This is a genomic window from Streptomyces sp. NPDC016845, assembly GCF_044332585.1.
Lineage (GTDB): Bacteria > Actinomycetota > Actinomycetes > Streptomycetales > Streptomycetaceae > Streptomyces.
In genome coordinates, this window is record NZ_JBIRPI010000001.1 from 1,068,744 (window position 1) to 1,125,288 (window position 56,545).

Below are 56,545 nucleotides of genomic sequence, written 5' to 3' on the forward strand. Positions count from 1 at the left end.
GCTCGTGTACGGCTCACCCTCGCGTTCCCCGCCCCCGGCGCGGGAACGCGTTCACCGCGCGCCCATCGGAGAGTGCCCATGTCCGTGACGGAACTTTCGCCAGAAACCCCCGCAGCCGCCGAGCTGCGCCCCGCCCTCGTCCCCGCCGACGGTCTCTACGAAGGCCGGCGCCTGCTGCGCCGCACCCCCGACGGCTGGCGCGAGCGCCCGTACGAGCTGTTCGAGATCGTCCCGCAGGCGGCCACCATCGGCGCCGAGATCCGCGGCCTCGACCTCTCCCGCCCGCTCACCGACGCCCTGCGCGAGGAGCTCGACCGGGCCCTGCTCGAATGGAAGGTGCTGTTCTTCCGCGGCCAGCACCTCAGCAGCGACAGCCAGCGTCGATTCGCGCTCAACTGGGGTGAGTTGGAGACCAATCCGCTCCTCGAACGCGGTGACAGCGACGACGTCGTACGGTTCGACAAGGGCGCCGCGGGAACCCCGTCGTTCGAGAACGTCTGGCACACCGACGTCACCTTCCGCGAACGGCCCGCCCTGGGCGCCGTGCTGCAGCTGCGCGAGGTCCCGCCGTTCGGCGGCGACACCATGTGGGCCGACATGGCCGCCGCGTACGACAACCTCCCCGACGACGTGAAGACCCGCATCGACGGAGCCGTCGCCGAGCACGACTTCCTGCCCGGCTTCCGCCGCTTCTACGGGCCCGAGCGCCTCGCCCGCTGGCAGGACGCGTTCCCGCCCGTGCTCCACCCGGTCGTACGACGCCACCCCGAGACCGGACGGCGCATGCTCTTCGTCAACACCTCCTTCACCACCCGCGTCGTCGGCCTCGAACGCGCCGAGAGCGACCGGCTGCTGCGGCTCCTCTTCCAGCAGGCGCACGTCCCGGAGTTCCAGGTCCGTTTCACGTGGCGGGCGGGCGACATCGCGTTCTGGGACAACCGGGCCACGCAGCACTACGCGGTCGCGGACTACGGCGACGCGCGCCGGGTCGCGGAGCGTGTGGCCATCGCGGGGGACCGGCCCTTCTGAGACGGCTCGGCGCGCTGAGTCCGGCCGCGCCCCCGCTGATCATCGCGATCGCGTTCGGCCTCGCCATGCTTCCGCTCGTACCGGCGTCGATGGCGGCGGGCGCTGTGCGGGGCCTGAGGGCGGCGCGCGCGGAGACTCCATGGGGTCCCCGCACGCACCGCTCCCGGATCACCGCACAGCGCCCGGCCCCCGGCCGTCTTCAGCCCACCGCCGCGATCGACCGTCCCGCCCACTCCGGTGCCGGTTCCGTCAGTTCGCTGAAGCGGTCGCGGATCGGGTCGGGGAACGCGGTCGCCCGGCCCGCCTGTCGGTCGACGTGGACCGCGAGCAGTTCCGTCGTCGCCACCGGCGCCGCGTCCGGGGCCGGGGCGGTGGACGCGTCCTCGACCACGTACATCTCGTGCGTGAAGCGCGCCTTCTTCGCGGCGGCGCCCAATACCCGGCTGCGGATGGCGAGATGGGCGCCCGCGGGCACGTCGCGCAGGAAGCGGATGTGGGACTCGACCGTGTACAGGGAGCAGCCGGTCGACTCGCGGTAGGCGGAGTGCAGGCCCGCCTGGATCATCAGGGCGTCCGTGGCGTGGCCGAAGGCGAGGACGTAGAACGCCTCGCTCATGTGGCCGTTGTAGTCGATCCACTCGGGGCGGACCGTACGGTGCAGAAGCGGGATCACCGGGGCTCCCCCTTCCCGCCGTCCAGGCGGCCCGTCGCGCGCAGGACGTCGATGACGCCCCGGTCGCGTTCGGCCGCGAGGTCGGCGATGGTGCGGCCGTCCGCCGCGTCGTCGCACCCGGCGACCACCGCGTCGTACAGCGCCCGGTCGAGCTCGGGCGCGTCGAGCCGCGTCCACGGGGCCTTCAGGGACGGGCCGAAGTGGTCCAGCATGTGCGCCATGCCGCCCTCGCCGCCCGCGAGGGCGAACGTCAGCATCGGGCCCATGACCGCCCAGCGCAGGCCGGGGCCCTCGGTGATCGACGCGTCGATGTCCCGTACCGTCGCCTCGCCGTTGGCGACCATGTGCAACGCCTCGCGCCACAGCGCCTCCTGGAGCCGGTTCGCGATGAAGCCGGGCACCTCGCGGTCCATGGTGATGACCGACTTGCCCGCCACCTCGTAGAACCGGGACGCCCACGCGACGGCGGCGGCGTCCGTCTTCTCACCGCCGACGACCTCGACGAGCGGGATCAGGTACGGCGGGTTGAACGGGTGCCCGACGACCAGGCGGGACGGGTCCGCCGCCGTCGTCTGCATGTCCGTCATCGGGTAGCCGGACGTGGAGGAGGCGATGACGACGCCGGGCGGGGCCGCCGCGTCCAGGCGGGCGAGGAGGTCGCGCTTGAGGCCGAGTTCCTCGGGCGCGCTCTCCTGCACGAACTGGGCTTCCGCCACCGCCGGTTCGAGGGCCGGCGTCACCGTGAGGCGGTCGCGGGACGCGCCCTGCGCGAGGCCGAGCCGGGTGAGCGCGGGCCAGGCCGCGTCCACCAGCCGCCGCAGCTTCGGCTCCGCGTCGGGCGCCGGGTCCCACGCCGTGACGTCGTAGCCGCGGGCCAGGAAGTGCGCGACCCAGCCGCCGCCGATCACACCCGCGCCGACGCAGGCGACGCGGCGCACCTCTTCAGGGGGCGTCGGGCTCATCAGCGGTTCTCCTTCCGGGGGCGCAGGCCGAGCATCTCGCGGGCCTCGTCCGGGGTCGCGACGCGCGTGCCGAGCGACTCGGTGATCGTGACGGCCCGCTCCACGAGCTGCGCGTTGGTCGCCTTGTTGCCCTTGCCGAGGTAGAGGTTGTCCTCCAGGCCCACCCGGACGTGGCCGCCGAGCAGGATCGACTGCGCCACCCACGGCATCTGCATCCGCCCGAGCGCGAAGCTCGCCCAACGGGCGCCGTCCGGCAGCATGTTGACCATCGACTGAAGAACGCCGGGGTCGGCCGGGGCGCCCCACGGGACGCCCATGCACAGCTGGAAGACGGTCGGATCGTCGAGCAGCCCTTCGGCGAGCAGCTGCTTGGCGAACCACAGCTGGCCCGTGTCGAAGATCTCCAGCTCGGGCCGTACGCCCAGTTCCTGGATGCGGCGGGCGCCCGTACGGAGCATGTCGGGCGTGGAGACGTAGAGGTTCGAGCCGTCGCCGAAGTTGAGGGAGCCGCAGTCGAGCGTGCAGATGTCGGGGAGCAGGTCCTCGACGTGCGGGAGGCGTTCGAGGCCACCGACCAGGTCGGTGCCGGGGAGGTGGGTCAGCGGGTCGTCGGGGTCGATGACCAGGTCGCCGCCCATGCCCGCGGTGAGGTTGATGACGACGTCGGTGCCGGTTTCCCTGACGCGTTCGACGACCTCGCGGTACAGCTTCGGGTCGCGGGACGGGGCGCCGGTCTCCGGATCGCGTACGTGGATGTGGACGACGGCGGCACCGGCCTCCGCGGCCCGCACCGCGTTCTGGGCTATCTGTTCCGGGGTGACGGGGACGTGGGGGCTCTTGCGGACGGTGTCGCCCGCGCCGGTCAGGGCGCAGGTGATGATGACGTTCTCGGTGATGGGCATGTGGGGGCCTCCCGTTCGGCCTTCTCGCCGTGGGCTGTTGTGGTGTTCGCGGGTGCGGGTTGTCCGTGGTCGCTCGCGCAGCTCCCCTCGCTCCTTACGGGGCTTTCAGCAGCGCTGTTCCCACGTGTGTCTCCAGTGCCGTCTGCATGGCGTCGGGGGAGATGTGGGGGGTGCCGGATGCCAGCACCTGGGTCGCGAGTCCGTCGATGAGCGCGGTCAGCGTCAGCGCCGCCGCCTCCGGGTCGGCCGTCGCGCGGAACACGCCCTGCTCGACCCCTCTGCGTACGACGTCGGCGACGGTCTCGCGCCACTGCCGGTAGTACTCGGCGTGCAGCCGGCCCACCGCCGTGGAGCGCGCCGCCTCGGCCCACAGGTCGAGCCAGACCGCCCACTGGCGGCGCTGCTGCGCGGTGCGCGGCGTCTGCAACTCGATGAGCTGGGCCAGCTCCGCGACCGCGTCGTCCGCCGAGGCGAGCCGTGCGGCGCGGCGTGCGGTGTCCTCGTCCATGCACCAGCGCACGGCGGCCTCGAGGAGGTCGGCGCGGCCGGGGAAGTGGTAGTGGATCGCGGCGGTACTGGTGGCGCAGGCGCGGGCGATGTCCGCCACCCGCACCGCGTGGAAACCGTGCTCGGCGATCAGCCGGACCGTCTCGCGGACGATCTGCAGCGGCCGCCCGCCCTCGACGGGGACGACGGCGGCGGGCGCCTGTTCCCGCGGCGGCCGGGTGCCGAGCAGCCGTCCGGCGTCGACGCGCCCCTCGTCGGCGATCCGTGCCAGCTCGGCGGCGGTGAAGCGGCGGGTGCCGCTCAGCGACCGGGACAGCTTCGACGGATCCATGACGATGCGGCGCGCGAACTCGCGCTGACTGACGCCCGCGGCCGCGATGACTTCGCGGACCCGGGCGGCGGTGTCGGTGGTTTCCACGGGGCCCGACCCTAGCCATATGTTGAGGAAAACTCAACACCAACCACGAGAAGAGGCTTGCTAACAGCGCTATTACAAGCCTGACTGGCGGATCAGTCAGTATCGCAACGCCTGTCCCTTCGTGGAGGCGGGCGCAGTGCGTGACGCCACGGCGCAAGAGTCCTGAGCCGACGCGTCCCGCATCCTGTGCGTGCGCTGTGAAACACGTCGACTCCCTTGCCTGCCACCGGCATTGACCCCTTAGGGTGCGGGCTCTATGTTCCCGCTGAGTCCCAGGGGGGATCCATGTCTCGCACCCGTCGCACGCGTCGCACCTTCACCGCGCTCACCGCCGCGGCCCTGCTCACGGCCGCGGCGGCCTGCGGTTCCGACTCCGACTCCGGTTCCAGCGGTTCGCGCTCGCCCACGAACGCCGCGGGGGAGACGACGGTGAAGCTCGGCGTCATCCCGATCCTCGATGTCGCACCGGTCTACCTGGGCCAGAAGAAGGGCTTCTACAAGAAGCACAAGCTCCGGCTCGCCCTGTCCACGGCGCAGGGCGGCGCGGCGATCGTGCCCGCCGTCGTCAGCGGGCAGACCCAGTTCGGCTTCTCCAACGTCATGTCGTTGATGATCGCCCAGTCCAACGGCGTCCCCGTCGAGGGCGTCGTCAACGGCGTCAACTCCACGGGCGAGCCGGGCGCCGACTTCGGCGCCGTCGTCGTCAAGAAGGGCAGTCCGCTCAAGACCGCCAAGGACCTCGAGGGCAAGACGGTCGCCGTCAACACACTCAAGAACATCAACGACACCACCGTCCGCGAGTCCGTCCGCAAGGCCGGCGGCGACCCCTCCAAGGTCGAATTCGTCGAGATGGCCTTCGACCAGATGCCCGCCGCCCTCACCGGCGACCAGGTGGACGCGGCACAGGTCGTCGAGCCCGCCCTCGCCACCGTCAAGGCGGAGGGCGGCCGCGTCATCGCCTCCAACTTCACCGACACCGCCCCCGACCTCACCGTGGCGATGTACTTCACCTCGACCACCTACGCCAAGAACCACGCGGACATCGTCGAACGGTTCACGGCCGCGACCAAGGAGTCCCTCGCCTACGCGGACAAGCACCCCGACGAGATCCGTGACATCCTCACCACTTACACCAAGATCCCCGCCTCGCTCCGGAGCGAACTGATCCTGCCGCGCTGGCCCGGGACCGCCAACCGCGCCTCGATCGAGAAACTCGCCGAACTCGGGGAGCAGGACGGCCAGTTCAGGACAGCACCGGACCTGAACGCACTCCTTCCGTGATCCTCGGCGCCCTGGGACTGCTCGCGTGCGCGGCACTGTGGGAGACGGTGGCGCGCACCGGTCTCGTCGACGACGCCTACTTCCCGCCCTTCACCACCACCATGAAAGCCCTCGGCGACGAACTCACCGACCCGGCCTTCTGGACGGCCCTCGGCGACACCCTCACCGGATGGGCGGTCGGCCTCGCCGTGGCAGCGTGCGCCGGGATCGTCGCCGGAGTGGTCATCGCGACGGTCCCGTACCTCCGCGCGTTCACGGCCTCCACCATCGAGTTCCTGCGACCGATCCCGTCCGTCGCCCTCATCCCGCTGGCCGTCCTCCTCTACGGCACGGAGCTGCGCTCGGTCCTGCTCCTCGTCATCTACGCCTCGTTCTGGCAGGTCCTCGTCCAGGTCCTGTACGGCGTCCGCGACGTCGACCCGGTCGCCGACGACACCGCCCGCGCCTTCGGCCTCGGCGCCTGGGCCCGCGTCCGGCACGTCGTGTGGCCGACCGCCCTGCCGTACGTGATGACCGGCGTCCGGCTCGCCGCCGCCGTCGCCCTCATCCTCACCATCACCGCCGAACTCGTCATCGGGGCGCCCGGCCTCGGCACGCGCATCGCCGTCGCGCAGACCTCGCAGGCGGTGCCAGAGATGTACGCGCTGATCGTGGTCACCGGATGCCTGGGCGTACTGATCAACACGGGAGCGCGGCTGGTGGAGCGACGCGCCCTGGCCTGGCATCAGTCGGTACGGGGGGAGGCGGCCCCCGCATGATCACGAGAACGGTGGTCATGAGAGCGGTGCGCACGGTCGTCTTCACCCTCGCCCTGCCCTGCCTCCTCGTCGCCGTCTGGTGGGTGGCCTCCGACTCCAGCACCAGCGTCTACGCGCCGCCGCTGCGCACGATCCTGTCCCGCTTCGACGACGTGTGGACGGCGGACCGCATCCGTGGCGACGTCGTCCCCAGCCTGCTGCGGCTCGCGGCCGGATATGCCTCGGCGGCGGTCGCGGGCGTCGTCCTCGGCGTCGGCATCGGCCTCTCCCGCACGGCCCGCGCCGTGTGCGAGCCGGCCCTGGAGTTCCTGCGCGCCGTGCCCCCGCCGGTCCTCGTCCCCGTCATCATGCTCTTCGCGGGCATCGGCGACACGATGAAGATCGCCGTGATCGCCTCCGGCTGCGTCTGGCCGGTCCTGCTCAACACGGTCGCCGGGGTGCGGGCGGTCGACCCGGTCGCCACGGAGACGGCCCGCGCGTACGGGGTGAGGGGCGCGGCCTGGCTGCGCTCCCTGGTCCTCCCCTCGGCGAGCCCGCAGATCTTCACCGGCCTGCGCCAGGCCCTCTCCATCGGCGTCATCCTCATGGTCATCAGCGAGATGTTCGCCGCGAGCAACGGCCTCGGCTACGCCGTCGTCCAGTTCCAGCGCGGCTTCGCCATCCCGGAGATGTGGACCGGCATCCTCGTCCTCGGCCTCCTCGGCGTCGTCCTCGCGCTCCTGTTCACCCTCGTGGAGCGGCGGGCGCTCGCCTGGTACCACCGTTCGCGGGGCGCACGACGGAAAGCGGGGAGCGGCGGTGCTTGAGGTCAAGGGCTTGCGGAAGGTCTACGAGGGTTCTGGCCACCGGAGCGTGGAGGCGCTGCGGGACCTGACGTTCCGGGTGGCGGAGGGCGAGCTGGTCTGCGTCGTCGGCCCGTCCGGCTGCGGCAAGACGACCCTGCTCAAGTGCGTCGCGGGCCTGCTCCGCCCGACGGACGGCACGGTGACGCTCGACGGCTCTTCGGTGACGGGCCCGCGCCCCGGCCTCGCCGTCGTCTTCCAGGAGTACGGGCGGAGTCTGTTCCCGTGGATGCGGGTCGCGGACAACGTCGAGCTGCCGCTGCGCCGCTCTCTCCCGCGCACGGCCCGGCGCGCACGGGTCGCCGACGCCCTGAACGCGGTCGGCCTCGGCGATGTCGGCCGCGCCTACCCGTGGGAGCTCTCCGGCGGCATGCAGCAGCGCGTCGCCATCGCGCGGGCGCTCGCCTACGAGCCCGAGGTACTGCTGATGGACGAGCCGTTCGCGGCGGTGGACGCGCAGACGCGGGCGGAACTGGAAGACCTGGTGCGGGGGTTGTGGCGGGCGCGGGGGATGACGGTGCTCTTCGTGACGCACGACATCGACGAGGCGGTGTATCTGGGGGAGCGGGTACTGGTGCTGAGTTCCTCGCCGACTGTGGTGCGGGAGGAGGTGGCGGTGGACCTGCCGGTGGAGCGGGACCAGTTGGTGACGCGGGCGGACGAGAGGTTCGTGGGGCTGCGGAGCCGGGTGCTCGGACTGATCCGGGAGGGGAGCCAGGTGGACAAGAGGCCCGGGTAGTGGCGCTCGACGACGCTACGCATGCCCAGCCGGCCCCCCGGCCCCGCACTCTGCGTGTTCTCCACCCTGCGAACGCGTTGCGCCCTGTGCACCCGAATGGCTTACCGTGTGGCGCGTGGACAGTCAGGGGAAGCGGGCGGTTCGGCTGCGCCTGACCGGGGCCGCCGGGGTCGCCGTCATGTCGGGTGCGGCGGGGTCGTGGGCGTACGCGCGGGCGGGCGCGTCCGCGGGGGATCTGGTGCGGGACCTCGCGGTGGGCTGGGCGTACGTGGTCGCCGGGATGATGGCCTGGCGGCGCAGGCCGGCCAACAACACCGGGCGGCTCATGGTGTTCGAGGGCATCACCTGGTTCTTCGGAAACCTGCAAGGAACCGCCGTGCCCGTCCTGTTCACGTTCGGCGCGTGGTGGGAAGCGCTGAACATGGCGGTGCTGCTGCACCTCGTCCTCTCCTTCCCGGAAGGGCGGCTCACCACCGTCCTCACCCGCCGCCTGGTCCAGTGCGCGTACGGGCTCGTCGCCGTCGGCGGCCTGCTGCGCACGCTCCTGTTCGACCCGGCGGCCGACACCGGGGCCACGTACCTGGACTGCCGTTCCTGCGGGCCGAACCTGATCCACGTACCGTCGTGGCACGGCGCGTTCGACGCCTTCGACGCCGTTTACCACGCGGCCGGGTGGGCGATCTCGGTGGTCGCCGCCGTCGCGATCGTGCTGCGGTGGCGGCACGCGTCCGCCGCGCGCAGGCGGGCGCTGCTGCCCGCGTGGATCGGCATCGGGATCGCCGTCGTGTTCCTGATGTGGGACATGCTGTTCTACGTCGTGCCGTGGTTCGGCGAGGTCGGCTCCGTCGCCGAGCAGGCCGTCTACCTGCTCTCCGACCTTGCCCAGGTCGCCGTCCCGTTCGCCTTCCTCGCCGGGCTGCTGCGGATGCACCTGCAGCGGGCCGAGGTCAGCGGGCTCGTCATCGACGTCGGCACCGATCCCGATCCCGCCAGGGTGCGCGAGGCGCTCGTACGCGTACTCGGCGATCCGACGCTGCGGCTCGGACTGTGGCGCGAGGAGAGGCGAGCGTACGTCGACGGGGTCGGCGGGGAAGTCGGCCCCGAGGGGCCCGGGCGTACCCGGGTCCGCGCCGCCGACGGGCGGCCGCTCGCGCTGCTGCATCACGATCCGGCCCTGCAAGAAGACCCGGAGCTGCTCGAATCCGTCGCCGCCGCGCTGCGGCTCGCCCTGGAGAACGTCTGGCTGCGCACCCGCGCCAAGGACGTCGCCAGCCGCATCGTGCAGGCCGCCGACGCCGAGCGCGGCCGGCTCGAACGGAACCTGCACGACGGGGCGCAGGCCCGCCTCGTCTTCGCCCTGATGTCGGTGCGGCGCGTGCGGCGCGGGCTGGCGGACCACCCGGACGAGGCGCTGCGCACGGCCGCCGATGAGGCCGAGTCGAGTCTGCGTCTGGCCATCGAGGAGTTGCGTGGCATCGCCCAGGGCATCCATCCGGCCGTGCTCACGCGCGAGGGGCTCGGGCCCGCGCTCTCCGCGCTCGCGAAGGAGGCGGCGCTGCCGGTGGTCGTCGCCGCCGAGCCGCGCCGGTACGACGCCCTCGTCGAGACCACCGCCTACTTCACCGTCTGCGAGGCGCTGTCGAACGCGGCGAAGCACGCGGGGGCCCGCGCCGTCAGCGTCTCCGCCCGTCACCAGGACGGGCGGCTCGTCATCGAGACCGTCGACGACGGTGTCGGCGGGGTCGACACCACCCGCGGCACGGGGCTTCGCGGCCTCGCCGACCGGCTCGCCGCTGTCGACGGCGTGCTGCACATACACAGTCCCGCGGGTGGCGGGACCCGGATCAGGGCGGAGCTTCCGTGCGGGTGATCGTGGCCGAGGACTCGGCGCTCCTGCGGCAGGGGATCGTGCGGCTCCTCACCGACGAGGGGATCGAGGTCGCCGCCGAGTGCGCGGACACCGGGCCGCTGCTCGCGCTCGTCGCCGTGTACGAACCGGACGCCGTGCTGCTCGACATCCGGATGCCGCCCACGCACACCGACGAGGGACTGGTCGCGGCCGCCGCGATCCGCGCCGCCCATCCGGGCACCGGGGTGCTGCTCCTGTCCCAGTACGTGGAGACGACGGCCACGGTGCGGGCGCTCGCCGAGCGGCCCGAGGGGTTCGGCTATCTGCTCAAGGAGCGCGTCGCCGACGTCGACGAGCTGCACAACGCGCTGAAGCGGGTGGCGGCGGGGGAGACCGTGCTCGATCCGCTGGTGGTGGCCCGGCTGATGAACGCGCCGCGCGCGGAGGGGCCCCTGGACGAGCTGACCGGACGTGAGCGTGACGTCCTGACCCTGATGGCGGAGGGCCGCTCGAACGAGGCGATCGCGCAGCAGCTGGTCATCGGCGGCAAGACCGTCGAGACGCACGTCCGCAACATCTTCGGCAAGCTGGGCCTGGAACCCGACCTGCTCGAACACCGTCGCGTCATGGCGGTGCTCGCCTATCTGCGCGGCTGAGCCCCGGACGCTCGCGCGTCTACACGTATCTGCACGTGTCTACACGTATCTGCGCGGCTGAGCCCCCCAGCTCAGCCGCGTACAGACACGTGCGTGGTTCCGGCTGTCCGCTCCGGAGACGACGTCGTCCCCCGTTTTCCCCCGTGGTCCCCCGTCGTCGTCCGCGGAGCGGTGCCGGACCACCAATGTAGGCGGGGCCCATGGCCGGTACATCAGGGTCAGCCCTGAGATCCGGAACCGGGCCCATCTTTTTGATCGCGCCATGTCCCCATTTGATCACCAGGTGATCGTGCGGGTTCCTCTTCACAGCTGCCTCGTGCCGGGTCTATAGTCAAAAACTAGCAGTGCTAATTAACCGCTGGCCCTGGCCCTTGGAGCTGACCGTGCGTTCCGTCCACTTCGCCGCCGCCCGCCGCACCCCGATCGGGAAACTGCGCGGTGCGCTCTCCACGATCCGGCCCGACGACCTCGCGGCCTCGGTGGTGCGCGGCGTGCTCGCGGACGTGCCCGGACTCGACCCCGCCCGTATCGACGACATCTACTGGGGCGCCGCCAACCAGGCGGGCGAGGACAACCGGAACGTCGCCCGCATGGCCGCCCTCCTCGCGGGCCTCCCGGAGTCCGTGCCCGGCGCGACCGTGAACCGGCTCTGCGCCTCCGGCATGGAGGCCGTCACCACGGCGGCCCGCACCATCGCCGCCGGTGAGGCCGACATCGTCCTCGCGGGCGGCTCCGAGTCCATGAGCCGCGCCCCCTTCGTGCTGCCCCGCCCGGACGAGGCGCTGCCGCACCAGATGCAGACGCACGACACACGCCTGGGCTGGCGCCTGGTCAACCCGGCGATGAAGGACCTGCACGGCGTCCTCGCGATGGGCGAGACGGCGGAGGAGGTCGCCGGCCGGTACGGGATCTCGCGCGAGCGGCAGGACGCCTTCGCGCTCCGCAGCCACCAGCGGGCCGCCGCCGCCCGCAAGGACGGCCTCTTCGACGCCGAGATCCTCCCCGTCACCCGGCCGGACGGCGTCGTCGTCGACGCCGACGAGTGCATCCGCCCCGACACCTCCCTGGAGAAGCTCGGCACCCTCAAGCCCGTCTTCCGCAAGGGCGGCTCGGTCACCGCGGGCAACGCCTCACCGATGAACGACGGCGCGGCCGGTCTTCTCCTCGTCAGCGAGGAAGCCCTCGACGACCTGGGCCTCGAATCCCTCGGCCGCTACGTCGCGGGCGCCTCCGCCGGCGTCCACCCCGACGTCATGGGCATCGGCCCGGTCCCGGCCACCCAGAAGGCGCTCGGCCGCGTCGGCTGGTCCATCGGCGACATCGAGGAGGCCGAGTTCAACGAGGCGTTCGCCGCGCAGGCCCTCGCCTGCGTCGACGGCCTCGGCATCGACCCCGGCCTCGTCAACCCCTCCGGCGGCGCCATCGCCCTCGGCCACCCCCTCGGCTGCTCCGGCGCCCGCATCCTCACCACCCTCCTGCACCGCCTGCGCCGCACCGGCGCCGCCCGCGGCCTCGCCACCATGTGCGTCGGCGTCGGCCAGGGCAGCGCGGTCCTCGTCGAGCGCGGTTGAACTCACCCGCCCGCAAGCCTGACCCACCCTCAAGCCTGAGGGGAGTCACGAAGAAATGGGCGGGTCGACCGGCCGCACCCGCTGGGGCGCGCCGCGAGTCGACCCACCGCGACCTGGTTCAGCGCCGCACCAGCAGTCAGCACCGAACGGAGCACCACCCACCATGGCAACCCTCTCCCTCGCCGCGATCCTCGCCGAGTCCGCCCGCCGCCGCCCCGACAAGGTCGGCCTCGTGGAGGGCGAACAGCGCTTCACCTTCGCGGAGCTGTGGCTCCAGGCCCGCAAGCAGGCCGCCGCACTGACCGGGCTCGGCGTCCGGCCGGGGGACCGGGTCGCCCTGATGGCGCCGAACACGGCCGAGTTCCCGCGCGCCTACTACGCGGCGCTCGCGGCGGGCGCGGTCGTCGTCCCCGTACACCTGCTCCTGTCGGCGCGGGAGGTGGAGCACGTCCTCAAGGACAGTGGGGCGACGCTGCTGCTGTGCCACCCGGCGCAGGCCGCCGTCGGCGCGGCCGCCGCGGAGGCGACGGGCGTACGCATGGTGCAGCTCACCGCGGTCGGCGAACTGGAGCGACTGACCGCCGCCGCCGAGCCGTTGGCGTCGTACGTCACCCGCGAGGCCGACGACCCGGCCGTCATCTTCTACACCAGCGGCACCACCGGCGTCCCCAAGGGCGCCGAGCTGAGCCACCTCAACCTGGTGATGAACGCGACGGTCAGTGCCTTCGACGCCAACGACGTGCGCGCGGACGACGTCGCCCTCGGCGCGCTGCCGCTCTTCCACGCCTTCGGCCAGACCGTCTCCCTGAACGCGACCTGGCGCGCGGGCGCCACCCTCGTCCTCCTGCCGCGCTTCCACGCGGACCGCGCGATCGACCTCATGGTCACCGAGAACGTCAACACCTTCCACGGCGTCCCGACGATGTACGTGAACCTCCTCGCGGCGGCGCCGGACGCGGAGAAGCTGCCGCAGCTCAAGATCTGCATATCGGGCGGCGCCTCCCTCCCCGTGGCTGTTCTGGAGGGCTTCGAGAAGGCGTTCGGCGCGACCGTCCACGAGGGCTACGGCCTCTCCGAGACGTCCCCGGCCGCCGCCGCGAACCAGCCGGTCTTCGGCGCCCGCCCCGGCACCATCGGACAGCCGCTGTGGGGCGTCGACGTGGAGATCGCGCGGGCGGAGGTCGAGGACCGCGTCGAGCTGCTCCCGACCGACGAGCTCGGCGAGGTCGTCGTCCGCGGCCACTGCGTCTTCACCGGCTACCTGGGCCGCCCCGAGGCGACCGCCGAGGCCCTGGTCGACGGCTGGTTCCGCACCGGCGACCTCGGCACCAAGGACGCCGACGGCTACCTGCGCATCGTCGACCGCAAGAAGGACATCATCATCCGCGGCGGCTACAACGTGTACCCGCGCGAGGTCGAGGAGGTCCTGATGCGCCACCCGGGCGTCGGCAACGCCGCCGTCATCGGGCTCCCCGACGACGTGCACGGCGAGGAGGTGTGCGCCGTGATCGTCCCGAAGCCGGGCGCCGCCCTCGACGCGGCGGAGGTCACCGCCTGGTCCAAGGAGCACCTCGGCAAGCACAAGTACCCGCGCCGCGTCGAGCTCACGGACCAGCTGCCGCTCGGCCCCAGCATGAAGATCCTCAAGCGCGAGCTGCGGGCGACGTACGCGGGCCGCTAGACCCCGGGTCGGTGGGGCTACCATCGACCCGCCATGCACGACATATTCGGGATCACCGCCTGGGGGTTCGCAGCCCTGGCCGCCGCGGCGCTGCTCGTCGGCTTCTCCAAGACCGCCGTCAGCGGCGCCAACACGGTCAGCCTCGCCGTCTTCGCGGCGATCCTGCCCGCCCGCGCCTCCACCGGCGTCCTCCTGCCGATCCTGATCTTCGGCGACGTGCTCGCCGTCCTCACCTACCGGCGCCACGCCCACTGGCCGACGCTGTGGCGGCTGTTCCCGGCCGTCGCCGGGGGAGTGGTGCTCGGCACGGCCTTCCTCGCGTTCGCCGACGACGGGGCCGTGCGTACGTCCATCGGCGCGATCCTGCTCCTGATGGCAGGTGTCACCCTGTGGCGGCGCCGCAAGGCAAACGCCCCCACGGCCCCCCAGGTCCCCGAGGCCGAGCAGGCGGCCACCCGCGCGGCCCGCGTGAAGGCGGGCTCGTACGGTGTGCTCGGCGGCCTCACCACGATGGTCGCCAACGCGGGCGGCCCCGTCATGTCGATGTATCTGCTCTCGGCGGGCTTCCGGAAGCTGGGCTTTCTCGCCACCTCCGCCTGGTTCTTCCTCATCGTGAACTCCGCGAAGGTGCCGTTCAGTGTCGGCCTCGGGCTCATCGACGGGCGCTCGCTGCTGCTCGACGCGGCGCTCGTCGCGTTCGTCGTGCCTGGCGCACTGCTGGGCAAGTGGGCCGTGAACCGCATCGACCAGATCCTGTTCGAGCGGCTGGTCATCGCGGCGACGGTCGTCGGCGGCCTCCAGCTCCTCCTGCGCTAGCCGGTCCGGCTCATGTCGGACTGAGCGTGCGGTCGGAGCCCGGCTGGTTCGGAAGCCCCTGTTGCAGGTCCTCCGCGAGCAGCCGCTTCGCGATCGTGTCGACCGCCGCCCGCAGCTCGTCGTCCGCGGGCCGGCCCAGGTCCGCCTCGACCCGGTCGGCCAGCCACTCGCCCCACGCGCGATTGATGACGTCCGTCTCGCGGCGCCCCGCCGCCGTGTGCGAGAAGTACACGCCGGTACGGGACAGATACCCCTCGTCGACCATGCGCTGGAAGACGGGCACCAGGACCTCCGGCGGCAGCATGCGGCGCGCCGAGATCATGCCCAGGCTCGCGTGCCCGACCATCCGCGTGAAGAACTCCACCTGCATCACCGCCCAGGCCCCCGCGATGTCGAGGCGGGTTTCGGACTCCCTGAGAATGCGCCGGGCCGTCTCCAGGTCGGTCGTCTGCACGATGGAGCCGACGGTCCGCTCGAGCAGGTGCGACTTGTCCCCGGTGCTCGGCTGCGCGAAGCCCTCGCCCATGTCCGAAGAACCCATCCGCGCGCTGTCGCGCAACTGCACCTGCTTGAGGAACAGCGCCACCAGGAACCCGATCCCCGCCACCGGCACCGTCCACAGGAACACCGTGTGCAGCGAGTCCGCGTACGCGTCGACGATCGGCAGCCGCGCGGCGTCCGGGAGCGCGTGCAGGCCGCCCGGGTTCTGCGAGGCCTTCGCGAGCGTCGCCGGATCGACCCCGGAACCGGCGCGGGCCGCCTCCGCCACCCCGTCCGACAGGTTCGGCTTGAGCGTGTTGGCGTAGATCGTCCCGAAGACGGCCGTGCCGAAGGAGCTGCCGAGCGTACGGAAGAAGGTGACGCCGGAGGTGGCCGTGCCCAGGTCCGCGTAGTCCACGGTGTTCTGCACGGCGATCGTCAGGACCTGCATGCACAGGCCGATGCCGACACCGAGGACGAACATGTACAGCGACTCCAGCCAGACGCCCGACGACCGCCCCATCAGCGACAGGAGGTACAGGCCGAGCGCCATGACGAGCGAACCGATGATCGGGAAGAGCCGGTACTTGCCCGTCTTGCTGACCACGTTGCCGGAGAAGATGGACGCGATCAGCAGGCCGATCACCATGGGCAGCGTCCGCACCCCGGAGATCGTGGCCGAGTCACCGTCCACGTACTGCAGGTACGTCGGCAGGAACGTCATCGCGCCCAGCATCGCGAAGCCCACGACGAAGCTGAGGATCGAGCAGACCGTGAAGACGGGGTTGGCGAACAGGCGCATCGGCAGCATCGGCTCCGCCGCCCGCGTCTCCACCCAGCAGAACAGGCCGAGCGCGACGATGCCGCCCGCGAACAGCCCGATGATCGTCGCGGAGCCCCACGCGTACTCGTTGCCGCCCCAGCTCGTCGCGAGGATCAGCGCGCTCGCGCCGATCGCGACGAGCGCGATGCCCAGGTAGTCGATGGCCGGCCGGGTCGCCGACTTCACCACCGGGATCGTGCGGGCCGCCGCGATCACCACGACGATCGCGATCGGTACGTTGACGTAGAACGCCCAGCGCCAGGTCAGATGGTCCGTGAACAGTCCGCCGAGCAGCGGACCGATCACCGTCGCCACCCCGAAGACGGCCCCGATCGCACCCTGGTACTTGCCGCGCTCCCGCAGCGGGATGACGTCCGCGATCAGCGCCATCGACGTCACCATGAGGCCGCCCGCGCCGATCCCCTGCATCGCCCGCCACGCGATGAGCAGCGTCATGTTGCCCGCGAGGCCGCACAGGAACGAGCCCGTGATGAAGACGACGGCCGAGACCTGGAAGACCACCTTGCGCCCGAACAGGTCACCGAACTTGCCGACGAGCACCGTGGCGACCGTCTCCGCAAGGAGGTACGCCGTGACCACCCACGACATGTGTGCCGCGCCGCCCAGGTCCGAGACGATCGTGGGCAGGGCGGTGCCGACGATGGTCTGGTCCAGGGCGGCGAGGAGCATGCCGAGCACGATCGTGGCGAAGACGATGTTGCGGCGGCGCTTGTCCAGGTAGGGCGGGGCCTGGGGTTCTGGGGTGGTCGTCACCTATGCAGGGTCCGTCGGGGCGGGGCTGTGCGCATGTCCGTTGCGGCCGGATTGGTGACGCCCTGGCGCCGTCGGAGTGCTTCTCCGGTGGCGGGTGCCGCTCGTTTGTGGCTGGTCGCGCAGTTCCCCGCGCCCCTAGGCGGTTCCCCTCAGCCGGGGCGAGCAGCTTGCCGCGTCCACGGGGGTGGCATCCCGGTCCACCCGCGCTGCCAGCCGCCTGGCCCACTGCGCCACCGACACCGCGTTCAAGCCGCCCGGCGCCTCGCCGTCCCAGGCCGCCAGAGCCTCCGCGCCCCTGCGGAGCAGGCGTGCTCCGCCCCTCGCGTTGCCCCGGGCCGCGTGGGTGAGGCCCACCGCCACCTGGGCCATGGCCCGCCACAGGGCGCGCTCGGAGTCCGGGCCGGACTTCCAGGCGTCCTCGAAGACCTCGTGGGCGTGGAACGGGCGGCCCGCGTCGAGCAGGGCCTGCGCCTCCGTCACGGTCTCGGCCGGGGTGCGCACGACACCCTCCGGCTGGCGGCCGACGCCGGGGGTGCCGTAGGGGAGGGGGCGGCCGAGGCCGTCGCGGGGGCGGGCGTTGCGGGCCCGGCCCTCCTCGTCCCGGTCCCGGTCACCGCTCTGCGAAGTGCTCATGGGCCGATTCTCGCGCACGTCGCACGGCGCCCGCGCAATCGGTTTCAAACCACCCGTGAGCTTGGGGTATTGTTCTGTCTGTCGCCGCCGGACGGGACTCGACCGGACAGCAGCCGACATCGGGACGTGGCGCAGCTTGGTAGCGCACTTGACTGGGGGTCAAGGGGTCGCAGGTTCAAATCCTGTCGTCCCGACTTGAAAGAGTCGCAGGTTGTGGGGCCGGTACGGAGAAATCCGCACCGGCCCCACAGTCGTGTCCGGGGTCCTGCGGCGCAGGGTGCGCCGCCCGCCACGCCGCCATCGACACGTGCCACCCGCCCCCCCGGCAACGCGGGCAGCAGCGCGGCCGGTTCGCGGTGTTCGGACTCCAGGGCCGCGATGTACTCCGCGTACTCCGGGTCCGCGCTCACGACCCGGAGCAGGCCGTTCTGCTCGATCAAAAAAAGGGGGGTGACACCCCGGCCGGTCCGGGTAGGCTCGCGCGGCCGTCACCACCTCCGCGGAAGGGCACCATGCGCGTACCCAAGCTCCACCCCGACGAGGCCGACATCGACGAAGCGCTCGTACGGGGCCTGGTCGACGAGCAGTTCCCCCGGTGGGCCGGGCTGCCGCTGCGCCACGTCGCCTCGCACGGCACCTCCAACGTCCTGTACCGGCTCGGGGACGAGTACGTCGTGCGGCTGCCGCGCGTCAGCGGATCCGTGTCCGACCTCGCGGGGCAGCGGCGCTGGCTGCCGTTCCTCGCCGCACGGCTGCCGGTCGCCGTGCCCGAGCCCGTCGCCGAGGGGCGGCCGGGGCGCGGGTTCCCGTATCCGTGGGCGGTGCACCGGTGGCTGCCCGGCGCGATCCCCGAGGTGGGGAGCCTGGCGAAGCCGGAGGCGCTGGCCGAGGACCTGGCCGCGTTCGTGTCCGCGCTGCGCCGCGTCGACACCGCCGGTGCGCCCGCCGCCTACCGGGGGCGCCGCCCGCTCGCCGAGCGGGACGGCGACACCCGCGACGTGCTCCGACGACTGGCCGGCGCCATCGACAGCGCGGCCGCGCTCGCCGTCTGGGACGCCGCCGTGCGCACCCCGCGCGGCACGCGCCCCGACGTGTGGCTGCACGCCGATCTCCAGCCCGGGAACCTCCTCGTCGACGACGGGCGGCTCACCGCCGTCATCGACTTCGAGTGCATGGGCTCCGGTGACCCCGCCGTCGACCTCATCGTGGCCTGGTACGTGCTCGACGGCGCGGCGCGCCGCGTCTTCCGGGAGGCGGCCGGGCTCGACGCGGACACCTGGGCGCGCGGCCGGGGCTGGGCCCTGAGTATCGCCGCGCACGAACTCGCGTACTACCGGGGCTCGAACCCGTTCATGGCGCGGACCGCCGAACGCGTCATCGGCGAGACGCTGCGGCCCGACTAGATCGACTCAACCGACGCAGCCGGTTGGACCGACGCAGCCGGCCCAACCGGCTGCGTCGGCCGGACCGGTCAGACGAGCGGCGCCTCCGACGCGTCCCGCTGGTGCGGGATGACCACCGGCGCGCTGCCCTGCGCGAGCGCCACCGTCCGTGTCGGCGCCGGGATCCGGATGCCCTCCTCACGGAAGCGGCGGTGCAGGCGCTTGATGAACTCGTGTTTGATCCGGTACTGGTCGCTGAACTCGCCGACGCCGAGGATCACCGTGAAGCTGATCCGTGAGTCGCCGAACGTGTGGAAGCGGACGGCCGGTTCGTGCTCCGGCAGCGCGCCCTCGACGTCCTTCATGACCTCGGTGACGATCTCGATGGTCACCCGCTCGACGTGCTCCAGGTCGCTGTCGTAGCCGACACCGGCCTGCACCATCAGCGTCATGTCCTGCTCGGGACGGCTGAAGTTGGTCATGTTCGTGCCCGAGAGCTTCGTGTTCGGGATGATCACGAGGTTGTTGGAGAGCTGGCGGACCACGGTGTTGCGCCAGTTGATGTCGACGACGTAGCCCTCCTCGCCGCTGCTCAGCCTGATGTAGTCGCCGGGCTGGACCGTCTTCGAGGCGAGGATGTGCACGCCCGCGAAGAGGTTGGCGAGGGTGTCCTGGAGGGCGAGCGCCACCGCGAGGCCGCCGACGCCGAGGGCGGTGAGCAGCGGGGCGATGGAGATGCCGAGCGTCTGCAGGACGACCAGGAAGCCCATCGCGAGGACCACGACCCGCGTGATGTTCACGAAGATCGTCGCCGATCCCGCCACCGCCGCGCGGGACTGCGCCACCGCCCGGACGAGCCCGGTGACGATCCGGGCGGCGGTGAGCGTCGCCGCGACGATGAGGAACGCCGTCAGCGTCGTGTTCACGGTACGGGTCGTGCGGGCGGTCAGCGGCAGCGCGGCGGCCGCCACCGCCGCGCCCGCGGCGACGGCGGCCCAGGGCACGAGGGTGCGCAGCGCGTCGACGAGCACGTCGTCGCCGCCCCAGCGCGTCCGCTTGGCCCGCTCGCCGAGCCAGCGCAGCAGGATCTTCAGGAGCAGCCCGGCCAGGAGGCCCGCGACGAGGGCGACGCCGGCGATGATCAGGTCGTGGAGTTCGACTCCGCGGGTCATCGGGCACCTCCCGCGGACAACGCGATGCGACAGGCGGCTATGTGATGTGTGGTCACGTGTTCTCGCTCGGTAGGGGGTGGGGCGGGCGCGGCGCCCGGAAGCGCCGCACGCCGGGACATCCTGCCGCACTCAGGACCCGCCCGGCGCCACCCGCCCGGACCGCCCCCCTGTCCGCCTTCCGCAGGACGCCTCCGCTACCCCATGGTCACCGTGCGCCCCTCCCGTGCCGATGCGTACGCGGCGGTCACGATCCGCAGCCCCCGCAGCCCGGCCTCGCCGTCCGTGACGCCGATCGGGCCGGTGTCGTCCCCGTACAGGAACGCGCGCAGCATCAGCGCGTCCAGGTCGACCCCGTAGGGGAGTTCGATGCCGGAGCGTGACGCCTCGCTGAAGCCGTGCAGTTTCTGGTCGAAGGCGTCCATCTCCAGGGTGGCCCGGTCGCCGATCACCTGCATCGCGAGGCCGCCCCACGCGGGGTGGTGCTGCGGCTGGCTCCACGAGCAGTCGATGGTGGCCACGGCGCCGTTCGCGTACGTGAGGGTGAGCAGGCCCGCCGTCTCGACGGGGACGTCCTCGTCGTCCGCGTACAGGACGTTGTTGGTCTGGGCGTAGACGGAGGTCACGGGGGAGGCGTCGAACAGGTCGTCGAGGAGGTCCGCGATGTGGACCGTGTGGTCCATCAGGGCGCCGCCGCCCGCGAGTTCCGGGTCGGCGAACCAGCGGCGGCGCGCGCCCGGCATGTAGCCGTTGTTGGCGCCGGACACCGCGAGCACCTCGCCGGCCGTACCGTTCCGCACCGCGTCCCGTACCGCCAGGTAGGCCGGGCTGAACCGGACCGGGTGCGCCACCGCGAGCCGCACCCCGGCCGCCCGGCACGCCTCGACCATGGCCGCGCCGTCCTCGACCGTCGTGGCGAGGGGCTTCTCGCACAGCACGTCCGCGCCGTGCGCGGCGGCGAGCTCGACCAGGGGGCGGTGGCGGACGTTCTCGGAGCAGACGACCACCTTGTCCGGGCCCCAGGCGAACAACTCCTCGTACGTGTCGACGTAGTCCACGCCGAGCTGGGCCGCGAAGTCCTTGCCGCGGACCTCGCCCGGCGCCGCCAGGTCCGTCTCGGGGTCGGCCGCGAGGACCCGGACGCCGTCCATGGCGGCGAGCAGGCGCGCGAAGCCGCCCGCGTGGACGTGGGCGAACGACAGCACCCCGACTTTCAGGTCACTCACAGTGCGGCTCCCTCGATGGCGTGGGGTACGACAGGCTTCCCGGTGCGCGCGGACTCGGCCGCCGCGGCCGCGATCCGGACGGCCTCGACGCCGTCGCGCGCCGAGACCCGGGGCGCGGGCCCGCCCGCGACGGCCGCCGCGAACTCGCGCAGCTCCGTCAGGTAGGGGCTCTCCGTCATCGGGCTGCCGGGGATGCCCTCGCCGAGCGCCCGCGCGCCCTGGGCGAGGACCCGGAAACCGGTGTGGGCCGTCGAGTCGTGCTCCAGGACACCGCCGGGTCCCGCCACCCGGAACGTCGTACGGAAGGGCAGGTCCGGCAGGCCCCATACGCCGAGTACGTGGCTGATCGCGCCGGACGCGTGGGTGAGGACGGCGGTGCCGGTCGCCACGTCCCCGTCGGCCGCGCCCGGCTTCTGGCGGCCGCGGACCCGCGCGTGGACGCGGACGACCTCACCCGCGAGCAGGCGGGCGAAGTCGAGGTCGTGGATCATCTGGTCGACGAGGATGCCGCCGGAGAGCGCCGGGTCGCTGAACCACGGCGCCCAGACCGGGTAGCGGCCCGAGCGGCTGAACCGCAGGACGGCGGGCGGGCCGACGCGCCCCGCCGCCACGGACTGCGCGAGCGCCTCGTACGCCGGGAAGTACCGCACGACGTGCGCCGGGAACAGCAGCACCCCGGCGGCCTCGGCGGCGTCCGTCATCTCCTGCGCCTCGGCGGCGGTCAGCGCGAGCGGCTTCTCGCACACGACGTGCTTGCCCGCGGCGATCGCCTCGAGCGTCAGATGCCGGTGGGTGAAGGTCGGGGTGCAGACGTCGACGACGGTGCTGCGTGCGAGCAGCTCGTCGAGGCTGTGCACGGCCGTCACGCCGAACGCGGCGTACTGCGCGGCCACCTTCTCCGCGTGGCCGTCGGTGGACAGGACCGTGACGCGTGTGTCCAGCTCCGTCCAGGCGGGCAGATGGGCGCGGGCGATGCCGCCGGCGCCGATCAGGCCCACGTCGAGGCGTGCCATGTAAATCCTTTCCCTGCTGAGACGGGCGAGGTCAGCCCTTCGTGCCGCTCTGGGCGATGCCCTGCACGAAGTGGCGCTGGAGGAACAGGTAGAGCAGGATCATCGGCAGGCTCGCGATGAGCGAACCGGCCATCATGACCGGGTAGTTGGTCTCGAACTGGCCCTCCAGGGAGGTCAGTCCCGCGCTGATCGGCATCTTCGCCGGGTCGGTGTTCACGACCAGCGGCCACAGCAGGTCGTTCCAGGACCACATCGCCGTGATCACCGCCAGTGCAGCGAGCGCGGGCCGGATCAGCGGCAGCATGATCGACCAGAAGATGCGGAACGGGCCCGCGCCGTCGATCCGCGCCGCCTCCTCCAGCTCGCGCGGCAGGGAGAGGAAGAACTGGCGGAGCATGAAGGTGCCGAACGCGCTGAACATGCCGGGCAGGAACAGCGCGGGCGGCGAGTTCAGCAGCCCGAGCCGCTGGACGATGTCGTACTGCGGAAGGATCAGCAGCGACGACGGGACGAGAAGGACCGAGAGGAACAGCGCGAACAGCACGTTCCTCCCCCGGAACCGCATCCGGGCGAAGGCGTACGCGGCCAGCGAGCAGAACACCAGCTGGCCCACGGTCCGCCCGACCGTGTTGATGAGGCTGTTGCCGAGCATCTCCCCGTACGGCATCGCGGTGAACACATCGTGGAACGCCGTCCAGTTCCAGCTCTCCGGGAAGAACGTCGTCGGTACGTGCACGGCCTCCGGCAGCGTCTTGAGCGCGGTCAGGAGCTGCCACAGGAACGGGAAGACCATGACGAGCGCGCCGAGGGAGAGCAGGGCGTGCGTGGCGACGGAGCCGCCGTTCAGTCCTCGCAGGCGGTCACGCATAGTGCACCCACTTCTTCTGGAGGCGGAACTGGAGGAGAGTGAGCGCCGCGGTGAGCAGCATCAGCAGGAACGCGAGGGCGGCCGCCGCGCCCTGGTTGTTCTGCTGGAACGCCCACTGGTAGAAGAGGCTGACCACGGACTGGGTGGAGCCGAGCGCCGGGTTGGTCGGGGACATCATCACGTAGATGAGGTCGAACATCTGGAGCGAGTTGATCACGCAGATGACCGCGGCGAAGAAGATGCTCGGGCTGAGGAGCGGCAGCGTGATCGTGAAGAAGCGGCGCACGGGGCCCGCCCCGTCCAGCTCGGCCGCCTCGTAGTAGTCCTGCGGTATGCCCTTGATCCCCGCGATGAAGATGATCAGGTAGTAGCCGACGCTCTGCCACACCGAGACGAGGCCGATGGCCCACAGCGCGGTCGACGGGTCCGAGGCCCAGAAGTGCCGCGAGACGCCGAACCACGACAGCATCTCGTTCAGGAGGCCGAAGTTCCCGTTGTACAGCCAGTTCCAGACGAGGCCGACGGCGACCGGGAGCGTGACGAAGGGGATGAAGTACAGGGCCCGGTAGACGCCCACGCCGCGCAGCCCGCGCCGGTTCAGGAGCGCCGCCACGACGATGGAGAGCGGCAGCGTGATCAGGCCGATCGCCCCGTACAGGAGCGTGTTGCCGAGCGCGCGCCACACCGTGACGTCCTTGACGACGCGCGCGTAGTTGTCGCCGCCGGTCCACGTGTTGCCGCCGAAGGGGCCGAAGTGGGTGAAGCTGAAGCCGAACGTCTGGATCAGCGGCCAGATGTAGAACACCAGGAAGCCGATGCCGATCGGGGCTATGAAGAGGTACGCGGCCTTCTGGGTGCGGGAGTTGGGGCCTCTCGCGGTGCCGTCGGGACCGGCCTTGGTGCGGGGTTTCCTGATCCGGCCGTCCGCCTCCGCGGCGGCCGTCGACGGGAACACGGCCATCACTTGTCCTCCTCGTCGAGGGCCCGGTCCATCTGTTTCGCCAGCGTGCGCGCCGCCTGCTCGACGCCGCCCTTGCCGCTGAACGGGGCGCCGAGGAGCAGATACTCCTGGTCCTCCCAGACGGCCGTGTTGCGCGAACTCGGGTACGGGACCGCGTAGTCGAGCATGTCGATGAAGCACTTGAGGCCGAACTCCGGCATCGACTTCAGCCAGGCGTCCTGGGTCCCCTCGTAACTGGAGATGGTGATGCCGCCCTTGGCCTGGATCTCGGCGGCCTCGCGCCGCGCCATGAAGTCCACGAACTTCCAGGCCGCCTCTTTCCTGGCGGACTTGGCGCTGATGACGTTGGCGAGGCCGTGGATCACGGTGGCCCGCTCGCGGCCCTTGGGCAGGACGGTGACGCCGCCGTGGTCCTTGATGGCGGGCGCCGCGTACATGAACGACGCCATCGCGGAGAGGTCGTAGTTCATCGCGACCTGCTCGGAGAGGTACAGGTTGCGGGCCCGCACCTCCGACATGGCGCTCTGCGGCGGCGACCAGCCCCGGTCGACCAGGTCCGTCCAGAACCGCAGCCCTTCGAGGGAGCGCGGGTCGGCGAAGCCGGAGCGGCCGTCGCGGAGCACGTATCCGCCGGCGCCGAAGATCGTCGGGTAGAACTTGGCCTGCCGGTCCATCTCGGCGGCGATCCCGTAGACCCGCTTCTTGGGATCGGTCAGCTCACGCGCCGCGTCACGGACGTCGTCCCAGGTCCAGCTCTCGTCGGGGTATTTCACGCCCGCCTTGTCGAAGAGCGCCTTGTTGTACCAGAGCCCGACGGTGTCGAAGTCCTTCGGCAACCCGTACTGCTTGCCGTCGTACGCGTAGATGTCGACGAGCGCCTTCGGGTGTCTGCCGACAGGTGTGCCGTCCCGGGATATGTGTTCACTCAGGGGTTCCAGGACGCCGTTGGACGCGTAGAGCTGGATGTTCACCGCGTTCATCCAGAACACGTCGGGCGCGGTGCCGCCGCGCATCGAGGTGCGCAGCGTCGTCCAGTACGAGGACCAGGGCGTGACCTGGATTTCCACCCTGATCCCGGGGTTGGCCCGCTCGAACTCCTTGATGATGGCTTCCATGCCCGGCGCCTGCGCGGGGTCCCAGATGCCGTACGAGAGGGTCGTGCGGCCTCCTGCCGCCGTGCTGTCGGACGTCGTGCCGCCGCTGCTGCAGCCCGCGACGACGGGGGTCGCCGCGAGCGCACCGGCGATCAGCGTTCTCCTGCGCATACGCGTCTCCGGTCGGGTCGATGGAGTCGGGGGTGTCTGCTGCCTGGCGGAGTTCAGTGCTTGGCGACGGACGGCCGTAACGGGCCAGCCACGTCCGGGAGTTGCGCTTCGACCGCGTCCAGGGCGCGGCGCACCGCGCCGAGCGCCACGCCTTCGCGGCCGAGCGTGCTGACCGCGATCCGCGGCACGTGCAGGGTGAGGGGGCGCAGCTGCTCGGTGAGGAGCGGGCCGAGGGGCGCGCCGACGGGGGCGAGCGCGCCCGACAGGACGAGCAGCTCGGGGTCGAGGGCGAGGACGAGCGCCGCGATGCCGGGGGCGACCCCGGCGAGGTAGCGGTCGAGGACGTCGAGGGCCGCGGGGTTCCCGGCGCGCACGGCCCGCGCGAGCGCGTCCGAGCCGGACTCGCCGTCGCGCCGCCCGCCGTCCCAGGCGAGCACCTTCCCGGCCTCCTCCAGGCCGAGCTGGGGCAGGATGCCCAGCTCGCCCGCGCCGCCGCGGCGGCCCCGGTGGAGCTTGCCGTCGATCATCACGCCGCACGATATGCGCCGCCCCACGAGCACGCACGCCACGTCGTCGGCGAGCACGGCGGCGCCCCGCCAGTGCTCGGCGAGGACGGCGAGGTTCACGTCGTTCTCCACGAAGACGCGGCACGGGATGTCGTCCGCGAGGCGCCGCGCGAGGTCCAGGTCGGTCCAGTCGGGGACGACCACCGACAGGATCCGCCCGGTGTCGTCGACCATGCCCGGCACGCCGATGCCGACCGACCAGACGTCGTCCGGGCCGAGCCCCTGGTCCGTGAGGAACCGCCGCAGCCTGCCGCGCAGCAGCTCGATGCGCTCGGCGCCCGACAGTTCGGCCGGGAACTCCTCGCGGTGCCGGGCGACGACCTCGCCGTCGAGCCGCGCGAGCAGCAGCACCAGCTTCCGCAGGCCCATGTCGACGCCGATCACGTGCCCGGCCTCGGAGCGGAACCGGAACCGGCGCGCGGGCCGCCCCGGCGACCGCCCGGCCGCCGGAACGTCGGTCTCCGCGATCCACCCCTGCCCGGCCAGCTCCTCCACGAGCGCCTCGACGGTCGGCCGCGAGAGCCCGGTGGTGGTGGCGAGGGTGCTGACGGTCTGCGGGCTCTCGCGCCGCAACGCCCGCAGCACCACGGCGGTGTTGAGACCGCGCAGCGCCGCGAGGTCGTGCCCGCGGGCCTTGTCGTGCACCGTCATGGCCTGTTTGCCTCCCGGGCCGACCCGTCCGACCTTACGGCCGACCTGTCGACCGTAATGCGCAGGACTGTTGCATAACCAAGGCACCTTGGGAAGCCTGCCCGCACAAAAATTAAGCAGGGCTGTTTCGCAATAGGTCCGCGCAGTATCGGAGGGGCGGGTGAGCCGGCCCCCGCCCATGGGTTCACACCCGCTCGACCGCCCGGAATCCGGCCAGCCGCGACGGCAATGCACGTGCGGAGGGCGCGAGTTCCGCCTCGGCCCTCCGCCGCGCTCAGACGGCGCTGCCGGCCTGCCAGTCGGCCCAGTCCATGTTCCAGCCGTTCAGCCCGTTCGCCGGATCGACCGTCTCCTCGCCCGAGCGGCGCACCTCCACCACGTCGCCGACGATCGAGCTCGCGTAGAACCTGGCGCCCGGTGTGGAGGAGTCGTCCGCGCCCTGGGCGTCCCGCAGGCCGACGCAGCCGTGGCTGGTGTTGCTCGTGCCGAACAGGGACGGCGAGGCCCAGTAGTTGCCGTGGATGAAGGTGCCGGAGGTGGTGAGCCGTTGCGCGTGCGGCACGTCGTCGATGTCGTACTCGTCGCCGAGGCCCACGGTCGTCGAGTCCATCCGGGTCTCCCGGAACCGCTCAGAGATCACCATCTTCCCGGCCCATGTGGGGTGTTCGGCGTCGCCGCCGCTGACGTCGTAGGTGGCGATCTGCCTGCCGTCGCGCCGCACCGTCATCGACCTCGCCTTGAGGTCCACGACGCTGATCTGCTCGCGCCCGATGTGGAACGTGACGTCCTTGTCCTGCGTGCCGAACACGCCGTCGGCGCCCTCGACGTCCCTCAGCCGCAGACTCGACGTGATCTTCGTGCCCGCCGCCCAGTACGTCTCCGGGCGGAAGTCGAGCCGGGTGTCGCTGAACCAGTGCCCGACGATCTCCACGTCCGGGTCGGCCGTCACGGTGATGGCCTTCTGCACGGCGGCCCGGTCGGTCACGGCCTTCGTGAAGGTGAAGGAGACGGGCATCCCGACGCCCGACGTGGAGCCGTCCTCCGGGGTGAAGTACCCGACGAACGTGGCGCCGGGCTTCTTGGTGGTGAAGCGGGCCGTGTGCGTGGCGCCGTCAGCGGTCTCGGTCCGCACGGTGTAGCCGGTGCCGGAGGCGGGGCGGGCGGCGGAGGTCCACCGGGTGCGGGCGGCGTTGTAGGTGCCCTTGAGGACGGAGCCGCCGGCGGCGGTGACCTCGACGGCGGCCAGGGCGCCACCGGTGACCGAGACGCTGACCGGGGAGCCGAAATCGGCGTCGTCCGCACCGTCGGCGGGGACGACGGTCACTTTGGCGGTGGCGGCTGCTTCAGCCTCCGTGCCCTCCGTGCCCTCCGTGCCCTCCGTACGGCCTTTGCCCGCGCAACCCGCGACCGTGGCGGCGGAGACCGCGCCGAGAGCGGCGAGCACGCCGCGCCGTGACCAGCGTTCTGTACCGCGTTCCGTGCCGCGGGATATGCGCACCGTGAACCACCCGTTCCTGTCGATCGCGTTCGGGAAGTCGCATGGTGCCGGGGTGATCTGGGTGAACCCTTGGAAAAGGGCGCGCTTGTCTTAAATCTTCGTTTGAGGAGATGTTGTGAAACGGCGGGAGGGAGCGAACGGAATATGAGATTCCGACCCATTTACGCCGGTCAGGGCCGTGGCAAGGTGTCGACGGAAGACTGATCGTCCCCGGAAAGGCCGCCCTCATGCCCCTCGCCCTGTTCCGCCGCAAACGGGCCCGTTCCGCGGCGCGCGGAGCCGGTCTCGCGCACGCCGTGCCGTCGGGCGCGGGCGCCTTCCACTGCCAGGTCACCGACCCGCTCGGGCAGCCGATGCCGGGCGCCGAGGTCACCGTCACGGAGACCAGCACCGGACAGGTCGCGGCGAAGGCCACGACGGACCCGTACGGCCTGGTCTTCCTCACGCTGCGGGCGGGGCGCTACGGCGTGCTGCTCGCGGCGGAGGGCCTGCAGCCGCACCAGCAGACCCTCGACGTCCTCGCCGACACGACCGCCCCGCTCACCTCGGTCCAGCTCCACCCCGGCCGCGCCCCGGAACTCCCCGCCACCGGCACCTGGCTCTTCGACCCGCCGCACACCGCGATCCGGTTCATCGCCAAGCATGTCGGCATGGCCCACGTCCACGGCCGCTTCACCCGTTTCGAGGGCGGCATCCACGTCGCGCCGGACATGGCGGACTCCCGGGTGGAGGTCCGCATCGACGCGGCGTCGATCGACACGGGCAACAACACCCGCGACAACCACCTGCGTTCGGCCGACTTCCTGGACGTCGAGAACTACCCCTACATCCACTTCTCCTCCGACCGCTTCCTCTACCGGGGCGGCTCCAAGTGGACCCTCCAGGGCGCCCTCTCCATGCACGGCGTCAGCCGCACGGTCGACCTCGACACCAGCTACCTCGGCGTCGTCAACGGCGGCTACGCCGAAGAACTCCGCTGCGCGGCCCTGGCCACGGCGGAACTCCACCGCGAGGACTACACCCTCAACTGGCGCACGATGCTGGCCCGGGGCATCGCGGTGGTCGGCCCCACGGTCAGACTCGAACTGGACATCCAGGCGATGTACCGCAGCCACGACACCCCTACGCCGCCGGAGTAGACGGCATGCCGACCACGGCCCGGGCGGCGCTGCTGGTGCTGCTATCGCGATGCGGCAGAGGTTGTGAAATGGTGAGACTTGGGTGAAATGTCCAGTTCGCTCAAGTCTGAGAAATACCGACTACAGAGCCACGGGAGGCGTCCATGTCATCGAAGCGTCGCCGTAAGAAGAAGGCCCGCCGCAAGCACGCCGCGAACCACGGCAGTCGGCCGCAGTCCTGATCCGCGCCGGGGTCACGCCCTCTGCACGAGTCCTTCACCGGCCACTGTCGCCCACTCCGTGACCAGTGCCTCGTACTCCGCCCTGTCCTCGGCGGTCAACTGACCGCCCGTGCGCGCCCACAGGTCGCGGATCTGCTGGTTGACCACATCGGCGGAACGGGCGGAGCGCGGGGTGGGAGTGGAGGACATGTGAACGAGGGTAGGGGATCGGTGCGGCTACGCGCTCCGTTCCGTCACGTGGGCATCGCCATGTGTGATGTTCGCCATGTCGGGCAACCCTTACCGGGTTCGCGCCCGTCCCGCGTCACGGCTTGCGCGCGACCCCCGCGTACAACGGTACGGGTGTGCCGTCCCGCTCCTCGTCGACGGCCAGCTCCGGGCGCCAGTCCGGCAGCCAGACCACGCCCGGGTCGAGCAGTTCCAGGCCGGTGAAGAACTTCGTCATCTCCTCGCGCGAGCGCGGCACCAGCGTCACCCCGCCCGCCGCGTACATCGCGACCGCGTCCTTCGTGCGCTCGGGGTCGTAGTCGGACGCCAGCTGCGAAAGGACCAGGTGGCTGCCCGAGGGGAGCGCGTCCACCAGCGTACGGATGATGTCGTACGCCCCCTGATCGTCCGGGATGAAGTGCAGGAGCGCGATGAGTGACAGCGCGACCGGGCGGTCGAAGTCCAGTATCTCGCCGGCCAGCTCCAGGATTTTCCGCGGGTCGCGGGCGTCCGCCTGGACGTACCGCGTCACGCCCTCCGGAGTGCCGCGCAGCAGCGCCTCCGCGTGGGCCAGGACGATCGGGTCGTTGTCCACGTAGACGACGGACGTCTCGGGCGCCGCGGTCTGCGCGATGCGGTGCAGGTTCGGCTCGGTCGGTATGCCCGTGCCGATGTCGAGGAACTGGCGCACCCCGAGCCGCGCCGCGAGCATCCGCGTCGCCCGCTGCATGAACCAGCGGTTGTGCCGCGCCCCGTACTTGGCCGTCGGCTCCATCGCCGTGATCTGCCGCCCGAGCTCCTCGTCGACCGGATAGTTGTCCTTGCCGCCGAGGAACCAGTCGTACACCCGGGCGGGATGCGCCTTGCCGGTGTCGATGGTGGGCGTGGCGACGGGGGACGGGTCGGTCATGAGACAACTCCGGTGGTCGGCGTGGTCCGTTCGAGCGTGCGTCCGATCATCCTGCCGTACGGGGGTGTCGTGCGGGGCGTGATCGGGAAGGATGGCCGCCGCGCCGCGCCGCGCCGCGCCGCGCCGCGCCGCGCCGGTCCGGCCCGGATCGGACCGGATGCGAAAGAGCCGTAAGTGGGCTGGAGCGGTGCGCCTGAGTGATGGCCCCCGGCGTCTCGGCATCTCCCGGGCCCGCCTCGCCGACCGGCCCGTGATCCGCGGCTGGGCGCCGCCGACGAGGGGCGGAACCCCGGCTTCCGCGACGGTGGGAGTTTCTTCGCGCAGAACCCCGACGGATCTGATCCCGCACCTCAGTTCCCGAGAGCGCCGTGCCGTCCTTCCCCCGCCACGAACCGTCCGGCCCCCTCGATCCCCTCCGCCAACACCGCCGCCCCGTAGCGGAGTTCGGCCCGCATCGCCGTCTCCTCGTCCACCCCGCCCTGCTCGCGCACCGACGCCCGGTCGCTGCGCAGGCACGCCTGGGGGAACGCGGCCAGCTGGGCGGCGAGCGCCTCGGCCGCGGCGCGGGAGCGGCCCGGCGGGACCAGGCGGTTGGCGAGGCCGATCTCGTACGCCTCCTGCGCGGGGACCGGGCGGCCGGTGAGAACGAGGTCCATGGCGCGGCTCTCGCCGATCAGGCGGGGCAGCCGCACCGTGCCGCCGTCGATCAGCGGGACGCCCCAGCGGCGGCAGAACACGCCGAACACGGCGTCCTCCTCGACGACCCGCAGGTCGCACCAGAGGGCGAGTTCGAGGCCGCCCGCGACCGCGTGGCCGCTGACCGCGGCGATCACCGGTTTCGTCAGGCGCAGCCGCGTCGGACCCATCGGCCCGTCACCTTCCTGGGTGACCTTGTTGCCGTGCTCCGTGCCGACGGCCTTGAGATCGGCGCCCGCGCAGAACGTGCCACCCGCGCCCCACAGCACCGCCACCCGCGCCGTGTCGTCGGCCTCGAACTCCCGGAACGTGTCGGAGAGCTGAGCGGCGGTCGGTCCGTCGACCGCGTTCCGCGCCTTCGGGCGGTCCAGGACGACGGTACTGACGTGACCTCGGCGTTCCACGCGGACGGACGACATGCGCGCATCCTGCCACGGCCCCCGGCCCCGGCCCCACCCCTCGACACCGCCCCCGATTCCTTGACCTCAAGATTGGTTGAGGTCCTACTGTCGTCCGCATGAGCATGGAAACCACAGCCTGGACGCAGCTCCACAGCGTCATGAACGCCCAGAACGGCGGCCCGGACAAGCGGCCCTTCGCCCGCGCGACCCTGCGCCGGATCGCCGGGTTCGCCCGGCCGCACCGGCGCCGCATCATGCAGTTCGTGCTGCTCAGCGTGGTCGGGGCGCTGCTCGCGGTGGCGACGCCGGTCCTCGCCGGACACGTCGTCGACGCGATCGTGGGCGGCAAGGACCAGGGCGGGGTGATCCGGCTCGCCGTACTCATCGCCGTCATCGCGCTCGCCGAGGCGGGTATCGGCCTGCTCGCCCGCTGGCTCTCGGCCAACCTCGGCGAGGGCCTCATCCTGGATCTGCGGACCGCTGTCTTCGACCACGTGCAGCGGATGCCGGTCGCGTTCTTCACACGTACTCGTACGGGCGCGCTCGTCAGCCGTCTCAACAACGACGTGATCGGCGCCCAGCGCGCCTTCAGCAACACCCTGTCCGGCGTGGTCGGCAACATCGTCACCCTGGTGTTGACCCTGGCCGTCATGCTCACGCTGTCCTGGCAGATCACCCTTCTCGCCCTCCTCCTGCTCCCCGTCTTCGTGCTGCCCGCACGCCGCATGGGCAGCCGCATGGCCCGGCTCCAGCGCGAGGCCACCGCCCACAACGCGGCCATGGGCACGCGGATGACCGAACGGTTCTCCGCGCCCGGCGCCACCCTGGTGAAGCTCTTCGGCCGGCCCGAGGAGGAGTCCGCCGAGTTCGCCGCCAGGGCGCGCCGCGTCCGCGACATCGGGGTGCGGACCGCGATGGCGCAGTCGGCCTTCATCACCGCGCTCACCCTGGTCTCGGCCCTGGCCCTCGCGCTCGTCTACGGGCTCGGCGGCTACTACGCCCTCGAAGGCACCCTCGAAGCGGGCGCCGTCGTCTCCCTCGCCCTGCTCCTCACCCGCCTGTACGCGCCGCTGACCTCCCTGGCCGGGGCCCGCGTCGAGGTCATGAGCGCCCTCGTCAGCTTCGAGCGGGTCTTCGAGGTGCTCGACCTCAAGCCGCTGATCGACGAGAAGCCGGACGCCCGCGAGGTGCCGGACGGGCCGGTCGCCGTCGAGTTCGACGACGTCCGCTTCGGCTACCCGTCCGCCGACAAGGTCTCCCTCGCCTCCCTCGAAGAGGTCGCCACGCTCGACACCCGCGGCGGCGCCGAGGTCCTGCACGGCGTGAGCTTCCGCGCCGAACCGGGCCAGACCGTCGCCCTCGTCGGCTCGTCGGGCGCGGGCAAGTCGACCATCGCGCAACTGCTGCCCCGCCTCTACGACACCGACGCGGGCGCCGTACGGATCGGCGGCGTCGACGTACGCGACCTGAGCGCACCCGCCCTGCGCGGAACGCTCGGCATGGTCACCCAGGACGGCCACCTCTTCCACGACACGGTCCGCGCCAACCTGCTCCTCGCCCGGCCGGGCGCCGACGAGGAGGAACTGTGGGACGTCCTGCGCCGCGCCCGCCTCGACGCCCTCGTACGGGAGCTGCCGGACGGGCTCGACACGGTCGTCGGCGAGCGCGGCTACCGCCTCTCCGGCGGTGAGCGCCAGCGCATGACCATCGCCCGCCTCCTCCTCGCCCGCCAGCGCGTCGTCATCCTCGACGAGGCCACCGCCCACCTCGACAACACCTCCGAGGCCGCCGTCCAGGAGGCCCTGACCGAGGCGCTCAGCGACCGCACGGCCATCGTCATCGCCCACCGCCTCTCCACGATCCGCTCCGCCGACCAGATCCTCGTCGTGGAGGGCGGACGCATCGTGGAGCGCGGACCCCACACCGCCCTGCTCGCCGCCGACGGCCGTTACGCGGAGCTGTACCGCACCCAGTTCGCCCCGGAGGAGGTGACGCCGGAAGCGGCCTGAACCGCCTCACAGTTCGGCCGAGTTGACCTATGGGACGGGGGCGGGACCGCGGTTACCCTGAGTCCATGCTGCTGGGTCGTACAGCGGAATGCGCACGGATCGCCGACCTCGTCGACGACGCACGTACGGGGCGGAGCACCGCGCTGGTCATCCGGGGCGAGGCCGGTATCGGCAAGAGCAGTCTGCTCCGCTACGCCGAGTCGGTCGCCGGTGACCTCACCGTGCTGCGCACCCACGGCATCGAGACCGAGTCACAACTGCCCTACGTGGGCCTCGCCGACCTGTTCCGCCCGGTCACCGACCTTCTGGACCGCATCCCGGGCCGGCAGGCCGCGGCCCTCACCGGCGCGTTGGCGCTCGGCCCGGCCGTCGCCCAGGACCGGTTCGCCGTCGCCGCCGGAACGCTCAGCCTGCTCGGCGCGGTCAGCGAGTCCGGGCCCGTCCTCGTCGTCGTCGACGACGCGCAGTGGCTGGATCCGTACTCCCTGGACTCCCTGGCCTTCGCCACGCGCAGGCTCGGCCGCGAAGGGGTCGTCGCCCTCTTCGCCACCCGCGACACCGACGAGGCCTCCTCCCGGCTCGCCCCCGTCGAGACCCTCACCCTGCGCGGCCTCGACACCGACGCGGCGCGCGCCCTGGTCGCCGACGAGCCCCTGTCCCCGCACGACATCACCTGGCTCCTCTCCGAGGCGCGCGGCAACCCCCTCGCCCTCGTCGAACTGCCCTCGCTGCTCGCGCGCGGCGGCCACCGGCGCGACACCGGGGCCCCGCCGCCCATCGGCGAGATCCTCGCGCGCACCTTCCACAGCGCCATCGCCCGGCTGCCCCTCCGGGCGCAGGACGCCATGCTGCTGCTCGCCGTCCTCGGGCCGCGCCCACTCGCCGGCACCGAACGTGTCCTGCGCGACCAGGGGCTGACGTACGCCTCGCTCGAACCCGCCGAGCGCGCGGGCCTGATGACCGTCGAAGAAGGCGCGTACGTCTTCCGCCACCCGCTGGTCCGCTCCGGCGTCTACCACGGGGCGAGCGCCGTGCGCCGCTGGCGCGCCCACCGCACCGTCGCCCGCGCGCTCCAGGACGCGCAGGCCCCCACCGCCCTTGAGCGGTACGCCTGGCACCTCGCCGAGTCCGGCGCCGACCCCGACGAACAGGTCGCCGCCGCCCTCGAACACGCCGCCTCCGCCGAGCCCGCGAGCCTTGCCTTCCCGCTCGCCGCACGCCTCTACGCGCACGCCGCCCGTTTCACCCCGGAGGGCGAGCGCAAGGCGGGCCGCCTCCTGTCCGCCGCCCGCGCCGCGCAGGCCGCCGGTTCGCTCGACGAGGCCGCCGGGCTCCTCGACCGCGCCCTCGGCCACGCCACCCAGCCGCGCACCCGCCTCGACGTGCGCCAGCTGCTCTGTTACGTCGACATCCAGCGGGGTCGCCCGGCACGCGCCAGCGAGGAGCTGCGGGCCGCCGTCGACGAGGCCCGCAGCGTCGACCCCGGGCTCGCCGCCGTCATGCTCGGCGGCGTCACCCTCACCGAGCTCGCCGTCGGGGACCTGACCGCCGCCCGCGCCACCTCCGACGAGTCCATGCGCATCGTCGAAGCCTTCACCGACGCGCCCGCCGCCCTGCCCGTACGCCTCCTGCACGCGCTCGTCCAGCTCCTCGGCGGCGACGCGGAGGACGGCCGGGCCCTGCTCCACGAACTCGAGAAGCCGCTCGCCGAACCGGACCTGTCCTTCCCGTACCCGGTCTCCGGCGTCGGCGGCCTCTGCTACCTGGCCGCCGAGGAGCTGGACGAGGGGCACGCCCTGCTCGACCGCGCCGTGCACGCCGCGCGCGCCGCCAGCACGGTCGGTCTCCTCGCCCATCTCCTCGGCACGCTCTCGGTCGTCGAGTTCTGGCGCGGCCAGTGGACCTCCGCGCTCGCCCACGCCGACGAGTCCGCGCGGCTCGGCGAGGACACCGGGCGCGTCATCGAGGTGTGCCGCGCCCTCGCCGCCCAGGCCAAGGCCGAGGCCGCCCTCAACCGTGAGACGGACTGCCGCCGCCACGGCGCCCAGGCCGCCGCGCTCGCCGCCGCCGCCGACCTGCCGATGGACGCGGCCCGCGCCCACGGCGCGCTCGGCCTGCTCGAACTCGGCCTCGGCCGCCACGAGGAGGCGGCCCGCCACCTGGAGAACGTACGGGACTTCTCCGTCGCCAACGGCCGCGGCGACGGCCTCTACCTCTCCTGGGCCGCCGACCTCGCCGACGCCTACGTCCACCTCCACCGCACCGACGAGGCGTACGACGTGCTGCGCGTCCTGGAGCACGAGGCGGGGCGCGGGGTCCGCCCGATCGCCGCCGCGGCCGCCGCCCGCTGCCGGGCCATGCTCGAACCCGGCGACGCGGAGCGGCACCTGGACCGGGCGCTGCTCCATCTCGGGGGAGTGATGGCGCCGTTCGAACGGGGGCGCACCGAGTTCACGCGGGGGGAGCTGCTGCGGCGACAGGGGCGTCGCGGTGACGCGCGGCAGTGGTTGCGGCGCGGGCTCGCCACGTTCGAACGCCTCGGGGCGACCGGGTGGGCGGCGCGGGCGGCGGCCGAGCTGCACGCGGCCGGTGGTGACCAGGTCCGTACGGGCCCCGCCCCGCTCGACGGGCTGACCCCGCAGGAGTTGCGCGTCGCTCTCGCCGTCGGCCGTGGCGTCACCAACCACGAGGCGGCCGAACAGCTCTTCCTCAGCGTCAAGACGGTCGAGTTCCACCTGGGGAACATCTACCGGAAGCTGGACGGGGTGCATCGCAGAGCGCAACTGGTGCGGTTGCTCAGCCAGTTCAGCGAGGCCTGAGAACGGGAGTGCGCGCGGACGCGGACGCGGAACAGCGGGGGTGCCCTGCTGGGCACCCCCGTCCCCCGATTGTCCCCCGCTGAGACCCCCCGTAGACCCCCCGCGGTCGGAAGCCCCGTGCGCTTCCGTGTCTCCAAGATGGACCCGTGCGGCCTCGACGGCCACGGTGAAAACCCTGGGATCGCGGACCAGGGTCGTACGGCGGTTGATGTACGCGCCGAACCATGGGGGAGCGGGGCCGACCGGCCCTGTGGGTGAGGGCCGAACGGCCCCTGCCCGCCCTCTGGCCAGGGCGCCACTGTGTGCGTCCGCCGCCCGCTTCAGGTGCGAAGCCGGGCTCTTGAGGGGGACCACCATGGCATGGACGCCCGCGCTGCGGCTGCGCCGCCTGCGGACCGCGCGGCCCGCGGACCATCCGTCGCCGGTCGCGGTCCGGTACGCCGCCGGATGCGTGGTGATCGAGTTGCGGGCGGAACTTGGCCCCGCCGCCGAAGCGTCCCTCGGGCGTCTGCTGCACGGGGTCATCCGCCCCGGCGGCACCCCCGTGCTCCTCGACCTCCGCCACGCCGGGGAGCTCGGCCCCGGCGGCCTCAGCGCCCTGCTCCTGGCCCGTGTCCTGGTGGACCGGCACGGGCTGGCGCTCGCCGTGGTGCGGAAGGACGGCGTCCCCGAACTCTATTACGCGGGGGCGCGGTTGACGCCTCCGCCCCGGCTCACCCGCGACGGAGGATGCCCCGCGCCCGACCTGCTGCTGCGGTCTGGTGATGAGGCAGGGACATGATGTGGACGGGTACGGGTGGGCGGCTCTTCTGACGTGGCCGGCGCGGTGCGCCCTGGGCGCTGCCGACCGGGTGGCGAGCGCCGCCGTACGGGTCGTGGTCGGCTCGGTGCTCGACCGGATCGACCTGGACGCGGTCGTCGCCCGGGTGGACGTGGACCGGGTCGCGGACCGGGTGGACGTGGACCGCGTCGCGGACCGGGTGGATGTGGACCGGGTCGCCGATCGCGTGGACGTGGACCGGGTCGCCGCCAGGATCGACGTGGACCGGGTCGCGGACCGCGTGGACGTGGAACGGGTCGTGGCCCGCGTGGATGTGGACCGGATCGCGGCTCAGGTGGACGTGGACCGGATCGCGGCCCGGATCGACGTGACGGGGGTCGCCGACCGTGTCGACGTGGACCGGATCGCCGACCGGGTCGACATCGACCGGGTGATCGCGCGGATGGATCTGGTCGGGCTCACCCGTGACGTGCTGCGGGAGATCGATCTCGGGCGGATCGTACGGGAGACCGGCGGAGGGATGGCCGCCGACACCGGGGCGGCGATCCGGGTCCTTGGCAGGCGCGGCGACCGTGCCGTGAACCGGCTGGCCGACCGCGCCTTCAAACGTGACGGCGGCGCCCCGTGACACCCGCCCGGGACAGCGGCTCCGCCCGGTCCGCGGCCGGGCCTGGGTCCGACACCGCCGGGATCGTCTCGCGCGGGGTGGCCGGGCTCCTGGACGCGCTGGTCGTCGCCGTCACCGCCGTCACCGTGCAACTGGGCCTGGCCTGCGCCCTGTTGCTCGTCGAGGGGCCTCCGTTCCGGGTCCCGGAGGCGTCCGGGTGGCTGTGGGGGGCGCTCGGCTGGGCCTTCGCCGTGTGCTATCTCGGCGGCTCGTGGGCCACGACCGGGCAGACCGTCGGGGACCGGCTCCTCGGCGTGCGGGTGGGGGACCGCGCGGGCGGCCGGCTCGGGATGCCGCGGTCCTTGCTGCGGGCCGTGCTGAGCGTCTCGTTCCCGCTCGGGCTGCTGTGGGTGCCGTTCAGCAGGCGCCGCGCCGCGGTGCAGGACCTCATCGCCCGCAGCGGCGTCCGCTACGACGGGCGGTGAGGCGCCGCCGGGGCGCCGGGGCCGCCGCGCGGCAGCATCGCCCCGGCCACGAGGCCGCCCAGGCCGATCGCGCCGAGCACCACGAGCGCCGTCATGTACGGGCCCGTCGCCGGGTTCGCGATGAGGATCGTGCCCGCGATCGCGGTGCCGACCGAGGAGCCGAGGTTGGAGATGGAGCGGGAGAGGCCCGAGATCTCACCCTGGAGGTCGTCGGGGAAGGCCGACTGGACGACGTTCACCGACGGGGTCAGCATCAGCCCGAGGCCCAGGCCGATCAGGAGCAGGCCGGGCGTGAACGCCCACGCCTTGTCCGTGTGGCCGGCGAGGCCGAGCAGGACGCCGATGCCGCTGACGGTCGTGACGAAACCCGCCATGACGAGCGTGCGCTGCGCCCGCCGCTTCGCGAAGCGTTCCGCGCCGAGCGAGGACGCGAGGAGGCCCACGGTGGACGCGGTGAAGATGACACCGGTGCTGATCGCGTCGTAGCCCCGCACCACCTGGAGGTACGTGGCCGCCACGAACGAGACGCCCATGAGCACCAGCCACTGCACGTGCTGGGTGATCAGGCCGAGGTTGGAGGTGCGGTTGTGGAACAGGGACGTCGGCAGGAGCGCCTTCTCGCCCTTGCGCTCCTTCGAGCGGACCCATGTGAAGAACGCCACCAGGACCAGCACGCCGACGAGCATCAGACCGAGCGCCAGCCAGCCGTTGTCGTCGGTCGCCAGGATTCCCGTGACGACCAGGACCAGGCCGGTCGCCGAGAGCACCGCGCCGACCGTGTCGAACTGGCATTGCGGGTCGGCGGGCAGCGGATCCTCCAGATTGCGGGTCAGCACGATGATGATCACGATGACCACCGCCTGGAAGACGAAGGACGCCCGCCAGCTGATCGCCGAGGTGATGAGGCCGCCGATCAGCGGACCCGCCGCCGCGCCGACACCGCCCATCGCCATGATCGCGCCGAACGCCCGCGCCCGGTCGGTGACCTCGGTGAACAGCAGGGTGGTGAGGATGTAGACGGGCGGGATGAGCAGCGCCGTACCGATGCCTTCGAGGATCGAGTTGCCCAGGATGAGGACGCCGAGGCCGGGGGCGGCCGCGCTGAGCAGGGCGCCGACCCCGTAGATCAGGAGACCGGCGACGAGGCAGCGCTTGCGGCCGTAGCGCTCGGTGAGGATACCGCCGGGGATCATCAGCGCGGCCATGACCAGGAGGAACACGGTGATGGCGGTCTGCACGCCCTGGACCGTGGTGTCCAGGTCCTCGCTGATGTCCTTGATCATCACGTTCATGTTCGACCCGGCGAAGCTGCAGATGAACTGCGCCAGGGCCAGCGGCGCGAGGATCCGGCGGGGCCAGGCGCGCGGGGCACCGGCTCCGCTCTGACGGGACGGCACGGTCATCGGCTTGCCTCCGATCGGGGGGCCGGGCGACCGCCAGGGTCGTGGCCGCCCTCCGCCCGGTCGTCACCCCCGGAGGGTGACGACCGCGGGCCCCGTCCGGGAGCAACACTTCCCCCCACAGCGGTGCATCGGGCACCCTCCACACGCACGGAGGTCCTGTCATGGCCACCACCTCGACGACCCACCACCGCACCAGCGCGAAGGAGGCCGCGGCCGGCGGGCTGACCATCTTCGCGGCGGTGATGCTGTTCATCTCCGGAATCCTGGGCTTCTGCCGCGGTCTCATGGCAGCCCTGGAGGACGACGTCTTCCTGACGACGCGCGACTACGTCTTCCAGTTCGACCTGACGACGTGGGGCTGGATCCACATGCTGATCGGCGCGATCGCCGTAGCCGTCAGCCTCGGCCTCTTCGTCGCCATGACGTGGGCCCGGGTCTGCGGCATCGCCCTGGCGAGCCTGCTGATCATCGCCAACTTCCTCTCCATCCCGTACTACCCGTTCTGGTCCATGACGCTGATCGCGCTGAACGCGTTCATCATCTGGGCGCTCTGCGTGGTGCGGCGGGACACGCTCGTCTGACCGGCACGGCCCGCCCCCCACTTCCCGATCAGGCGACCAGGCGAGGTGACGCATGCGCGACAGACCGGCACGGACGACGGACAAGAGAGCCGAGCGGATAGCCGAGTTCATCGCGCCGCTGCGGGTGGAGCCCGGCAGCCGGGTGCGCCTGGCCGAGGACTTCGACCCCGCGTACCGGGCGGGCGTCAAGAACAAGAAGGCCGGCGAGGAGCTGCTGCGTGCCGGTGTCGCGCAGCTGGCCGAGTACCAGCGGCGCCTCGCGGCCGACGCCACCAGCGGCGTCCTGCTGTGCCTCCAGGCCCTCGACGCGGGCGGCAAGGACGGCACCATCCGCCACGTGATGAGCGGGGTCAACCCGCAAGGGGTGCGGGTGGCCGGGTTCAAGGTGCCCTCCACCGAGGAGCTGAGCCACGACTACCTGTGGCGCTACGCCTGCCGCCTTCCGCGCCGCGGCGAGATCGGCATCTTCAACCGCTCCCACTACGAGGAGGTCCTGGTCGTCCGGGTGCACCCCGAGCACCTCACCCGCCAGGGGCTGCCGGACGGGGCCACGGGCAAGAAGGTCTGGCAGCGCCGCTACCGGCAGATCAACGACTGGGAGCGCTACCTCACCGAGAACGGCTTCCACGTCGTCAAGGTCTTCCTGAACCTGTCCAAGGAGGAGCAGCGCGTCCGCTTCCTCAAACGCATCGACGTGCCGGAGCGCAACTGGAAGTTCTCCGCCGCCGACGTCCGCGAGCGCGGGTTCTGGGACTCCTATCAGGACGCGTTCGACGAGGTGCTCTCCGCCACCAGCACACCGTGGGCGCCCTGGTACGTGGTGCCCGCCGACCGCAAGTGGTTCGCGCGCATCTGCGCGGCCGCCGTCCTCACGCACACCCTCATCGGCATCGACCCGCGCTACCCGGAGGTCGACGACAAGAGCCGCGCCGCCCTCGCCGGGGCGAGGAAGCGGCTGGAGCGGGAGGCGCCGCGATGACCGCACAAGCCGAGGCCCGCGTCTGGTACGCGCGGCCCGCCGAGACCGTGGCCGGGGAGCTCGGGGTCGACCCGGCCACGGGTCTCAGCGGCCGGGCGGCGGCCACGCGGCTGCAAGCGGACGGGCCCAACGCGCTGCCGCAGGAACGCACCAGGTCCGCCCTGTCCCGGTTCCTCGGCCAGTACACCTCGTACATGCAGATCATCCTGCTCGGCGCCGCCGTGGTCTCGCTCGCCATCCAGGAGTGGGGGACGGCGGTCGTGCTGCTCGCCCTGACCGTCCTCAACGCGGTCATCGGGCTCCGCCAGGAGGGCAAGGCGGAGAGCGCCATGAACGCCCTGAAGGAGATGACGAAGGCCACCGCGCGCGTACGCCGGGACGGCACCGAGGCCGAGATCCCCGCCGAGGAGGTCGTCGTCGGCGACATCGTGCTGCTCGCGGCGGGCGACGAAGTCCCGGCCGACGGACGCCTGTTGAGTACCAGCGCCCTGCAGATCGACGAGTCCGCGCTCACCGGGGAGAGCGTGCCCGCCGCCAAGGACGCCGCACCCGTACGGGGGGACGGGCTCGGCCCCGCCGATCAGACGGACATGGCGTTCATGACGACGCCGGTCACGCACGGCAGCGCCGTCCTCGTCGTCACCGCGACCGGATCCGGCACCGAACTCGGCCGCATCTCCGGCATGTTGACGACCACCAAGCCCGAGCCGTCGCCGCTGACCACCGAGCTGAACCGGCTGACCCTGTGGATCGTCGGCGCCGCCGGACTGACGATGATCGTGATGTTCGCCCTGGGGCGCTCGCGGGACGAGGCGTGGGACGCCCTCTTCGTCAGCGCGGTCTCACTCGCCATCGCGGCCGTGCCCGAGGCGCTGCCGACCGTCACGCAGACGATCCTCTCCCTCGGCGGACTCGACCTGGCCCGCAGGCACGCCATCGTCAAGGACCTCCCGTCGGTGGAGACGCTCGGCTTCACCTCGGCGATCAACTCCGACAAGACCGGCACGCTGACCATGAACCAGATGACCGTCGTCGAGGTCGTCGACCCCTACGACCGGTACACGGTCTCCGGCACCGGCTACTCCCTCGAAGGCCGCGTCCACCACGCCGCCGGGGCCACGCCGAGCATCGAGGAAGCGATCCTGCCCTACCTCGTCGCCAGCGACGCCGCGCTCGTCGACGGGCACGTCGTCGGCGACCCCACCGAGGGCGCCCTGCTCGTCCTGGGCCACAAGGCGGGCCTCGACGTCGCCGCGACCCGCGAACGCCTGCCCCGCCTCGCCACCCTGCCGTTCGACCCGGCGTACAAGCTCATGGCGACCTTCCACACGGCCCGCGACGGGAGAGGCGAGGAGGTCGTGCGCTGCTTCGTGAAAGGAGCGGCGCCGGCCGTCCTGGCGCGCACCACGACCGCCCTGTCGCAGGGCGAGGCCGTCCCCTTCGACGACGCGCTGCGCGGCCGGGCCCAGGAGGAGATCGACCGCATCAGCCGCGCGGGCCGCCGCGTGATGGCCGCCGCCACCCGCGACATCGACCCGGCGCTCTTCTCGCCGGACGGCGATCTGCTCGGCCTCGTACGCGAGTTGAGCGTCACCAGCCTCGTCGGCATGGTCGACCCGCCGCGCGAGGAGTCCCGCGCCGCCGTGGCCGCCGCGCAGGCCGCCCACATCCGCGTACGGATGGTGACCGGTGACGACGTCGTCACCGGCGCGGCCGTCGCCCGGCAGGTCGGGATCGAGGGCGAGGCGATCCTCGGCGCCGACTTCGCCGCCCTGCCGCCCGCGGAACGCCTCGCCCGCATCGACCGGATCGGGGTCGTAGGACGCGTCGCGCCCGAGCACAAGGTGCTGCTCGCCGAGGTGCTCAAGGAGAAGGGCGACGTGGTCGCCATGACCGGCGACGGCGTCAACGACGCCCCGGCGATCAAGGCCGCCGACATCGGCATCGCGATGGGCTCCGGCACCGAGGTCGCCAAGAACGCCGGGCGGATGATCCTGTCCGACGACAACTTCGCGACGATCGTGCACGCCGTCGAGCAGGGCCGGAAGATCTACGACAACCTCACCAAGTACATCCGGTTCGTCCTGGTCCTCCTCGTCGTCTTCGTGCTCACCTTCCTCGGCGCGACACTGTTCGACATCGCCGACGGCGAACCGTTCACACCCGCCCAGGTGCTCTGGATCCACTTCTTCGTCAACGCGGCCTTCGGCTTCTCGCTCGGCTTCGACCGGGTCAGCGCCGGGCTCATGGACCGCCGCCCGCGCCCGCGCGGCGAACCCGTCATGACCGGCGGCCTCATGCTCACCGTCGGGCTCGTCGGCGTCGCGATCGCCGCCTCGCTGCTCGCCCTGCTCGAACTGGGCAAGGCCCGCTACGACAGTACGCAGATCGGCAACTCCATCGCCTTCACCGCGTTCGCGCTCTGCCTGATCGTCGCCGCGCTCGAATGCCGCAACCAGACGCGGACCGCCCTGACCGTCGACACCTTCGACAGCAAACAGCTCAACTGGACCGTGTTCGGCGAGTTCGTGCTCGCCGTCCTCGTCATCCAGACCGACGTCTTCAACCGGCTCCTCGACACGACACCGCTGCACCTCGGCCAGTTCGGCTGGGCCCTGCTGCCCCCGCTCGCCCTGCTCGGCCTGTGGGAGCTGGGCAAGCTGCTCGCCCGCCGCCGGCGCGCCGGGCCCGCCGGGTGAAAGGGGTGGGCTGGACACCGCCCGGCGTTCGCGCCCTGCGGGAGTACCGGCGGGCGTGGCTGGTCAAGGACGTCGTCGCGGGCGTCGTCCTGAGCACGCTCCTCGTCCCGCAGGGCATGGCGTACGCGGAACTGGCCGGGCTCCCGCCCATCACCGGCCTCTACACCTCCGTGCTCTGCCTCCTCGCGTACGCGGTGGCCGGCCCGTCCCGCATCCTCGTCCTCGGCCCGGACTCCTCGCTCGGCCCGATGATCGCCGCCACGGTGATCCCCCTGGTCGCGGCCGACGGCGACCCGGACCGCGCCGTCGCGCTCGCCTCCGTCCTGGCCCTCATGGTCGGCGGCATCACGCTCCTGGCCGGGGTGGCGCGGCTCGGGTTCGTCGCCGACCTGATCTCCAAACCGACCATGATCGGCTACATGAACGGGCTCGCCCTGACCATCCTCATCGGGCAGCTGCCCAAGCTGTTCGGCTTCTCCACCGACGCCGACGGCCTCATCGACGAGGCGCGCGCCTTCGCCGGCGCGCTCGGTGACGGCGAGACGGTCCCGGCCGCCGTCACGGTCGGCATCGGCTGCATCGCCCTGATCGTGCTGTTGCAGCGGTGGCTGCCGAAGGTGCCCGCGGTCCTCGTCATGGTCGTGCTCGCGATCACCGCGTCGGTCGCCCTCGACCTGGACGAGCACGGCGTCCGCACGGTCGGCCGGCTCCCGGAGGGGCTTCCCCCGTTCACGGTCCCGGACATCCGCTGGGACGACCTCGGCCCGCTCTGCGTCGGCGCCCTCGGCATCGCCCTGGTCTCGCTGGCCGACACCATCTCCAACGCCTCCGCGTTCGCCGCCCGCACCGGACAGGAGGTCCGCGGCAACGACGAGATGATCGCCATCGGCGCCGCCAACGCCGCCGCCGGACTCTTCCAGGGCTTTCCCGTCAGCACCAGCGGATCACGCACCGCCGTCGCCGAACGGGCGGGCGCCAAGACCCAGTTGACCGGGCTCGTCGGCGCGGCCCTCATCCTCCTCATGCTGGTCCTGCTGCCCGGCCTCTTCAGCGACCTGCCGCAGCCCGCGCTCGCCGCCGTCGTCATCACCGCCTCCCTGTCCCTCGCCGACCTGCCCGGCACGAGGAGGCTGTGGCGCCAGCGCAAGGCGGAGTGCTGCCTGTCGGTCGCCGCGTTCCTCGGCGTCGCCCTGCTCGGCGTCCTGCAAGGCATCGCGATCGCCGTCGGCCTGTCCATCCTCAACGTGTTCCGGCGCGCGTGGTGGCCCTACTGCACCGAGCTGGGCCGGGTGCCGGGGCTCGAGGGCTTCCACGACAGGCGCTCCTACCCGACCGCGGAACACCTGCCGGGCCTGGTGATCCTCCGCTTCGACGCGCCCCTGTTCTTCGCCAACGCCACGACGTTCCGCGACGAGGTCCTGCACGCCGCGCACGCCGACCCGCCGCCGCGCCGGGTGGTCCTCGCGGCCGAGCCCGTCACCGACGTCGACACGACGGCGGCGGACATCCTGGAGGAGCTGGACGCCGCGCTCCAGGAGCGCGGCGTCACCCTGGTCTTCGCCGAGCTGAAGGACCCCGCCCGCCGCAAGATCGAACGCTACGGCCTGTCCCGTACGTTCGACCCGGACCGCTTCCACCCGACGCTGGAGGCCGCGGTGACCGCGTACCGGGCCGCCAGCGGCGCGCGGTGGGAGTCCTAGACCGAGCTCGACTCCACCGCGAACACGTGCGTGCCCCACGGCGGCAGGTCGACGTAGAGACCGCTGGAGAGCAGCTCCGCGCCGGAGCGCCCGTAGTGGTCGGCGGCGACGAGCAGCTCCGTCAGCTCCCATGTCTCGGGACCGAGTTCCGGCCACGGCAGCGGGATGTGCGCCTGCGCCGGACGGGCGGACAGGTTCACCACGGTCAGGAAGTGCCCCGCGTCGCCGGTCCAGCAGGAGGCGATCAGGTCGTCGCAGGAGCGGTTGTCGGACCAGCCCGCGCACTCCAGGAGCCGCCAGCCGCCGGTGCGCATGCCGCTGCGGTGGACGCGGGCGAGCAGCTGCTCGTGGAAGGAGCGCAGCGCGTTGTCCGGCGGTTCGTCGGGGCGGCGGTCGAGGAACACCGGCAGGTGCACGCGGCGCCCCGTGAACTCGCCCTCGTGCCAGAGCGTCGCGCCGGGCAGTGTCGCGATCAGCACGGCCGCCGCACGCTCCTTGTCCGGGGGCAGGGTCTGCGCGGCGCGCGGCTCGTCGTGGTTCTCCAGGAAGCGGACGAGCCGCCGCTGGTAGTCCTCGTCGGCGTGCAGATGTCCGCGCACGGACGCCGCGCTCTCGTGCAGCACACGGTCGTAGAGCCGCTTGTCGTAGCAGAAGTCGAAGCCCTGCTCCTGGAGGGGGTACTCGAGGTCCCAGTACGCCTCCGCCGCGAAGACCATCTCGGGGTGCCGGTCGCGGACCTCGCCGATGACCTGCGTCCAGAAGTCCCGCTCGGGCACGGCGCCCGCGCGCTCACCCCAGGTGCGGGCGAACACCTCGTTGAGCAGGAGCATCGCCATGTCGCAGCGGACGCCGTCGCAGACGTCGCCGATGTCCCGCAGGGTCTGGACCGTCGCCCGGCGCAGCTCGGGTGCGAACGCGTTGAGCTGGACGACGTCGGGCCACGGCGCGAAGAACGGGTCCCGGCCCCGGGCCAGCACGGACCGGCCCGTGTCGAGGAAGCCCGCCGGATCGCGCCGCACGTCCGCCGCGTCGCCGCGCACGAAGTACTCGGGGTGCTCCGCCACCCAGGGGCTGTCCGGGGCGACGTGGTTGGGCACGTAGTCGAGCAGCAGGCCGACGCCCCTGTCGTCGAGCGCGGAGCGGGCGGCGGCGAGCCCGGCCGGGCCGCCGAGCGCCTCGTCCACCACGTACCGGCGGATGCAGTACGGCGATCCGGCGACGTCCTCCTCGGTGGCGTTCTGGACGGCCGCGGCGAACGCCCTGCGCAGCGCCGGGTCGGCGAGCGCGATGGAGCGGCCCAGCGGGCTGCGCTCCCACACGCCCATCAGCCAGACGGCGTCGACGCCGGCCGGGGTGACCTCGTCCCACACGTTCTTCGGCACGTCGGCCAGGGACACGGGGCGGCCGGCCCGCAGACCGGTCTCGCGCAGCCACACACGGGTGTTGATCTCGTGGATGACGGGTTGCGCCGGCAGTGCGGTCATCGGCTCTGCCTCCTCGCCGTACCGGAGCGGAAGTCGTCGGGGCCCATCCTGCCGAAGAGCTGCATCAGAGGGGCGATCAGACCGGTCCAGCCGGTCTGGTGGGAGGCGCCGAGACCGGCGCCGTTGTCACCGTGGAAGTACTCGTAGAAGCTGATCAGGTCCCGCCAGTGCGGGTCGTCGCGGAACTTGGCCTGGCCGCCGTAGACCGGCCGGTGCCCGTCCTCGTCGCGCAGGAAGATGCGGGTGAGACGCGCGCTGATGTCCTCGGCGACCTCGTACAGGTTCTTGCGCACGCCGGAGCCCGTCGGGCATTCGACGGTGAACTCGTCGCCGTAGAAGCTGTAGAGGTTGAGCAGCGCGCGGATGAGCAGCGTGTTCATCGGCAGCCAGACCGGGCCGCGCCAGTTGGAGTTCCCGCCGAACATGCCCGAGTCGGACTCGGCGGGCAGATAGCCGACCCCGAACTCCTGGCCCTGCACCCAGAACGTGTAGGGGTGCTCGGCGTGGTGGCGGGAGAGCGCCCTGATCCCGTACGGGCTGAGGAACTCGTCCTCCGACAGGACATGGCCGAGGACCCGTACGAGCTTCTTCTCGTCCAGGACGGACAGCAGCCGGGGCCCGCCCGCCTTGCCCGCCTGCGCCGCCGTGAGCGTCACGGACAGCGAGGGGTGGCGGGCGGCGAACCGCTGGAGCCGCTCGCCGAGACCGGAGAGGCGGGCCAGCTCCTCGGGCTGGAAGACGGTCGAGGCGCACAGCGGGAGCAGGCCGACCATGGAGCGGACCTTGAGGCGGACGGCCTCGCCGTCGGGCAGGCGCAGCACGTCGTAGAAGAACCCGTCCTCCTCGTCCCACAGCTCGTCGCCGAGGTCGCCGACGCGGTCCATCGAGGCGGCGATCCACAGGTAGTGCTCGACGAACTTCAGGACCATTTCCTCGTAGGACTCGTTGTGCTTCACCAGTTCGAGGGCGATCTGGAGCATGGACTGGCAGTACAGCGCCATCCAGGCGGTACCGTCCGCCTGCTCCAGGGTGCCGCCGGTGGGCAGGGGGGCGCTGCGGTCGAAGACACCGATGTTGTCGAGGCCGAGGAAGCCGCCCTGGAAGACGTTGCGGCCCGAGGGGTCCTTGCGGTTGACCCACCAGGTGAAGTTGGTGAGCAGCTTCTGGAAGGCGCGCTCCAGGAACGCGTGGTCGCCCTGGCCGGTGGTCCGCTCCTCCATCATGTAGACGAAGTACGCGGCCCAGGCGTGCACCGGCGGGTTGACGTCGCTGAAGTTCCACTCGTAGGCCGGGATCTGGCCGTTGGGGTGCAAGTAGGAGTCGCGCAGCAGCAGTTCGAGCTGCTGTTTGGCGAAGTCGAGGTCGACGACCGAGAACGCCACCGTGTGGAAGGCGAGGTCCCAGGCGGCGTACCACGGGTACTCCCACTTGTCCGGCATCGAGACGATGTCGTCGTTGACCATGTGGAACCACTCGCGGTTGCGGATGCCCGGCCGCGGCATGCTCCACGGGGACAGGTCGTGCTCGGCCAGCCACGTCTCCAGATCGAAGGCGTAGTACTGCTTGGACCAGAGCAGCCCCGCCACGGCCTGGCGCAGCACCCGCGCCTCGTCCTTGCTCGCCCGCGGCGGCGTCAGCTCCCGGTAGAAGGCGTCGGCCTCGGCGATGCGCTGCTTGAACACCGACTCGAAGCCGCGGCCCACCGACAGCTTGCCGCCGGCGGGTCCGAGACGCAGCCGCAGCGTCTCGGACCCCCCTGGGGCGACCACCAGCGAGTAGTGGGCCGCCGCCTTGGTGCCCTCACGGGCCGGGTTCACGGCTGTCGCGTCGCCGTCGACGATGTACCGGCCGATGCCGTCCTTCACGTAGGGGGAGGCGCTCGCCACGCCGAAGAGGCGCTCGTTGTCCGTCTCGTTCTCGGTGAACAGGACCCGGGGCGCGCCCTCGCACCGCAGGTCGTAGGAGCCGAGTTCGGGGTGGTCGACCCGGACGCCGCTCGTGCGGCTCGGGCTGTCGACCGCCCACAGGCGCGGCTTGGCCTCGTCGGCCCGCTGGTCCTGCCACGACCAGGTGTTGCGGAACCACAGCGTCGGCAGGACGTGCAGGGCGGCCTCGCGCGGGCCCCGGTTCTCGACGGTGATCCGCATCAGGATGTCGTCGTGGTCCGCCTTGGCGTACTCCACGGTCACGTCGAAGTACGCGTCGTCGTCGAAGATCCCGGTGTCGAGCAGCTCGTACTCGAACTCCTGGCGGCCCCGCTCGCGGTTGACGGCGAGCAGGTCCTCGTAGGGGTAGGCGGCCTGCGGGTACTTGTACAGATAGCGCAGGTAGGAGTGGCTGGGCGTGCTGTCGAGGTAGAAGTAGTACTCCTTGACGTCCTCGCCGTGATTGCCCTCGCCGTTGGTCAGGCCGAAGGCGCGTTCCTTCAGGATCGGGTCGTGGCCGTTCCACAGGGCGAGCGCCAGGCACAGCCGCTGCTTCTCGTCGCAGATGCCGCCGAGCCCGTCCTCGCCCCACCGGTACGCGCGCGAGCGCGCGTGGTCGTGCGGGAAGTACGACCACGCGTCGCCGCCGGGGCTGTAGTCCTCGCGGACCGTGCCCCACTGCCGTTCGCTGAGGTACGGGCCCCACAGACGTGCCCGCGCGTTCCCCTCGGCCGTCGGCCCGATCTTCCCGCCCCGCGCCTGGGTGTCCATCCGCGCTCTCCCTGCCTCGGTCAGCCGGAGGCGCCAGTCTTCGCGGGGGTCCCGGGGGCCGCCTCACCTCCCGGGGGTGAGCCGTCCGTAAGGGGGTCCGTCCGGGTGTCCGTACCGGCGTCCGTACGGGCCAGGAGCGTGACCGCGATCTCGTAGGCGGCCAGCACCACGCCGACCACGAGCAGAGCGGTCCACGAGGACAGCACGAGCGCCACCAGGACGGCTACGACCGCGCCGCCCACGCGCAGCACGTCGGCATGGCGCGCCAGCCACGGCCGCAGCGTCTTGTTCTTGCCGGCCCGCTCGCCTGCCCGCGCCGCGTACTGCCCGGCGGCGCGCGCCCCTTGGGCCGTCTGACGGCGCAGCCAGACCGGCAGCCGTCCGGGACCGACGAGGTAGGCGACGACCGCGAGGACGATGCCCAGCCACAGCAGCTGGTCGCCGCGGTCGCGCAGGGTGGTGAACACGGTCCACAGCGCGGCGCGGAGCCCGTCGCGGTAGACGCCCTCAGGCATCTGGCCGAGCAGCTGTTCGCGTACGGCGCGCAGCACGGTCGACAGGACGGTCACCGTCACCACCAGCCAGAGGCCGAGCTGGAGCACGGTCCTGCGGCGGTTGGGGGAGGCCCACAGCGCGAGCGCGAGCAGCACCGGCACCGCGATCAGCAGGCCGACGAGGCCCTTCTTGAACACCAGGACCGCCTGCTGGAGCGACCCCAGTTCGTGGCGGTCGTAGAGGCGGATCTGGGCGAAGTCCTCGGGGAGCGTGACGCCGAGGGCGGTCTCGATGCGCTCGTGCAGGCCGGGCGGGATCTCGCCCGAGGACAGGGTCGGCAGGTCGATCTTCTTGTCGAAGATGGTGGGCAGCTCCTGCTCCAAGGAGCCCAGGAGGTTGTTGACCATGGGGAGCAGGTTCAGGGTGACGGTGTCGCCCCTCACCTGGATGTTCTTGTTGCTCTTGTCGAGGATCGAGACGATCCGCTCGTGCGCGAACCGGTTCGTGGCCCGCCACACCGCCTGGAACTGGTCCGTCGCGATGAGCTTGGAGATCGACTCCCGCATGTAGTCGTGGACGGCACCGGTGACCGGGCCCGCGAGGAACGACGCCCGGGGCGGCAGCGCCGTGGACAGCCGCTGCTGGACGTCCAGTTGGTCGAAGATCTCGTCGGCGAGATACGTGGAGACCGCCTTGTTCACGTCGGGGTCATCGGGGAGCGGGCCCACGGCGGCGATCCAGCGGTCGGTGTTCAACGTCGTCCGCGCGCCCCACGTCCCCACCACCGAGGTGACCGACACCACGGCGACCAGGGCGATGAGCACCGCCGCGAGCATCCGGCGCACCGCGAGCGTCCGGGCACCGCGCCGCCTCTCGGTGCCTGCGCGGGCGCGCAGCTCGGCGACCTCGGCGCGCAGCCGTTCCAGCTCGTGGTCGGTTTCCGGTGCCCGCTCGGGGCCCGGAATCTGCTCAGGGGACATGGCGCCACCTCCGCCCCCCACCGTCGCCGCGTCCCGGCGGTCCTCCCTCACCTGCGGCGGGTGACGCGGCGAAAGGGGTGCGGGCGCTGTGATGACAACCGTGACGGGGGCGGTTTTCCGAGGAAGGGAGGCACGATGGCTGCGATCGGACCGGTGCAGCTACTGACGGTCGAGTTCGGGCCCGACGCCAAGTTCGAAGGGCGGATCATCGAAGAGCTGGGGATCCTGGAGGCGAACGCGCAGATCCGCGTCCTCGACATGCTCTTCGTCCGCCGGGAGCCGAGCGGCGGCCTGTTCACCCTGGACTACCAGGCCGAGGGCATGGGGGAGACGGTCGCCGCACTGCTCGGCATCTCCCGCGAAGCGGTGCGCGAGGCCCAGGAGGCGTTTCCGAGCCTCGCCGAGGGCAACGCCTTCGGGCTGACGGTCGACGAGGTCAAGGAGATGGCCGAATCGCTCGACCCGGGCACGGCCGCGGCCTTCGTCCTCCTGGAGCACGTCTGGGCGAAGTACCTGCGCACAGCGATCCGCGACGCGGGCGGAGTCCCCGTGGCCGAGGGTTTCCTCACCGAGGAGGCGCTCGCCGCGGTGGCGACGGAGATAGCGGCGGCGGCCGAGCGGCTCGGCGAGCCGGTCGCGCCCGCGTCCTCGCCGGACAACACGGAACGCAACCACCGGAGGAGTACCTGATGGCCGATCTCGTCGTGCTCGGATTCTCGGACAAGGAAAAGGCGGAAGGCGTGCTGCGGCTCGCCAAGGACCTCTCCAAGCAGGAGCTGCTCGACCTGGAGGACGCCGCGCTCGCCTGGCGGACCATGGACGGCAAGCTCCACATCCACCAGACGTACAGCACCACGTCGACGGGCGCGGCGGGCGGCGCGCTGTGGGGCTCCCTGTTCGGGCTGCTCTTCCTGATGCCGGTGTTCGGCGCGGCGGTGGGCGCCGCGACCGGAGCCCTCGCCGGCCGGCTCAGCGACATCGGCATCAACGACGCGTTCGTCAAGGAGACCGCGGCCACCCTGGAACCCGGCCGCGCCGCCGTCTTCGCCCTCGTACGCCGCTCCACCCCGGACCGCGTCCGCGAAGCCGTACGTCCTTTCGGCCCCACCGTGATCCGTACCTCGCTCACCAAGGACCGTGAGGAAGAACTGGTCGCGGCCCTGCACTCGGCCTGAGAAACCGCCGGGAAGCGCGGCATCGCGCCCCTCGGAACGCGCCGTCTCACACCGGAACTTCACCCGGGTGAGATGGCGCCGCCGCGTGCGCCGCCCGCCCGCCCCGGGCCCCACACTGGCCTGGCACCCGTCCCCGCGCACCTCTCACATCCGGGGCGGGGCGCACCCGGCCGCCCGTGCTGTTCCCGGTCCCAGAGCGGGGCGAGCGCCGCCGCAGGCCGCCAAGGCGGGCCCCGCGACCGCGGCACGATCCGTACAGCCGGGCCCTGAGCCGTACCACCGTGCCGCGAAGCGAGGTGCTGTTATGGCCCAGCAAGTCCAGCAGGCCCGATCCCGGTCCCCCGTACCGCCAAGTGCTCCCGCGCACGCGTCGCCGCCGAACCTCCCCGCCCTGCCCACCTGGCTCGTACCCCGGCCCCGCCTGACGGACCGCCTGGCCAGAGGCGTACGCGGACCGCTGACCGTGGTCCTCGGACCCGTCGGCGCGGGCAAGACCGCCGTCGCCCTCGAATGGGCGCACACCAGGCCGCTGCCGGGGCCCGTCGCCTGGGTGGCCTGCGACGGACCCGTCGAACAGCCCGGCGTGTTCTGGCCCCGGGTGACCGGGGCGCTGCGTGACGCGCGCGTGGAGGTGCCCGAGGCCGTCGCGACCGGCGAGGGCCCCCTCCTCGTGGCCGCGCTCGCCGCCGCGCTCAACAAGCGCGCGGAGCCCGTGGTGCTCGTCCTCGACGACTTCCAGCCCGCCCCCGGCTCCCCGCTCGCCGACGGCGTCGGCAGCCTGCTGCGGCACGCGCCCGGCGTCCTGCGCCTCGTCGTCCTCGCCCGCCGCGACCCGCCCCTGCACCTGCGCCGGGGGCGGCTCACCAGCGAGGTGACCGAACTGCGCACCGCCGACCTCGCCTTCGACGACCGCGAGACCGCCGCGCTCCTCGCCCAGCACGGCATCGACGTGCCCAGACAGACCGTCGGCGTGCTGCGCAAGCGCACCGACGGCTGGGCGGCCGGGCTGCGGCTCGCCGCGATGTCCATGGAGAAGCGGCGCGAACCCGAACGCTTCGTCGCCGAGTTCGCCGGGGACGACGAGGCGATCGCCAGCTACCTCCTCGAGGAGGTGCTCGACCTGCAACCGCCCGGCATGCGCCAGTTGCTGCTCGCGACGAGCGTCCTGGACCGGCTCAACGCCGAACTCGCCGTCGAGCTCGCCGGTGAGGACGTGGGCGGCCACTTCGCCGACCTCGTCCGCGAGAACTCCTTCCTGCAACCCGAGGGCCAGGGCTGGTTCCGCTGCCACCAGATGTTCGCCGGCGTGCTGCGCATGCGCCTGCGCCACGAGTCCCCGGGCCTCGTCGCCCCGCTCCACCGCCGCGCCGCCGGCTGGCTCGACGCCCACGGCCTCCTCGCCGACGCCGTACGCCACCTGCTCGCCGCCGATGACTGGGAGCCCGCGGGCGCCCTCGTCGTGCACCGCCTCGCCATCGGCCAGGTCCTCGGCCTCACCCGGGAACGGCTGCCCGCCGAACTCGTCCGCGGGCTCCCCGAGGAACCGGCGGGCGACAGCCCGGAGCCCGTGCTGCTCGCCGCCGCCGTCGCCCGGCTGCGCGGCGACGACCCGTCCTGCCGCCGCCACCTGGACCGCGCCCGCCGGCTGGTCGCCGATCTCGCCGCCGACCAGCACGACCGTGCCGCCCGCTGCCGCTGTGCCCACGCCGTGATCCGCATGGACCGGCTGCGCTCCCGTGACCTCGCTCAGGCGCACGCCGCCGCCCTGGACGCGGAAGAGGTCATTCCGCTGCTTCCGCACACGCTGCTCGCCCAGCACCCCGAGATCGCCGCCCTGACCCTGTCGGTGCGCGGCAGCCGCGAGGTACAGACCGGCAACCTCAAGGGCGCCGAGGCCCTGCTCACGGGCGCGCTCAAGGCCGCGGGCGCCGCCGGGAACGGTGCCCTGCGCCGGGACTGCCTCGTCGAACTCGCCCTGCTCGAAGCGGTGCGGGGGCGTTTCCGCGCCGCCGACGAACTCGCCGCGCACGCCACCCAGCCGCCCCTGCCGAGCTGGACCGCGGCCGAACGCTCGCAGGCGACCTTGCACCTCGTGCGGGCCTGGGTCGAACTGGCCCGCGGCGGACCGGCCCGGGCCCGGCACGAACTCGCCCGCGCGGACGCCGTGCTGCGCGGGCGCCCCGACGTCTTCCTCCGCGAGCTGCGGGCGGTGGCGGGGTGCCTGGCGACCGCCCTCGAACAGGGCGACCCGGCGCTGAGCGTCGACGACCTGACGCGCGGCTCACGGCTGCCGCGCACGGTACTGCGCGCGCTCGCACCGGCCTGCGCCTCCGTCCTGGGCGCGACCCGGCACGGCAGGATCGCCGTCGCCGCCGTGCCGGACCACACGGGCGGCCGCCCGGCCCCCACCGAGCAGCTCAGCGCCCGCGAACGCGACGTCCTCGCGCGCCTCGCCCAGATGATGACCACCGAGGAGATCGCGACGGAGCTGTACCTCTCGGTGAACACGGTGAAGACCCACCTCAAGAGCGTCTACCGCAAGCTCGCCGTGACCCGCCGCTCGGCGGCGGTCCGCAGGGCCCGGGAACTCCAGCTGCTGTGAACAGGACCCCTACTGCGGGGTGGCCGGCAGCCGCCGCACCTCGAGGAGTTCGAGCCCGAGCGCCTGGATCCGGTCGAGGACCGCGTACAGGGCGGCCTGGTCGAGGCCCGAGCCGAGCAGGACCGTCTCGGCGGGCCGCAGCACCACCGTCAGCTCCCCGAAGGCCGCACGGAAGGCCTCGCCGATCCTGCCGCGTACCCGGATCTCGAAGTCGCCCATGGCGACACCTCCTGTGCGACGGCTCGGCCACCGTCCGCACCCTCCCGCCGCCGCGCGTGGCCGACATCACCTCGTGCGGGTGACGGTTCCGCCCCGGGACGGCGGGATGCTCCGGACTCACCCCGGACACACACGAGGAGGTGCGGGATGACGGACCCGATCTCGCGGCAGCAGCCCCGTTCCGGCGCACCGGAACCGGAGCCGCACGTCAGTGCGGTCGCGCTCGGCGGAGTCGTCTTCGCCGTGTGCGTGCTGGTCATCATCGGCGCGTACCACACGATCGCGGGCCTCTCCGCGATCCTGGGCGAGAACTACTACCAGCAGCAGAGCGACTACGCCTTCGACTTCGACGTCAACGCCCGCGGCTGGATCGAACTGATCACGGGCTTCATCGTCCTCCTGGCGGCCCTCAACCTCTTCGTCGGCCGCCTCTGGGCCCGCGCCATCGGCATCCTGGTCGCGATGGGCAGCGCGATGCAGCACTTCTTCTTCACCCCGTACCAGCCGGTCTGGTCGGCCATCATCATCGCGCTCGACGTCCTGGTGATCTGGTCCCTGGCCATGTACGGCCATCGCGTGGCGCACAAGGTGTACGGGGCGTAGGGCCGCTTCCCGGGTTCAGCTCCGGCGGGTCAGGCCGAGGCGGCCGATGACGCGCCAGTCGAGCACCGGACGCTCCCGGTAGGCGCCGGGCCGCCGCCGGGGCACGAGGACCCGCAGCGCCCCGGGCCGGATCTCGCACCGCACCGGTACGGGCAGCCGCACCGCCTCACCGTCGATGCCGGCCGGGACCGTGTCCTGGTCGGCGTCGACGACCACCGCGCCGGCCGTCGCCCGGGTCAGGCCCGCGGCCCGGTTGCCGCGCAGCAGCCCGGTCGCCTGCGCGGCGCTCGTGACCCGGACCCCGACACAGCCGAGCATCCCGGTGTCCAGGCGGGCGCGGCGGCCGAGCCCGGCGACGTCCCGGTCGCCGTACGGGTTGTTGCTCACCAGGAGCGCCTGCGGGTCGGTGAAGGTCTCCGCCCCGGCCCGTGCCGTGAGCCGCGCCCCCTTCTGGCCCATGAGCAGTTCGGGCAGGAGGCCGAGCGTGGTGCGGGTCTTGCCGTCGCGGTAGGAGGGGCTCTGCACGACCTCGGCGTACGCCCCGAACGACACGTTGTTGACGAACGGCCGCCCCTCCGCGAAGCCGAGATCGACCCGCAGCTCCGTGCCGTCGCGCAGGGCGTCGAGGACCGCCGCCGGGTCGTCGCGGTCCAGGCCCAGA

48 protein-coding genes and 1 tRNA gene (1 of these 49 running past the window's edge) are annotated in these 56,545 nt (G+C 72.2%); 26 read left to right on the plus strand and 23 right to left on the minus strand.

Annotated features, from left to right (window positions below; translation table 11 throughout):
- Positions 1–78 precede the first annotated feature (78 nt).
- The gene (locus ACH4RC_RS04440) at positions 79–1,029 is read left to right on the plus strand and encodes a TauD/TfdA dioxygenase family protein (RefSeq protein WP_398194943.1); all 951 of its coding nucleotides are present in this window, start codon (positions 79–81) and stop codon (positions 1,027–1,029) included.
- Positions 1,030–1,228: 199 nt separating this feature from the next.
- On the opposite strand, the gene ACH4RC_RS04445 is transcribed toward ACH4RC_RS04440, so the two are convergent.
- The 4 genes from ACH4RC_RS04445 to ACH4RC_RS04460 all read right to left on the minus strand — a co-directional run bounded on the left by ACH4RC_RS04445 (position 1,229) and on the right by ACH4RC_RS04460 (position 4,491).
- Positions 1,229–1,702, minus strand: a complete 474-nt coding sequence (locus ACH4RC_RS04445; protein WP_398194945.1) for a thioesterase family protein — start codon at positions 1,700–1,702, stop codon at positions 1,229–1,231.
- Entirely contained in the window at positions 1,699–2,664 is a 966-nt protein-coding gene (locus ACH4RC_RS04450; protein ID WP_398194948.1) for a 3-hydroxyacyl-CoA dehydrogenase NAD-binding domain-containing protein, read from the minus strand. Before ACH4RC_RS04450 ends, ACH4RC_RS04445 begins: the two co-directional genes overlap by 4 nt.
- Complete coding sequence (locus tag ACH4RC_RS04455) at positions 2,664–3,566, minus strand: 3-keto-5-aminohexanoate cleavage protein (RefSeq protein ID WP_398194951.1); 903 nt, start codon at positions 3,564–3,566, stop codon at positions 2,664–2,666. The genes ACH4RC_RS04450 and ACH4RC_RS04455 overlap by 1 nt, the downstream gene beginning before the upstream one ends.
- Before the next feature lie 94 nt (positions 3,567–3,660).
- The gene (locus ACH4RC_RS04460) at positions 3,661–4,491 is read right to left on the minus strand and encodes a TetR family transcriptional regulator C-terminal domain-containing protein (protein ID WP_398194953.1); all 831 of its coding nucleotides are present in this window, start codon (positions 4,489–4,491) and stop codon (positions 3,661–3,663) included.
- Positions 4,492–4,776: 285 nt separating this feature from the next.
- Here ACH4RC_RS04460 and ACH4RC_RS04465 point away from each other — a divergent pair, with 285 nt between their 5' ends.
- From ACH4RC_RS04465 to ACH4RC_RS04505, 9 genes are all read left to right on the plus strand, one after another.
- The gene (locus ACH4RC_RS04465; protein ID WP_398194956.1) at positions 4,777–5,772 is read left to right on the plus strand and encodes an ABC transporter substrate-binding protein; all 996 of its coding nucleotides are present in this window, start codon (positions 4,777–4,779) and stop codon (positions 5,770–5,772) included.
- Positions 5,772–6,530 carry an ABC transporter permease gene (locus tag ACH4RC_RS04470; RefSeq protein ID WP_398195712.1) on the plus strand — a complete coding sequence of 253 codons (759 nt, stop codon included), beginning with the start codon at positions 5,772–5,774 and terminating at the stop codon, positions 6,528–6,530. The genes ACH4RC_RS04465 and ACH4RC_RS04470 overlap by 1 nt, the downstream gene beginning before the upstream one ends.
- A complete protein-coding gene (locus ACH4RC_RS04475) occupies positions 6,527–7,336 on the plus strand; it encodes an ABC transporter permease (RefSeq protein WP_398194959.1) in 810 nt (269 codons plus the stop codon). Before ACH4RC_RS04470 ends, ACH4RC_RS04475 begins: the two co-directional genes overlap by 4 nt.
- Entirely contained in the window at positions 7,329–8,111 is a 783-nt protein-coding gene (locus tag ACH4RC_RS04480; protein ID WP_398194962.1) for an ABC transporter ATP-binding protein, read from the plus strand. The genes ACH4RC_RS04475 and ACH4RC_RS04480 overlap by 8 nt, the downstream gene beginning before the upstream one ends.
- 115 nt (positions 8,112–8,226) lie before the next feature.
- A complete protein-coding gene (locus ACH4RC_RS04485) occupies positions 8,227–9,981 on the plus strand; it encodes a sensor histidine kinase (protein ID WP_398194964.1) in 1,755 nt (584 codons plus the stop codon).
- Positions 9,978–10,616 (plus strand): LuxR C-terminal-related transcriptional regulator, encoded by a 639-nt coding sequence (locus ACH4RC_RS04490; protein WP_398195714.1) that lies wholly within the window; start codon positions 9,978–9,980, stop codon positions 10,614–10,616. The genes ACH4RC_RS04485 and ACH4RC_RS04490 overlap by 4 nt, the downstream gene beginning before the upstream one ends.
- Before the next feature lie 383 nt (positions 10,617–10,999).
- Positions 11,000–12,187 (plus strand): thiolase family protein, encoded by a 1,188-nt coding sequence (locus ACH4RC_RS04495; protein ID WP_398194967.1) that lies wholly within the window; start codon positions 11,000–11,002, stop codon positions 12,185–12,187.
- 163 nt (positions 12,188–12,350) lie between these two features.
- Positions 12,351–13,868, plus strand: coding sequence for a long-chain fatty acid--CoA ligase (locus tag ACH4RC_RS04500; RefSeq protein ID WP_398194968.1), 1,518 nt, complete (start codon positions 12,351–12,353; stop codon positions 13,866–13,868).
- 33 nt (positions 13,869–13,901) lie between these two features.
- Positions 13,902–14,684, plus strand: coding sequence for a sulfite exporter TauE/SafE family protein (locus ACH4RC_RS04505; protein WP_398194971.1), 783 nt, complete (start codon positions 13,902–13,904; stop codon positions 14,682–14,684).
- 10 nt (positions 14,685–14,694) lie between these two features.
- Here ACH4RC_RS04505 and ACH4RC_RS04510 read toward each other — a convergent pair whose 3' ends face one another.
- Positions 14,695–16,761 (minus strand): MDR family MFS transporter, encoded by a 2,067-nt coding sequence (locus ACH4RC_RS04510; RefSeq protein ID WP_398194973.1) that lies wholly within the window; start codon positions 16,759–16,761, stop codon positions 14,695–14,697.
- Between the two features lie 135 nt (positions 16,762–16,896).
- Positions 16,897–17,394 (minus strand): DUF309 domain-containing protein, encoded by a 498-nt coding sequence (locus ACH4RC_RS04515; RefSeq protein ID WP_398194976.1) that lies wholly within the window; start codon positions 17,392–17,394, stop codon positions 16,897–16,899.
- Positions 17,395–17,514: 120 nt separating this feature from the next.
- Here ACH4RC_RS04515 and ACH4RC_RS04520 point away from each other — a divergent pair.
- Both ACH4RC_RS04520 and ACH4RC_RS04525 read left to right on the plus strand, forming a co-directional pair.
- Positions 17,515–17,588: transfer RNA gene (locus tag ACH4RC_RS04520), tRNA-Pro, on the plus strand.
- A 318-nt stretch (positions 17,589–17,906) separates the two neighbouring features.
- A complete protein-coding gene (locus ACH4RC_RS04525) occupies positions 17,907–18,797 on the plus strand; it encodes an aminoglycoside phosphotransferase family protein (protein ID WP_398194979.1) in 891 nt (296 codons plus the stop codon).
- A 68-nt stretch (positions 18,798–18,865) separates the two neighbouring features.
- Here ACH4RC_RS04525 and ACH4RC_RS04530 read toward each other — a convergent pair whose 3' ends face one another.
- The 8 genes from ACH4RC_RS04530 to ACH4RC_RS04565 all read right to left on the minus strand — a co-directional run bounded on the left by ACH4RC_RS04530 (position 18,866) and on the right by ACH4RC_RS04565 (position 27,993).
- Positions 18,866–19,948: a mechanosensitive ion channel family protein gene (locus tag ACH4RC_RS04530; protein ID WP_398194981.1), complete on the minus strand. Its 1,083-nt coding sequence runs from the start codon at positions 19,946–19,948 to the stop codon at positions 18,866–18,868.
- Between the two features lie 194 nt (positions 19,949–20,142).
- Positions 20,143–21,171, minus strand: coding sequence for a Gfo/Idh/MocA family protein (locus ACH4RC_RS04535; RefSeq protein WP_398194984.1), 1,029 nt, complete (start codon positions 21,169–21,171; stop codon positions 20,143–20,145).
- Positions 21,168–22,184 carry a Gfo/Idh/MocA family protein gene (locus tag ACH4RC_RS04540; protein WP_398194987.1) on the minus strand — a complete coding sequence of 339 codons (1,017 nt, stop codon included), beginning with the start codon at positions 22,182–22,184 and terminating at the stop codon, positions 21,168–21,170. Before ACH4RC_RS04540 ends, ACH4RC_RS04535 begins: the two co-directional genes overlap by 4 nt.
- Positions 22,185–22,215: 31 nt before the next feature.
- Positions 22,216–23,052 (minus strand): carbohydrate ABC transporter permease, encoded by an 837-nt coding sequence (locus ACH4RC_RS04545; protein WP_398194990.1) that lies wholly within the window; start codon positions 23,050–23,052, stop codon positions 22,216–22,218.
- Positions 23,045–24,013, minus strand: coding sequence for a carbohydrate ABC transporter permease (locus tag ACH4RC_RS04550; protein ID WP_398194993.1), 969 nt, complete (start codon positions 24,011–24,013; stop codon positions 23,045–23,047). The genes ACH4RC_RS04545 and ACH4RC_RS04550 overlap by 8 nt, the downstream gene beginning before the upstream one ends.
- Positions 24,013–25,278 carry an extracellular solute-binding protein gene (locus ACH4RC_RS04555; protein ID WP_398194996.1) on the minus strand — a complete coding sequence of 422 codons (1,266 nt, stop codon included), beginning with the start codon at positions 25,276–25,278 and terminating at the stop codon, positions 24,013–24,015. The genes ACH4RC_RS04550 and ACH4RC_RS04555 overlap by 1 nt, the downstream gene beginning before the upstream one ends.
- Positions 25,279–25,331: 53 nt before the next feature.
- Positions 25,332–26,495: an ROK family transcriptional regulator gene (locus tag ACH4RC_RS04560; RefSeq protein WP_398194999.1), complete on the minus strand. Its 1,164-nt coding sequence runs from the start codon at positions 26,493–26,495 to the stop codon at positions 25,332–25,334.
- 274 nt (positions 26,496–26,769) lie between these two features.
- Positions 26,770–27,993, minus strand: a complete 1,224-nt coding sequence (locus ACH4RC_RS04565) for an Ig-like domain-containing protein (RefSeq protein WP_398195001.1) — start codon at positions 27,991–27,993, stop codon at positions 26,770–26,772.
- A 227-nt stretch (positions 27,994–28,220) separates the two neighbouring features.
- Here ACH4RC_RS04565 and ACH4RC_RS04570 point away from each other — a divergent pair, with 227 nt between their 5' ends.
- Entirely contained in the window at positions 28,221–29,132 is a 912-nt protein-coding gene (locus tag ACH4RC_RS04570) for a YceI family protein (protein ID WP_398195004.1), read from the plus strand.
- Positions 29,133–29,365: 233 nt separating this feature from the next.
- Here ACH4RC_RS04570 and ACH4RC_RS04575 read toward each other — a convergent pair whose 3' ends face one another.
- From ACH4RC_RS04575 to ACH4RC_RS04585, 3 genes are all read right to left on the minus strand, one after another.
- Positions 29,366–29,542: a hypothetical protein gene (locus ACH4RC_RS04575; RefSeq protein ID WP_394428759.1), complete on the minus strand. Its 177-nt coding sequence runs from the start codon at positions 29,540–29,542 to the stop codon at positions 29,366–29,368.
- A 115-nt stretch (positions 29,543–29,657) separates the two neighbouring features.
- Positions 29,658–30,470, minus strand: a complete 813-nt coding sequence (locus ACH4RC_RS04580) for an SAM-dependent methyltransferase (RefSeq protein ID WP_398195007.1) — start codon at positions 30,468–30,470, stop codon at positions 29,658–29,660.
- Positions 30,471–30,820: 350 nt separating this feature from the next.
- Positions 30,821–31,585 carry a crotonase/enoyl-CoA hydratase family protein gene (locus ACH4RC_RS04585; RefSeq protein WP_398195009.1) on the minus strand — a complete coding sequence of 255 codons (765 nt, stop codon included), beginning with the start codon at positions 31,583–31,585 and terminating at the stop codon, positions 30,821–30,823.
- Between the two features lie 104 nt (positions 31,586–31,689).
- On the opposite strand from ACH4RC_RS04585, the gene ACH4RC_RS04590 reads away from it, so the two are divergent.
- From ACH4RC_RS04590 to ACH4RC_RS04610, 5 genes are all read left to right on the plus strand, one after another.
- Positions 31,690–33,576 carry an ABC transporter ATP-binding protein gene (locus tag ACH4RC_RS04590; RefSeq protein ID WP_398195717.1) on the plus strand — a complete coding sequence of 629 codons (1,887 nt, stop codon included), beginning with the start codon at positions 31,690–31,692 and terminating at the stop codon, positions 33,574–33,576.
- Between the two features lie 65 nt (positions 33,577–33,641).
- Positions 33,642–36,395 (plus strand): AAA family ATPase, encoded by a 2,754-nt coding sequence (locus tag ACH4RC_RS04595; protein ID WP_398195012.1) that lies wholly within the window; start codon positions 33,642–33,644, stop codon positions 36,393–36,395.
- A gap of 355 nt (positions 36,396–36,750) precedes the next feature.
- Positions 36,751–37,176, plus strand: coding sequence for a hypothetical protein (locus ACH4RC_RS04600; protein WP_398195014.1), 426 nt, complete (start codon positions 36,751–36,753; stop codon positions 37,174–37,176).
- Positions 37,160–37,804 carry a hypothetical protein gene (locus ACH4RC_RS04605; RefSeq protein WP_398195016.1) on the plus strand — a complete coding sequence of 215 codons (645 nt, stop codon included), beginning with the start codon at positions 37,160–37,162 and terminating at the stop codon, positions 37,802–37,804. Before ACH4RC_RS04600 ends, ACH4RC_RS04605 begins: the two co-directional genes overlap by 17 nt.
- Positions 37,801–38,268: an RDD family protein gene (locus ACH4RC_RS04610; protein WP_398195019.1), complete on the plus strand. Its 468-nt coding sequence runs from the start codon at positions 37,801–37,803 to the stop codon at positions 38,266–38,268. Before ACH4RC_RS04605 ends, ACH4RC_RS04610 begins: the two co-directional genes overlap by 4 nt.
- Here ACH4RC_RS04610 and ACH4RC_RS04615 read toward each other — a convergent pair.
- Complete coding sequence (locus tag ACH4RC_RS04615) at positions 38,253–39,671, minus strand: MFS transporter (protein ID WP_398195021.1); 1,419 nt, start codon at positions 39,669–39,671, stop codon at positions 38,253–38,255. The genes ACH4RC_RS04610 and ACH4RC_RS04615 overlap by 16 nt on opposite strands.
- 161 nt (positions 39,672–39,832) lie before the next feature.
- Here ACH4RC_RS04615 and ACH4RC_RS04620 point away from each other — a divergent pair, with 161 nt between their 5' ends.
- The 4 genes from ACH4RC_RS04620 to ACH4RC_RS04635 are packed head-to-tail and all read left to right on the plus strand — an operon-like array spanning position 39,833 to position 45,630.
- A complete protein-coding gene (locus tag ACH4RC_RS04620; RefSeq protein ID WP_398195023.1) occupies positions 39,833–40,252 on the plus strand; it encodes a hypothetical protein in 420 nt (139 codons plus the stop codon).
- Between the two features lie 52 nt (positions 40,253–40,304).
- Positions 40,305–41,231, plus strand: coding sequence for a polyphosphate kinase 2 family protein (locus ACH4RC_RS04625; RefSeq protein ID WP_398195026.1), 927 nt, complete (start codon positions 40,305–40,307; stop codon positions 41,229–41,231).
- Positions 41,228–43,930 carry a cation-translocating P-type ATPase gene (locus ACH4RC_RS04630; RefSeq protein WP_398195028.1) on the plus strand — a complete coding sequence of 901 codons (2,703 nt, stop codon included), beginning with the start codon at positions 41,228–41,230 and terminating at the stop codon, positions 43,928–43,930. The genes ACH4RC_RS04625 and ACH4RC_RS04630 overlap by 4 nt, the downstream gene beginning before the upstream one ends.
- A gap of 5 nt (positions 43,931–43,935) precedes the next feature.
- Positions 43,936–45,630, plus strand: coding sequence for a SulP family inorganic anion transporter (locus tag ACH4RC_RS04635; RefSeq protein WP_398195029.1), 1,695 nt, complete (start codon positions 43,936–43,938; stop codon positions 45,628–45,630).
- Here the strand turns inward: ACH4RC_RS04635 and ACH4RC_RS04640 are convergent.
- Genes ACH4RC_RS04640 through ACH4RC_RS04650 form a run of 3 tightly spaced genes read right to left on the minus strand, consistent with a single transcriptional unit; the run spans position 45,627 to position 51,285 of the window.
- Positions 45,627–47,114 carry an alpha-amylase gene (locus tag ACH4RC_RS04640; protein ID WP_398195031.1) on the minus strand — a complete coding sequence of 496 codons (1,488 nt, stop codon included), beginning with the start codon at positions 47,112–47,114 and terminating at the stop codon, positions 45,627–45,629. The genes ACH4RC_RS04635 and ACH4RC_RS04640 overlap by 4 nt on opposite strands.
- Positions 47,111–49,810 carry an MGH1-like glycoside hydrolase domain-containing protein gene (locus ACH4RC_RS04645; protein ID WP_398195034.1) on the minus strand — a complete coding sequence of 900 codons (2,700 nt, stop codon included), beginning with the start codon at positions 49,808–49,810 and terminating at the stop codon, positions 47,111–47,113. The genes ACH4RC_RS04640 and ACH4RC_RS04645 overlap by 4 nt, the downstream gene beginning before the upstream one ends.
- Positions 49,811–49,830: 20 nt before the next feature.
- On the minus strand, positions 49,831–51,285 hold the full coding sequence (locus tag ACH4RC_RS04650) for a hypothetical protein (protein WP_398195036.1): 1,455 nt from the start codon (positions 51,283–51,285) through the stop codon (positions 49,831–49,833).
- A gap of 135 nt (positions 51,286–51,420) precedes the next feature.
- Between ACH4RC_RS04650 and ACH4RC_RS04655 the strand changes: the two genes are divergently transcribed.
- From ACH4RC_RS04655 to ACH4RC_RS04665, 3 genes are all read left to right on the plus strand, one after another.
- On the plus strand, positions 51,421–51,975 hold the full coding sequence (locus tag ACH4RC_RS04655; RefSeq protein WP_398195039.1) for a DUF1269 domain-containing protein: 555 nt from the start codon (positions 51,421–51,423) through the stop codon (positions 51,973–51,975).
- Complete coding sequence (locus ACH4RC_RS04660; protein WP_398195041.1) at positions 51,975–52,460, plus strand: DUF1269 domain-containing protein; 486 nt, start codon at positions 51,975–51,977, stop codon at positions 52,458–52,460. Before ACH4RC_RS04655 ends, ACH4RC_RS04660 begins: the two co-directional genes overlap by 1 nt.
- A 304-nt stretch (positions 52,461–52,764) precedes the next feature.
- On the plus strand, positions 52,765–55,062 hold the full coding sequence (locus tag ACH4RC_RS04665) for a LuxR C-terminal-related transcriptional regulator (RefSeq protein WP_398195043.1): 2,298 nt from the start codon (positions 52,765–52,767) through the stop codon (positions 55,060–55,062).
- A 9-nt stretch (positions 55,063–55,071) separates the two neighbouring features.
- Here ACH4RC_RS04665 and ACH4RC_RS04670 read toward each other — a convergent pair whose 3' ends face one another.
- The gene (locus ACH4RC_RS04670) at positions 55,072–55,281 is read right to left on the minus strand and encodes a hypothetical protein (RefSeq protein ID WP_398195046.1); all 210 of its coding nucleotides are present in this window, start codon (positions 55,279–55,281) and stop codon (positions 55,072–55,074) included.
- 147 nt (positions 55,282–55,428) lie between these two features.
- Between ACH4RC_RS04670 and ACH4RC_RS04675 the strand changes: the two genes are divergently transcribed.
- Positions 55,429–55,884 (plus strand): hypothetical protein, encoded by a 456-nt coding sequence (locus ACH4RC_RS04675; protein WP_398195048.1) that lies wholly within the window; start codon positions 55,429–55,431, stop codon positions 55,882–55,884.
- 15 nt (positions 55,885–55,899) lie between these two features.
- On the opposite strand, the gene ACH4RC_RS04680 is transcribed toward ACH4RC_RS04675, so the two are convergent.
- Positions 55,900–56,545: the 3' portion of a diacylglycerol/lipid kinase family protein gene (locus tag ACH4RC_RS04680; RefSeq protein ID WP_398195049.1), read on the minus strand. It continues 680 nt past the right edge of the window; 646 of the gene's 1,326 nt are visible here — the last part of the coding sequence; its start codon lies beyond the right edge, outside the window; its stop codon occupies positions 55,900–55,902.

What these genes read in the sequence shown, in the direction of transcription:
- ACH4RC_RS04440 (WP_398194943.1), top strand. Translation starts at nt 79, where the DNA reads ATGTCCGTGACGGAACTTTCGCCAGAAACCCCCGCAGCCGCCGAGCTG.
- ACH4RC_RS04450 (WP_398194948.1), bottom strand. Translation starts at nt 2,664, where the DNA reads ATGAGCCCGACGCCCCCTGAAGAGGTGCGCCGCGTCGCCTGCGTCGGC.
- ACH4RC_RS04455 (WP_398194951.1), bottom strand. Translation starts at nt 3,566, where the DNA reads ATGCCCATCACCGAGAACGTCATCATCACCTGCGCCCTGACCGGCGCG.
- ACH4RC_RS04465 (WP_398194956.1), top strand. Translation starts at nt 4,777, where the DNA reads ATGTCTCGCACCCGTCGCACGCGTCGCACCTTCACCGCGCTCACCGCC.
- ACH4RC_RS04475 (WP_398194959.1), top strand. Translation starts at nt 6,527, where the DNA reads ATGATCACGAGAACGGTGGTCATGAGAGCGGTGCGCACGGTCGTCTTC.
- ACH4RC_RS04500 (WP_398194968.1), top strand. Translation starts at nt 12,351, where the DNA reads ATGGCAACCCTCTCCCTCGCCGCGATCCTCGCCGAGTCCGCCCGCCGC.
- ACH4RC_RS04505 (WP_398194971.1), top strand. Translation starts at nt 13,902, where the DNA reads ATGCACGACATATTCGGGATCACCGCCTGGGGGTTCGCAGCCCTGGCC.
- ACH4RC_RS04515 (WP_398194976.1), bottom strand. Translation starts at nt 17,394, where the DNA reads ATGAGCACTTCGCAGAGCGGTGACCGGGACCGGGACGAGGAGGGCCGG.
- ACH4RC_RS04525 (WP_398194979.1), top strand. Translation starts at nt 17,907, where the DNA reads ATGCGCGTACCCAAGCTCCACCCCGACGAGGCCGACATCGACGAAGCG.
- ACH4RC_RS04530 (WP_398194981.1), bottom strand. Translation starts at nt 19,948, where the DNA reads ATGACCCGCGGAGTCGAACTCCACGACCTGATCATCGCCGGCGTCGCC.
- ACH4RC_RS04540 (WP_398194987.1), bottom strand. Translation starts at nt 22,184, where the DNA reads ATGGCACGCCTCGACGTGGGCCTGATCGGCGCCGGCGGCATCGCCCGC.
- ACH4RC_RS04545 (WP_398194990.1), bottom strand. Translation starts at nt 23,052, where the DNA reads ATGCGTGACCGCCTGCGAGGACTGAACGGCGGCTCCGTCGCCACGCAC.
- ACH4RC_RS04550 (WP_398194993.1), bottom strand. Translation starts at nt 24,013, where the DNA reads ATGGCCGTGTTCCCGTCGACGGCCGCCGCGGAGGCGGACGGCCGGATC.
- ACH4RC_RS04555 (WP_398194996.1), bottom strand. Translation starts at nt 25,278, where the DNA reads ATGCGCAGGAGAACGCTGATCGCCGGTGCGCTCGCGGCGACCCCCGTC.
- ACH4RC_RS04560 (WP_398194999.1), bottom strand. Translation starts at nt 26,495, where the DNA reads ATGACGGTGCACGACAAGGCCCGCGGGCACGACCTCGCGGCGCTGCGC.
- ACH4RC_RS04570 (WP_398195004.1), top strand. Translation starts at nt 28,221, where the DNA reads ATGCCCCTCGCCCTGTTCCGCCGCAAACGGGCCCGTTCCGCGGCGCGC.
- ACH4RC_RS04575 (WP_394428759.1), bottom strand. Translation starts at nt 29,542, where the DNA reads ATGTCCTCCACTCCCACCCCGCGCTCCGCCCGTTCCGCCGATGTGGTC.
- ACH4RC_RS04580 (WP_398195007.1), bottom strand. Translation starts at nt 30,470, where the DNA reads ATGACCGACCCGTCCCCCGTCGCCACGCCCACCATCGACACCGGCAAG.
- ACH4RC_RS04585 (WP_398195009.1), bottom strand. Translation starts at nt 31,585, where the DNA reads ATGTCGTCCGTCCGCGTGGAACGCCGAGGTCACGTCAGTACCGTCGTC.
- ACH4RC_RS04590 (WP_398195717.1), top strand. Translation starts at nt 31,690, where the DNA reads ATGGAAACCACAGCCTGGACGCAGCTCCACAGCGTCATGAACGCCCAG.
- ACH4RC_RS04595 (WP_398195012.1), top strand. Translation starts at nt 33,642, where the DNA reads ATGCTGCTGGGTCGTACAGCGGAATGCGCACGGATCGCCGACCTCGTC.
- ACH4RC_RS04600 (WP_398195014.1), top strand. Translation starts at nt 36,751, where the DNA reads ATGGCATGGACGCCCGCGCTGCGGCTGCGCCGCCTGCGGACCGCGCGG.
- ACH4RC_RS04605 (WP_398195016.1), top strand. Translation starts at nt 37,160, where the DNA reads ATGAGGCAGGGACATGATGTGGACGGGTACGGGTGGGCGGCTCTTCTG.
- ACH4RC_RS04615 (WP_398195021.1), bottom strand. Translation starts at nt 39,671, where the DNA reads ATGACCGTGCCGTCCCGTCAGAGCGGAGCCGGTGCCCCGCGCGCCTGG.
- ACH4RC_RS04620 (WP_398195023.1), top strand. Translation starts at nt 39,833, where the DNA reads ATGGCCACCACCTCGACGACCCACCACCGCACCAGCGCGAAGGAGGCC.
- ACH4RC_RS04625 (WP_398195026.1), top strand. Translation starts at nt 40,305, where the DNA reads ATGCGCGACAGACCGGCACGGACGACGGACAAGAGAGCCGAGCGGATA.
- ACH4RC_RS04630 (WP_398195028.1), top strand. Translation starts at nt 41,228, where the DNA reads ATGACCGCACAAGCCGAGGCCCGCGTCTGGTACGCGCGGCCCGCCGAG.
- ACH4RC_RS04640 (WP_398195031.1), bottom strand. Translation starts at nt 47,114, where the DNA reads ATGACCGCACTGCCGGCGCAACCCGTCATCCACGAGATCAACACCCGT.
- ACH4RC_RS04645 (WP_398195034.1), bottom strand. Translation starts at nt 49,810, where the DNA reads ATGGACACCCAGGCGCGGGGCGGGAAGATCGGGCCGACGGCCGAGGGG.
- ACH4RC_RS04650 (WP_398195036.1), bottom strand. Translation starts at nt 51,285, where the DNA reads ATGTCCCCTGAGCAGATTCCGGGCCCCGAGCGGGCACCGGAAACCGAC.
- ACH4RC_RS04655 (WP_398195039.1), top strand. Translation starts at nt 51,421, where the DNA reads ATGGCTGCGATCGGACCGGTGCAGCTACTGACGGTCGAGTTCGGGCCC.
- ACH4RC_RS04660 (WP_398195041.1), top strand. Translation starts at nt 51,975, where the DNA reads ATGGCCGATCTCGTCGTGCTCGGATTCTCGGACAAGGAAAAGGCGGAA.
- ACH4RC_RS04665 (WP_398195043.1), top strand. Translation starts at nt 52,765, where the DNA reads ATGGCCCAGCAAGTCCAGCAGGCCCGATCCCGGTCCCCCGTACCGCCA.
- ACH4RC_RS04670 (WP_398195046.1), bottom strand. Translation starts at nt 55,281, where the DNA reads ATGGGCGACTTCGAGATCCGGGTACGCGGCAGGATCGGCGAGGCCTTC.
- ACH4RC_RS04675 (WP_398195048.1), top strand. Translation starts at nt 55,429, where the DNA reads ATGACGGACCCGATCTCGCGGCAGCAGCCCCGTTCCGGCGCACCGGAA.